The 56,664-nt window shown below is 71.7% G+C and carries 51 protein-coding genes (2 of these 51 only partly in view); 27 read left to right on the plus strand and 24 right to left on the minus strand.

The window, feature by feature from the left end; genetic code table 11:
• The 3 genes in view from ACFC1X_RS07720 to ACFC1X_RS07730 are tightly spaced (at most 41 nt apart) and all read left to right on the plus strand, a layout consistent with a single transcriptional unit that may run on beyond the window.
• Positions 1-198: the 3' end of an HtaA domain-containing protein gene (locus ACFC1X_RS07720; RefSeq protein ID WP_376349646.1), read on the plus strand. The gene continues 1,353 nt to the left of window position 1, outside the view; only the last 198 of its 1,551 coding nucleotides appear in the window; its start codon lies beyond the left edge, outside the window; its stop codon occupies positions 196-198.
• Between the two features lie 41 nt (positions 199-239).
• Positions 240-1,073: a hypothetical protein gene (locus tag ACFC1X_RS07725; RefSeq protein ID WP_376349648.1), complete on the plus strand. Its 834-nt coding sequence runs from the start codon at positions 240-242 to the stop codon at positions 1,071-1,073.
• An 8-nt stretch (positions 1,074-1,081) separates the two neighbouring features.
• A complete protein-coding gene (locus ACFC1X_RS07730; protein ID WP_376349650.1) occupies positions 1,082-1,726 on the plus strand; it encodes a PhzF family phenazine biosynthesis protein in 645 nt (214 codons plus the stop codon).
• A 279-nt stretch (positions 1,727-2,005) separates the two neighbouring features.
• On the opposite strand, the gene ACFC1X_RS07735 is transcribed toward ACFC1X_RS07730, so the two are convergent.
• On the minus strand, positions 2,006-2,653 hold the full coding sequence (locus tag ACFC1X_RS07735; RefSeq protein WP_376349652.1) for a heme oxygenase (biliverdin-producing): 648 nt from the start codon (positions 2,651-2,653) through the stop codon (positions 2,006-2,008).
• A 129-nt stretch (positions 2,654-2,782) separates the two neighbouring features.
• Positions 2,783-3,640: a type I methionyl aminopeptidase gene (gene map / locus ACFC1X_RS07740; protein WP_376349654.1), complete on the minus strand. Its 858-nt coding sequence runs from the start codon at positions 3,638-3,640 to the stop codon at positions 2,783-2,785.
• A gap of 58 nt (positions 3,641-3,698) precedes the next feature.
• Here map and ACFC1X_RS07745 point away from each other — a divergent pair, with 58 nt between their 5' ends.
• Complete coding sequence (locus ACFC1X_RS07745; RefSeq protein ID WP_376349655.1) at positions 3,699-3,929, plus strand: hypothetical protein; 231 nt, start codon at positions 3,699-3,701, stop codon at positions 3,927-3,929.
• Between the two features lie 35 nt (positions 3,930-3,964).
• Here the strand turns inward: ACFC1X_RS07745 and ACFC1X_RS07750 are convergent, their stop codons facing one another.
• Both ACFC1X_RS07750 and ACFC1X_RS07755 read right to left on the minus strand, forming a co-directional pair.
• A complete protein-coding gene (locus ACFC1X_RS07750) occupies positions 3,965-5,284 on the minus strand; it encodes an MFS transporter (protein WP_376349657.1) in 1,320 nt (439 codons plus the stop codon).
• Positions 5,285-5,383: 99 nt separating this feature from the next.
• Positions 5,384-5,998, minus strand: coding sequence for a hypothetical protein (locus ACFC1X_RS07755; RefSeq protein ID WP_376349659.1), 615 nt, complete (start codon positions 5,996-5,998; stop codon positions 5,384-5,386).
• A gap of 142 nt (positions 5,999-6,140) precedes the next feature.
• Here ACFC1X_RS07755 and npdG point away from each other — a divergent pair, with 142 nt between their 5' ends.
• Entirely contained in the window at positions 6,141-6,848 is a 708-nt protein-coding gene (gene npdG / locus ACFC1X_RS07760; RefSeq protein WP_376349661.1) for an NADPH-dependent F420 reductase, read from the plus strand.
• Positions 6,849-6,922: 74 nt separating this feature from the next.
• Positions 6,923-7,111 carry a hypothetical protein gene (locus tag ACFC1X_RS07765; RefSeq protein ID WP_376349663.1) on the plus strand — a complete coding sequence of 63 codons (189 nt, stop codon included), beginning with the start codon at positions 6,923-6,925 and terminating at the stop codon, positions 7,109-7,111.
• 6 nt (positions 7,112-7,117) lie between these two features.
• Here ACFC1X_RS07765 and ACFC1X_RS07770 read toward each other — a convergent pair whose 3' ends face one another.
• A complete protein-coding gene (locus ACFC1X_RS07770) occupies positions 7,118-7,915 on the minus strand; it encodes a site-2 protease family protein (protein ID WP_376349664.1) in 798 nt (265 codons plus the stop codon).
• 193 nt (positions 7,916-8,108) lie between these two features.
• Here ACFC1X_RS07770 and ACFC1X_RS07775 point away from each other — a divergent pair, with 193 nt between their 5' ends.
• Positions 8,109-11,441: a BTAD domain-containing putative transcriptional regulator gene (locus tag ACFC1X_RS07775; RefSeq protein WP_376349666.1), complete on the plus strand. Its 3,333-nt coding sequence runs from the start codon at positions 8,109-8,111 to the stop codon at positions 11,439-11,441.
• Positions 11,442-11,462: 21 nt separating this feature from the next.
• Here the strand turns inward: ACFC1X_RS07775 and ACFC1X_RS07780 are convergent, their stop codons facing one another.
• The 3 genes from ACFC1X_RS07780 to panB all read right to left on the minus strand — a co-directional run bounded on the left by ACFC1X_RS07780 (position 11,463) and on the right by panB (position 14,348).
• Entirely contained in the window at positions 11,463-12,275 is an 813-nt protein-coding gene (locus tag ACFC1X_RS07780; RefSeq protein ID WP_376349668.1) for an ABC transporter permease, read from the minus strand.
• On the minus strand, positions 12,272-13,297 hold the full coding sequence (locus ACFC1X_RS07785; protein ID WP_376349670.1) for an ATP-binding cassette domain-containing protein: 1,026 nt from the start codon (positions 13,295-13,297) through the stop codon (positions 12,272-12,274). Before ACFC1X_RS07785 ends, ACFC1X_RS07780 begins: the two co-directional genes overlap by 4 nt.
• 175 nt (positions 13,298-13,472) lie before the next feature.
• Complete coding sequence (panB, locus tag ACFC1X_RS07790) at positions 13,473-14,348, minus strand: 3-methyl-2-oxobutanoate hydroxymethyltransferase (protein ID WP_307011615.1); 876 nt, start codon at positions 14,346-14,348, stop codon at positions 13,473-13,475.
• A 307-nt stretch (positions 14,349-14,655) separates the two neighbouring features.
• On the opposite strand from panB, the gene ACFC1X_RS07795 reads away from it, so the two are divergent.
• The 6 genes from ACFC1X_RS07795 (at position 14,656) to ACFC1X_RS07820 (ending at position 19,937) form a co-directional block, all read left to right on the plus strand.
• Complete coding sequence (locus ACFC1X_RS07795; RefSeq protein WP_376349672.1) at positions 14,656-15,708, plus strand: endonuclease/exonuclease/phosphatase family protein; 1,053 nt, start codon at positions 14,656-14,658, stop codon at positions 15,706-15,708.
• Between the two features lie 101 nt (positions 15,709-15,809).
• Positions 15,810-17,030, plus strand: a complete 1,221-nt coding sequence (locus tag ACFC1X_RS07800) for an MFS transporter (protein ID WP_376349674.1) — start codon at positions 15,810-15,812, stop codon at positions 17,028-17,030.
• A gap of 119 nt (positions 17,031-17,149) precedes the next feature.
• A complete protein-coding gene (locus tag ACFC1X_RS07805; protein ID WP_376349676.1) occupies positions 17,150-18,088 on the plus strand; it encodes a MerR family transcriptional regulator in 939 nt (312 codons plus the stop codon).
• A 74-nt stretch (positions 18,089-18,162) separates the two neighbouring features.
• On the plus strand, positions 18,163-18,750 hold the full coding sequence (locus tag ACFC1X_RS07810) for a GNAT family N-acetyltransferase (protein ID WP_376349805.1): 588 nt from the start codon (positions 18,163-18,165) through the stop codon (positions 18,748-18,750).
• 162 nt (positions 18,751-18,912) lie between these two features.
• Entirely contained in the window at positions 18,913-19,767 is an 855-nt protein-coding gene (locus ACFC1X_RS07815) for a helix-turn-helix domain-containing protein (RefSeq protein ID WP_376349678.1), read from the plus strand.
• Positions 19,764-19,937: a DUF397 domain-containing protein gene (locus ACFC1X_RS07820; RefSeq protein WP_376349680.1), complete on the plus strand. Its 174-nt coding sequence runs from the start codon at positions 19,764-19,766 to the stop codon at positions 19,935-19,937. The genes ACFC1X_RS07815 and ACFC1X_RS07820 overlap by 4 nt, the downstream gene beginning before the upstream one ends.
• A 30-nt stretch (positions 19,938-19,967) precedes the next feature.
• Here the strand turns inward: ACFC1X_RS07820 and ACFC1X_RS07825 are convergent, their stop codons facing one another.
• The 3 genes from ACFC1X_RS07825 to ACFC1X_RS07835 form a co-directional block, all read right to left on the minus strand.
• Positions 19,968-20,177: a hypothetical protein gene (locus ACFC1X_RS07825; protein ID WP_376349682.1), complete on the minus strand. Its 210-nt coding sequence runs from the start codon at positions 20,175-20,177 to the stop codon at positions 19,968-19,970.
• A 775-nt stretch (positions 20,178-20,952) separates the two neighbouring features.
• Positions 20,953-21,273: a transcriptional regulator gene (locus ACFC1X_RS07830; RefSeq protein ID WP_376349684.1), complete on the minus strand. Its 321-nt coding sequence runs from the start codon at positions 21,271-21,273 to the stop codon at positions 20,953-20,955.
• Positions 21,270-21,761 (minus strand): hypothetical protein, encoded by a 492-nt coding sequence (locus ACFC1X_RS07835; protein WP_376349685.1) that lies wholly within the window; start codon positions 21,759-21,761, stop codon positions 21,270-21,272. The genes ACFC1X_RS07830 and ACFC1X_RS07835 overlap by 4 nt, the downstream gene beginning before the upstream one ends.
• Positions 21,762-22,072: 311 nt before the next feature.
• Here ACFC1X_RS07835 and ACFC1X_RS07840 point away from each other — a divergent pair, with 311 nt between their 5' ends.
• A complete protein-coding gene (locus ACFC1X_RS07840; protein ID WP_376349686.1) occupies positions 22,073-22,441 on the plus strand; it encodes an RNHCP domain-containing protein in 369 nt (122 codons plus the stop codon).
• 26 nt (positions 22,442-22,467) lie between these two features.
• On the plus strand, positions 22,468-22,890 hold the full coding sequence (locus ACFC1X_RS07845) for an RNHCP domain-containing protein (protein ID WP_376349688.1): 423 nt from the start codon (positions 22,468-22,470) through the stop codon (positions 22,888-22,890).
• Between the two features lie 84 nt (positions 22,891-22,974).
• On the opposite strand, the gene glnA is transcribed toward ACFC1X_RS07845, so the two are convergent.
• Positions 22,975-24,336 (minus strand): type I glutamate--ammonia ligase, encoded by a 1,362-nt coding sequence (gene glnA / locus ACFC1X_RS07850; RefSeq protein WP_376349807.1) that lies wholly within the window; start codon positions 24,334-24,336, stop codon positions 22,975-22,977.
• A gap of 292 nt (positions 24,337-24,628) precedes the next feature.
• On the opposite strand from glnA, the gene ACFC1X_RS07855 reads away from it, so the two are divergent.
• From ACFC1X_RS07855 to ACFC1X_RS07865, 3 genes are all read left to right on the plus strand, one after another.
• Entirely contained in the window at positions 24,629-25,297 is a 669-nt protein-coding gene (locus ACFC1X_RS07855; protein ID WP_376349690.1) for a DUF3105 domain-containing protein, read from the plus strand.
• The gene (locus ACFC1X_RS07860) at positions 25,294-25,920 is read left to right on the plus strand and encodes a DUF305 domain-containing protein (protein WP_376349692.1); all 627 of its coding nucleotides are present in this window, start codon (positions 25,294-25,296) and stop codon (positions 25,918-25,920) included. The genes ACFC1X_RS07855 and ACFC1X_RS07860 overlap by 4 nt, the downstream gene beginning before the upstream one ends.
• Positions 25,921-26,022: 102 nt before the next feature.
• Positions 26,023-27,777, plus strand: coding sequence for an NAD+ synthase (locus ACFC1X_RS07865; protein ID WP_376349694.1), 1,755 nt, complete (start codon positions 26,023-26,025; stop codon positions 27,775-27,777).
• A gap of 20 nt (positions 27,778-27,797) precedes the next feature.
• On the opposite strand, the gene ACFC1X_RS07870 is transcribed toward ACFC1X_RS07865, so the two are convergent.
• Entirely contained in the window at positions 27,798-28,244 is a 447-nt protein-coding gene (locus ACFC1X_RS07870; RefSeq protein ID WP_376349696.1) for a VOC family protein, read from the minus strand.
• A gap of 200 nt (positions 28,245-28,444) precedes the next feature.
• Between ACFC1X_RS07870 and ACFC1X_RS07875 the strand changes: the two genes are divergently transcribed.
• Positions 28,445-31,438 carry a bifunctional [glutamine synthetase] adenylyltransferase/[glutamine synthetase]-adenylyl-L-tyrosine phosphorylase gene (locus ACFC1X_RS07875; protein WP_376349698.1) on the plus strand — a complete coding sequence of 998 codons (2,994 nt, stop codon included), beginning with the start codon at positions 28,445-28,447 and terminating at the stop codon, positions 31,436-31,438.
• A 10-nt stretch (positions 31,439-31,448) separates the two neighbouring features.
• Here the strand turns inward: ACFC1X_RS07875 and ACFC1X_RS07880 are convergent, their stop codons facing one another.
• Both ACFC1X_RS07880 and ACFC1X_RS07885 read right to left on the minus strand, forming a co-directional pair.
• Complete coding sequence (locus ACFC1X_RS07880) at positions 31,449-32,303, minus strand: phosphatase PAP2 family protein (RefSeq protein ID WP_376349700.1); 855 nt, start codon at positions 32,301-32,303, stop codon at positions 31,449-31,451.
• A gap of 87 nt (positions 32,304-32,390) precedes the next feature.
• On the minus strand, positions 32,391-33,425 hold the full coding sequence (locus ACFC1X_RS07885) for a LacI family DNA-binding transcriptional regulator (protein WP_376349701.1): 1,035 nt from the start codon (positions 33,423-33,425) through the stop codon (positions 32,391-32,393).
• Positions 33,426-33,803: 378 nt separating this feature from the next.
• Between ACFC1X_RS07885 and ACFC1X_RS07890 the strand changes: the two genes are divergently transcribed.
• The 7 genes from ACFC1X_RS07890 (at position 33,804) to ACFC1X_RS07920 (ending at position 46,438) form a co-directional block, all read left to right on the plus strand.
• Positions 33,804-35,075, plus strand: coding sequence for an extracellular solute-binding protein (locus tag ACFC1X_RS07890; RefSeq protein ID WP_376349702.1), 1,272 nt, complete (start codon positions 33,804-33,806; stop codon positions 35,073-35,075).
• A 150-nt stretch (positions 35,076-35,225) separates the two neighbouring features.
• Positions 35,226-36,230 carry a carbohydrate ABC transporter permease gene (locus ACFC1X_RS07895; protein ID WP_376349704.1) on the plus strand — a complete coding sequence of 335 codons (1,005 nt, stop codon included), beginning with the start codon at positions 35,226-35,228 and terminating at the stop codon, positions 36,228-36,230.
• Positions 36,231-36,243: 13 nt separating this feature from the next.
• Positions 36,244-37,155, plus strand: a complete 912-nt coding sequence (locus ACFC1X_RS07900) for a sugar ABC transporter permease (protein WP_376349706.1) — start codon at positions 36,244-36,246, stop codon at positions 37,153-37,155.
• 119 nt (positions 37,156-37,274) lie between these two features.
• Complete coding sequence (locus tag ACFC1X_RS07905) at positions 37,275-38,969, plus strand: glycoside hydrolase family 13 protein (RefSeq protein WP_376349808.1); 1,695 nt, start codon at positions 37,275-37,277, stop codon at positions 38,967-38,969.
• Positions 38,970-39,112: 143 nt separating this feature from the next.
• Positions 39,113-40,483 (plus strand): alpha-amylase family protein, encoded by a 1,371-nt coding sequence (locus ACFC1X_RS07910; protein ID WP_376349708.1) that lies wholly within the window; start codon positions 39,113-39,115, stop codon positions 40,481-40,483.
• A 133-nt stretch (positions 40,484-40,616) separates the two neighbouring features.
• The gene (gene pulA, locus ACFC1X_RS07915; RefSeq protein ID WP_376349710.1) at positions 40,617-46,034 is read left to right on the plus strand and encodes a pullulanase-type alpha-1,6-glucosidase; all 5,418 of its coding nucleotides are present in this window, start codon (positions 40,617-40,619) and stop codon (positions 46,032-46,034) included.
• A gap of 50 nt (positions 46,035-46,084) precedes the next feature.
• Positions 46,085-46,438 carry a 5-carboxymethyl-2-hydroxymuconate Delta-isomerase gene (locus tag ACFC1X_RS07920; RefSeq protein WP_376349712.1) on the plus strand — a complete coding sequence of 118 codons (354 nt, stop codon included), beginning with the start codon at positions 46,085-46,087 and terminating at the stop codon, positions 46,436-46,438.
• 10 nt (positions 46,439-46,448) lie between these two features.
• On the opposite strand, the gene ACFC1X_RS07925 is transcribed toward ACFC1X_RS07920, so the two are convergent.
• From ACFC1X_RS07925 to ACFC1X_RS07945, 5 genes are all read right to left on the minus strand, one after another.
• Positions 46,449-47,165 carry a TetR/AcrR family transcriptional regulator gene (locus ACFC1X_RS07925; protein WP_376349714.1) on the minus strand — a complete coding sequence of 239 codons (717 nt, stop codon included), beginning with the start codon at positions 47,163-47,165 and terminating at the stop codon, positions 46,449-46,451.
• Positions 47,166-47,222: 57 nt separating this feature from the next.
• Positions 47,223-48,281 carry a PDR/VanB family oxidoreductase gene (locus tag ACFC1X_RS07930; protein WP_376349716.1) on the minus strand — a complete coding sequence of 353 codons (1,059 nt, stop codon included), beginning with the start codon at positions 48,279-48,281 and terminating at the stop codon, positions 47,223-47,225.
• Entirely contained in the window at positions 48,278-49,168 is an 891-nt protein-coding gene (locus tag ACFC1X_RS07935; RefSeq protein ID WP_376349718.1) for a metal-dependent hydrolase, read from the minus strand. Before ACFC1X_RS07935 ends, ACFC1X_RS07930 begins: the two co-directional genes overlap by 4 nt.
• A 102-nt stretch (positions 49,169-49,270) precedes the next feature.
• Positions 49,271-51,202 (minus strand): hypothetical protein, encoded by a 1,932-nt coding sequence (locus ACFC1X_RS07940; RefSeq protein WP_376349720.1) that lies wholly within the window; start codon positions 51,200-51,202, stop codon positions 49,271-49,273.
• Between the two features lie 76 nt (positions 51,203-51,278).
• On the minus strand, positions 51,279-51,830 hold the full coding sequence (locus ACFC1X_RS07945) for a tetratricopeptide repeat protein (RefSeq protein ID WP_376349721.1): 552 nt from the start codon (positions 51,828-51,830) through the stop codon (positions 51,279-51,281).
• A gap of 96 nt (positions 51,831-51,926) precedes the next feature.
• On the opposite strand from ACFC1X_RS07945, the gene ACFC1X_RS07950 reads away from it, so the two are divergent.
• The gene (locus ACFC1X_RS07950; protein ID WP_376349723.1) at positions 51,927-52,376 is read left to right on the plus strand and encodes a hypothetical protein; all 450 of its coding nucleotides are present in this window, start codon (positions 51,927-51,929) and stop codon (positions 52,374-52,376) included.
• Positions 52,377-52,448: 72 nt separating this feature from the next.
• On the opposite strand, the gene ACFC1X_RS07955 is transcribed toward ACFC1X_RS07950, so the two are convergent.
• The 4 genes from ACFC1X_RS07955 to ACFC1X_RS07970 all read right to left on the minus strand — a co-directional run.
• Positions 52,449-53,987, minus strand: coding sequence for a DUF1996 domain-containing protein (locus ACFC1X_RS07955; protein ID WP_376349724.1), 1,539 nt, complete (start codon positions 53,985-53,987; stop codon positions 52,449-52,451).
• Positions 53,988-54,131: 144 nt separating this feature from the next.
• Positions 54,132-54,785: a response regulator transcription factor gene (locus ACFC1X_RS07960; protein WP_352153013.1), complete on the minus strand. Its 654-nt coding sequence runs from the start codon at positions 54,783-54,785 to the stop codon at positions 54,132-54,134.
• The gene (locus ACFC1X_RS07965) at positions 54,776-56,035 is read right to left on the minus strand and encodes a sensor histidine kinase (protein ID WP_376349726.1); all 1,260 of its coding nucleotides are present in this window, start codon (positions 56,033-56,035) and stop codon (positions 54,776-54,778) included. The genes ACFC1X_RS07960 and ACFC1X_RS07965 overlap by 10 nt, the downstream gene beginning before the upstream one ends.
• Before the next feature lie 52 nt (positions 56,036-56,087).
• Positions 56,088-56,664, minus strand: the 3' portion of a protein-coding gene (locus ACFC1X_RS07970) for an SDR family oxidoreductase (protein ID WP_376349728.1). The gene runs 455 nt beyond the window's last position; 577 of the gene's 1,032 nt are visible here — the last part of the coding sequence; its start codon lies off the right edge, out of view — the gene reads right to left on this strand; the stop codon is at positions 56,088-56,090.

Consider the following 56,664-nt stretch of genomic DNA (forward strand, 5'->3'; position numbering starts at 1 on the left):
AGCACCGGAGGCACCGGAGGCACCGCCTCGACCATCGGCGGCACCGGCACCACCACGGGCGGCTCGACCGGCGCCGGCAGCCTCGCCACCACCGGCTCCGACATCCCGGGCCCGGCCCTGGCCGGGGCGGCGGGCGTCGCGGTGGCGATCGGCGCGGGCGCGGTCTACGCGACCCGCGCGCGCCGGACGCAGCAGTAATCCCTTGCGGGCCGGGGCGGCCCGCCCTCGATACTGTCCGCATGAGACGGGCGACGAGGGAACGGACCGGCGGACCACTGGTCCTGGACGTCCGAGGCCGCCCCGGCCCGCCCCCGCTGCGTTTCGTCCGCGCGGCCGGCCAGGCCCCGGCCCTCCACCAGGGTGACCACACCCTGCTCCGGTCCCGGTGGGTCGGCGACGGCTGCTGCCGCGACCTGCACCTGCGCCGCCTGCCCGGCCACCGCTCCCCCCTGCCCCCGCTGCGTGCCGCGTCGATGCGCGCCCCGGCCGACTGGCGCCACCGCTACGCCCGATGGCTGGAGACCACCCCCTACGGCCCCCTGCACGACGGCCGTTGGTCGCTCACCGCGCGCACCGCCTTCGCGCCCGGCATCTGGACCGAGGACCTCGTACGCGGCTGGCCGGACGGCGTCCTCGAACTGCACTGCGGAGGCGGCTGGCACGGCGTCCTGCCCCTGCGCCCCCTCTCCGCGCCGGACGCCCCGCGCGTGAAGGCGTACCGCAAACATGCCCGGGACGGCACCCTCGCCCCGGTGCTGCTGTGGTGGGTGTCGTTCCTCGACGGCTGGCTGCTCCTGGACGGGCACGACCGGGCCGTGGCGGCGCTGGCGGAGGGAGGCGAGCCGGCCTGCGTGGTGCTGGCCCGCCTGCCCGACGAGGCCGAGTGGCGGCGCACCGCACAGGACGTCACCCGGGCGTACGAGGAGCGCACGGCCCGGCTGTCGGACCGCCCCGCCGCTCCCGGCACCGGGCACCAGCACACCGCCCTGGCCCGCGGCTGGACCGACGCGCTCGCCACCCTCCCGTACGACGAGGCCCCCACCCCGGCCTGGCCGCCCCCGGACGATGCTTGAATGCCCCGGTGACTGACTACGACGTACTGCGCGTCTTCTGCGCGCCGAACGGCGGATACGGCAATGAGCTGGGTGTCGTCCGGGAGGGCTCCGTGGTGCCCGAGGCGGGGCGGCGGCAGGCGCTGGCCGCGAAACTCGGCTTCAGTGAGACGGTGTTCGTCGACGACCCGGAGCGCGGTGTCGTCGACATCTACACGCCCACGCTGCGTCTGCCCTTCGCCGGACACCCCTGCGTCGGCACCGCCTGGCTGCTCGACGTGCCTGAACTCGTCACCCCGGCCGGGGTGGTGGGCGCCCGGCTGGACGGGGAGTTCAGCTGGATCGAGGCCCGCCCCGAGTGGGCCCCGCCGCGCACCCTGCGCCAGTACGCCACCGTCGCCGAGGTGGACGACCTGCCGGTGCCGCCGCCCGGGGAGTGGATCTATGCCTGGGCGTGGGAGGACGAGGCGGCGGGGCGGGTGCGGACGCGGGGCTTCCCGGGGCGGGGCGACGGTATCGACGAGGACGAGGCGACCGGTGCGGCGGCGCTGCTGCTGACCGAGCGGCTGGGCCGCGCCCTCAACATCACGCAGGGCGCCGGTTCGCAGATCCTCACCGCCCCGCAGCCGGAGGGCTGGATCGAGATCGGCGGGCGGGTGCGTCTGGAGCGGTGAAGACGCACGGCACCGCGCCTCCGTACGGGTGGAACAGCGTGTGCGCGCGGAGGCGCGGCGACCGCCACCGCCGACGGCTTCGACGGCCACGCGCGCGGTGACAGGCACGCCACCGCCTACGAGGGCCCGCTGCACGGCGACGACGACGCCACCTGCAGCCCCTACTTCGGCGCGATCACCACGGACAGCGCCGGTGACCTGTACTTCGGCGGCATCAAATGCCGTAGCGACGACTACGACATCGACTGAGACCGTCGTACGCCGGGGTCCGGGGCCGGATCAGGCGGACAGCGGGAACTCCTCGCCCAGCGCCCGGAAGACCGCCGTGTTCAGGGCGAAGGCACGCTTGCACTCGGCCACCACCCGCTGCTTCTCCAGGTCGTCCGCGCGGATGCCGTCGAGCAGTTCGCGGTACTCCCGCTTGAAGGCGGCCGGGTTGCCGATCTCCTCGAAGACGTAGAAGCGGACCCCGTCGCCCTTCCTGGCGAAGCCCCACGTCCGCTCCGCCTTGTCGCGGATGATCTGACCGCCGGACAGGTCGCCGAGGTAGCGCGTGTAGTGATGCGCGACGTACCCGGCCGGCCACTGCTCGGCGCACTCGCGCACCCGGGCGGCGTACTCCCCCGTCGCGGGCAGGGCGGTCAGCCCCGCACGCCAGTCGGGGCCGCGCAGATGGGCCAGGTCCCGCTCCAGCGAGGCCAGCCGCAGCAGCTGCGGACGGATGAACGGACCGGCCACCGGGTCCGACGCGAGGCGGTCGGCGGCGCTCTCCAGGGCTTCGTAGACGAACCACAGCTGCTCGGTGTAGCGCGCGTACGCGTCGACGCCGAGCCGGCCGCCGAGCAGGTCGCTCATGAACGTGGAGGTCTCGGCCTCCACGTGCTGCTCGTGCGACGCCGTGCGGATGAGGGTGGAGAAGGAGTCCATGGGCCGATTTTCTATGGTTAGGCTTACCTAAGTCAAGAGTCTTTCCGGCGGTCTGTCGGCAAAAGCCTACCCAGACATGCGAAGGCCCGCACCTCGAAGAGTGCGGGCCTTCACCGGGCGCGGTGGGGACTACGGGAGGGTCAGGATCTCCGCCCCCGAGTCGGTCACCACCAGCGTGTGCTCGAACTGGGCCGTCCGCCGGCGGTCCTTCGTCACGACCGTCCAGCCGTCGTCCCACATGTCGTACTCGTGCGTACCGAGCGTCAGCATCGGCTCGATGGTGAAGGTCATCCCGGGCTGGATGACGGTCGTCGCGTGCGGGCTGTCGTAGTGCGGGACGATGAGCCCCGAGTGGAACGACGTGCTGATGCCGTGCCCGGTGAAGTCCCGGACCACCCCGTACCCGAACCGCTTCGCGTACGACTCGATGACCCGGCCGATGATGTTGATCTGCCGGCCCGGCCGGACCGCCTTGATCGCGCGGGTCAGCGACTCCCGGGTCCGCTCGACCAGCAGCCGGCTCTCCTCGTCCACCTCGCCGACCAGGTACGTCGCGTTGTTGTCGCCGTGCACACCGCCGATGTACGCCGTCACGTCGAGGTTCACGATGTCGCCGTCGCGCAGCACCGTGGAGTCGGGGATGCCGTGGCAGATGACCTCGTTGACCGAGCTGCACAGGGACTTGGGGAAACCCCGGTAACCGAGCGTCGACGGGTAGGCGCCGTGGTCGCACATGTACGCGTGCGCCACCCGGTCCAACTCGTCCGTCGTCACACCGGGCGCGATGAGCTTCGCGGCCTCCTCCATCGCCCGCGCCGCGATCCGCCCGGCCACGCGCATCGCCTCGACGGTCTCGGGCGTCTGCACCTCCGGACCGGTGTACGGCGTGGGTGCGGGCTTTCCGACGTACTCGGGCCGCCGGATGTTTCCGGGCACGGAACGGGTGGGAGACAGCTCCCCTGGTACGAGCAGCGACTGGCCAGACATGCGAAGGAGTCTAACCAGCGGGCATGGGGGAACATGTCGGTGGCGAGAGGAGCTGGTCATGGCCCTGTTCAAGAAGCGCACGGTCGGCAAGCCGGGCGAGTGGTACTACTGCCTGGAGCACAAGAAGGTCGAGGAGGGCCCGGAGTGCCCGGCGAAGAACCGCTTCGGGCCGTACACCTCCCGCGCCGAGGCCGAGCACGCGATGCAGACAGCCCGCGAGCGCAACCTCGAATGGGAGAACGACCCCAAGTGGCACGACGCCCCCGCGGGCCGTCCCGACGACGAGTGACCGGACGCCTGATCAGGCCTCGGCACGGGGTCTGATCAGGCGTCCGGCGTGCGGGCGGCGGCCGCGCGTTTCTCGCGCAGCCGCACCGCGTGCTCGTTGGTCCGCACGTCGTACGTCATCATCGTCGGCAGGCACAGCGCCAGCAGCCCCACCGCGCCCGCGCACAGCAGCCCGCCCGACCACACCGACGCCCGCACCCCCGCGAGCGCGGCCGTGCCGCCCGCCCGGACCTGGCCCAGCTGCGGGCCCACCGAGTACGACAGCAGCTCGATGCCCGCGAGGCGCCCGCGCAGTTCGTCCGGGATGGTCTGGTTCCACATCGCACTGCGGAAGACGCCGCTGACCATGTCGCAGGCGCCGGCCAGGACGAAGCACAGCAGCACCAGCCACACGTTCCCGGCGACCCCCGCGGCGGCGATCGCCACACCCCACCCGGCCGCCGCCAGCACCACCATCCGCCCGTGCCGGTGCACCCGCGACGTCCACCCGCTGCTCACGCTCACCAGCAGCGACCCCGCCGGGATCGCCGCGTACATCAGGCCCAGCGACCACTCGGCGTCCAGCTCGTCCGCCAGGAACGGCAGCACCGCGAGCGGCATCGCCAGGAACATCGCCGCCAGGTCGACCGCGTACGTGCCCAGCAGCTCCTTGCGGCTCCACGCGTACCGGGCGCCCTCGGCGATCGCCGCCCACGACGGCTTCGCCGCCTCGTGCGAGGCGGGTGAGGAGGCCAGGCCCACCACCAGGGCCACGGAGGCGAGGAAGGTGACCAGGTCCACCGCGTACGCCCAGCCGAGGCCCGCGTACGCCACCACCACGCCGGCCAGCGCCGGTCCGGCGATCCCGCCGACCTGCCAGCGCAGCGCGTTCAGCGAGGCGGCGGCCGGCAGGTGCTCATGGGCGACGATCCGCGGGATCAGCGCGTCCAGGGCCGGGCGCTGGACCGCGCCGAGCGCCGAGGTGAGCGCGGCGATCACGTACAGCGGCCACACGGCGGGGCTCGGCATCAGCGAGTTGACCAGCAGCGCGGCGCACAGCACGCCCTGACCGGCCTCCGTCCACACGATCAGCTTCCGCTTGTCCCATGCGTCGGCCAGCGCGCCGCCGTACAGCCCGAACACCACCAGCGGCACCAGCTCCACGGCGCCGATCGCACCCACCGCCGCCGCGGACCCGGTCAGCTCCTTGATCTGCACCGGCAGCGCGACGAAGGTCAGGAAGCTCCCGAAGGTCGTGATCAGCCCGGCGACCCAGAGCCGCCGGAAGTCCCGGGAGGCCCGCCAGGGAGAGAGGTCGGGCAGCAGGGCGCGCAGGCCGACGGGAGCGTCGCCGGGCGCGGGGGAGGTCTCGGTCACGAGGAGCCATCGTCGGGCCGGGCGAAGAACGGCGGCAACCGGTTTTCCCGAGCCCCGCCACCGGCACCGGCTGGAGGAGGCCGGGCGGTGGCGCCGGGATCACCAGCCGGACGGAGGCGGCGCCGTCAGGTGGTCGGCCAGGCGGGACAGGCGGTCGCGGAAGCGGCGCCGGCCCCGGGGCGGCGGCACCGCGTTCTCGCCGGCCGCCGCGCTGACCAGGTGCTGCACCGTGTCCAGGTCCAGCTCGGCGCCGTCCGGCACGGTCAGCGCCTCGTGCGCCATCGCCGTCAGCTCCCGCTCGCCCGGGCCGCGGTCCGTGCCTAGCGACAGCACCGTCGCACCGGCCCGGCGGGCGTCGTGCACCCGTTCAAGCAGCGGGGCACCCGGATCCGCGGGCGTCACCACGAGCAGCGTCTCCCCGCGCCGGGCCGCCGCCAGCCGCCCGAGGCCCACCGCCAGATGCGCCGGGTCCGTGGGACGCGCGTCGTGCCGCACCAGCGTGGGCGCCAGTTCCGGCGTCCCCGACCAGGCGGCCTCGTCCACCAGGTGCGCCGCCAGATGCCACGGCTCCTGCTCGGCGGTGCCCACAAGGAGCAGTCCGCCCCCGTGCGGGACCACCGACCCCCGCAGCGCCCCCGCGAACCGCCGGGTGGCCCCCAGCCACTCGGTCCCGGCGAGCACTTCCCGCAGCAGCGCGACCCGTACGGCGTCCATGCGGCCGCATCCTGCCGCAACCCCGCCCGCCCGGTCCGGCGTTCGCCCCGGATTCGCCCGACCCGGGGATACGTGGGGAGGCCCGCCACCGGCGCCGAGACCCGTACGACCGTCGTGACCGGGGCGGACGTAGGGTCGGCCCATGACCTCTACCGACAGTGCCGCACAGAAGGCCCCCGCCAAGGACCCCTGGGACCTGCCCGACGTCTCCGGACTGGTCGTGGGCGTGCTCGGCGGCACCGGCCCGCAGGGCAAGGGCCTCGCGTACCGCCTCGCCAGGGCCGGGCAGAAGGTGATCATCGGCTCGCGCGCCGCCGAACGCGCCGAGGCCGCCGCCGCGGAACTCGGGCACGGCGTCGAGGGCGCCGACAACGCCGAGACCGCGCGCCGCAGCGACGTCGTGATCGTCGCCGTGCCCTGGGAGGGCCACGGCAAGACCCTCGAATCCCTGCGCGCGGAACTGGCCGGCAAGCTCGTCGTCGACTGCGTCAACCCGCTCGGCTTCGACAAGAAGGGCGCCTACGCGCTCAAGCCCGAGGAGGGCAGCGCCGCCGAGCAGGCCGCCGCCCTGCTGCCGGACAGCAGGGTCACCGCCGCCTTCCACCACCTCTCGGCGGTCCTCCTCCAGGACCCGGAGATCGACGAGATCGACACCGACGTGATGGTGCTCGGCGAGGACCGCGCCGACGTGGAGATCGTGCAGGCCCTCGCCGGGCGCATCCCCGGCATGCGCGGCATCTTCGCCGGACGGCTGCGCAACGCCCACCAGGTCGAGTCGCTGGTCGCCAACCTGATCTCCGTCAACCGCCGCTACAAGGCACACGCCGGGCTCCGCGTTACGGACGTGTGAGCCGATGGGGGACACTGGTGGGTGCCGCAGTACCCCGCGTCACCCGCACGTGTCCCCCGACAGGAGCCAGCCCCATGCCCCGCCTCGCCCTCTACGCCCTGGTCGTCTGCGTCCTCGCGGTGACCGCCGCCGTCGTCTCCTTCGCGCGGGGCAGCGTGCTGATCGGCGTCGTGTGGGTACTGCTGTCGGGGCTGTCGTCCAACATGTGCTGGTACTACGTCAAGCGCGGCCGGGACGCCCGCCGCGAGTCCGTCACGGGCTGAGCGCCGTCACCCGGCGACCGTGCACAGCTCGTCGGTCTGCCAGAAGCGGTACAGCTCGAAGCCGCAGTACGTGTCGATCTCGCCGATCCCCAGCCCGCGCAGGATCGTGTCGATCGCGTCGAAGAACACCCCGTTGACGGCCGGGATCCACAGCAGCGCGAACACGATCAGCAGCCCGAACGGCGCGAGCGGCTCCACCTGCCGCCGCACGTTGTACGACAGCCAGGGCTCGATCACCCCGTAGCCGTCCAGGCCCGGCACCGGCAGGAAGTTCAGGATCGCCGCCGTCACCTGGAGCAGCGCGAGGAAGGCCAGCGCCAGCCGGAAGTCGCGCGGCACGCCGTCCAGCGCGTCCAGCCAGAACGGCGCCGTGCACACCACGGCGAACAGCACGTTCGTCAGCGGACCCGCGGCCGAGATCAGACTGTGCCGCCACCGCCCCCGGATCCGCCCGCGCTCGATGAAGACGGCCCCGCCGGGCAGCCCGATTCCGCCCATGATCACGAACAGCACCGGTAGCACGATGCTCAGCAGGGCATGCGTGTACTTGATCGGATTGAGCGTGAGATAGCCCTTCGCGCCGACCGAGATGTCCCCGCTGTGCAGCGCGGTGCGGGCGTGCGCGTACTCGTGCAGGCACAGCGAGACGACCCACGCCGCCGTCACGAACAGGAAGACGGCCAGCCCCGGCTGCTCGGCGAACCCACTCCAGGTGGCCCAGCCCGTGACCGCGGCGACGGCGACGATCCCGAGGAAGACGGGACTGACCCGCCGGTCACTGGGGCGGGCGGTGGCGGTGGTCATGGAACTCCCTGGCACTCGAACACACGTAAGACCTGCGGGACTGCCCGACCGTACCGGGCCCGCCGGGAAAACGTCTCGCGGGTGCCGGGCGGTTCCGGAGACGGCCGTCGCACGCGCCGATGGCCGTCCCGTCGCGAGGGCGCCCCGCCGTGCCGCCAAAACCCCGTGACCGGCTCCGACCGCACCAGGGACAATGGGGCCCGTGCGCTATCGCATCCTCGGCACCACACAGGTACTCCGTCCCGACGGCACGGCCGTCCCGCTCGGCGGGGCGCGGCTGCGTGCGCTGCTGACCGTGCTCGCGCTCAGGTCCGGCCGCGCCGTGCCCGTGGGGCTGCTGGTGGAGGAGGTGTGGGACGGGGATCCGCCCGCCGACGCGCCGGGAGCCCTCCAGGCGCTGGTCGGGCGGCTGCGCCGGGCGCTCGGCGCCGACGCGGTCGCCTCGGCCGACGGCGGGTACCGGCTCGCCGCCGCCCCGGACGACATCGACCTGCACCGCTTCGACCGGCTGGTCGGCGAGGGCAGCCGCGCCCTCGCCGACGGCGACCCCGCGAAGGCGGCCGTCGTGCTCGACGACGCCCTCGCCCTGTGGTGCGGACCCGCCCTCGCCGACCTGCCCGACCGCACCGCCGAGGCGGCCCGCTGGGAGACCCGGCACCTGGACGCCCTGCGCGCCCGGCACACCGCCGCCCTCGACCTCGGGGCGGCCGAGCGCTCCCTGCCCGAGCTGACCGCGCTGTGCGACGGCCACCCCCTGGACGAGTCCCTCCAGACGCTTCGGCTGCGCGCCCTGCGCGACACCGGCCGCACCGCCGAGGCACTGGCCGCCTACGAGGCCGTACGGCACCTGCTCGCGGACCGGCTCGGCACCGACCCGGGGCCCGGGCTGCGCGCGCTGCACGCGGAACTGCTCGCGCCCGGGGAGCGGGTGACGCCCACGGCACCCGGCGACCGGCCCGCGCCCGCCGAGGCACCCCGCGCGGCGGCCGCCCGCCCCCGGGGCAACCTCCGTGCCCGGCTCACCTCCTTCGTCGGCCGGGACGCCGACCTGGAGTCCCTGCGCGCCGACCTGGCGACCACGCGTCTCGTCACCCTCCTCGGGCCCGGCGGCGCCGGAAAGACCCGCCTGTCGCAGGAGGCCGCCGAGGGCGCCGGGGACACCGCACAGGACGGCGTGTGGCTCGCCGAACTGGCCCCCGTCGACGACCCCGACGCCGTACCCGAGGCCGTGCTGACCGCCCTCGGCGCCCGCGAGACCGTGCTGTACGGCGCCGGTGCCGAGGAGATGCGCGCGGTCGGCGCCGACCGGCGGGCCACCGCCGTCGAGCGCCTCGTCGAACACTGCGGCCGGCGCCGCATGCTGATCGTCCTCGACAACTGCGAGCACGTCGTGGAGGCCGCCGCCCGCCTCACCGAGGAACTGCTCGCCCGCTGTCCCCACCTGACCGTCCTCGCCACCAGCCGCGAACCGCTCGGCGTACCGGGGGAGTCCCTGCGCCCGGTGGAGCCGCTGCCCGAACCCGCCGCGCTCCGGCTGCTCGCCGACCGCGGCGCCGCCGCCCGCCCCGGCTTCCGCCCCGACGCCGACGAGGACACCGCCGCCGCCTGCGCCGAGATCTGCCGCCGCCTCGACGGCCAGCCGCTCGCCATCGAACTGGCCGCGGCCCGGCTGCGCATGCTCACCCCGCGCCAGATCGCCGACCGCCTCGACGACCGCTTCCGCCTGCTCACCTCCGGCAGCCGCACCGTCCTGCCCCGCCAGCAGACCCTGCGCGCGGTCGTCGACTGGTCCTGGGACCTGCTGGACGCCGACGAGCGGGAGGTGCTGGGCCGGCTCTCCGTCTTCGCCGGCGGCTGCGACCTCGCCGCCGCCGAGGCCGTGTGCGGGCCCGCCGCCCTGGACGCCCTCGGCTCCCTCGTCGACAAGTCGCTCGTCGTGGCCACGCCCGTGACCGACCGGCAGACCGGCGAAGGGATGCGCTACCGGCTCCTGGAGACCGTCGCCGAGTACGCGGGCGAACGCCTGGACGAGACCGGCGGCCGCGCCGCCGCCGAACGCGCCCACCTGACGCACTACCGCGAATTCGCCCGCACCACGGACCCGTTGCTGCGCGGCCCGCAGCAGCTCGCCGCCATCGAACGGCTGGAGCGCGAGTACGAGAACCTGCGCACCGCCCTGCGCCATGCCATCGCCGAGCGCGACGAGCAGGAAGCACTGTCCCTCTCCCTGTCCCTGGCCTGGTACTGGCAGATGCGCGACCTCCGGGTGGAGGCCCGGAACTGGCTCGCCGAGATCATGGCCCTCGGCCCCGACCCCTTCGCCGGGCCGGTCCGCCCCGCCCTGCCGGTGTGGGAGCGGTGCACCGCCAACCCGCCCCCGATGACCGGCGAGACCCTCGCCGAGGCCCGGCGCGGCATCCACCTGGCCCATCTGGCCTGCATGGACACGGAACTGGACGCCTGGCAGAAACCGCAGGCCCAGAGCAAGCTGCGGGTCATCGCGGCGACGTACGAGCCGGGCATGCCGCAGACCTGCCACAGCCCCGGCCTGCTCTGGTTCTTCGCCGTCATGCTCACCGGCGACATCGACCGGCTGCGCGAGATCCAGGACGCCACCGTGCGGACCTGCCGGGAGACCCCGGGATACGAGTGGGAGCTGGCCGGCTGCCTCCAGATGCGGGCCAACATGCTCGCCAACCGCTCCGACTGGGCGGGCGACGCCACCCGCGACGCCGACGAGTCGCTGGAGATCTACGGCCGCCTCGGCGACGCCTGGGGCATGGCCGAGGCCCTCGCCGGACGCGCCGAGGCCCGCGAACGCACCGGCGAGTACGCGCTCGCCGCCGCCGACTACCGCACCGCCGCCGAACACGCCGAGCGGCTCGGCGCGCACGCCCAGGTGGACGTCCTCGACGCCCGCCTCGGCAGCGTGCTCGTGGAGGCGGGCGACGAGAAGGAGGGCGAGCGGATCCTGCGGGAGGTGATCGAGCGGACCCGCGGCACCGGTCACAACGGCGCCATGCCCGCCGCCCGGCTCTTCCTGGCCGGCCTGCTCGGCATGAAGGGCCGCACCGCCGAGGCGGGCGAACAACTGCGCTTGCTGCGCGAGGAGTTCACCATCGCGCACTTCGTGGTCTTCGACGCCTTCATCCTCGCCGGAGAGGCCTGGATCGCCACGCTGGAGGACCGGCACGAGGAGTGCCTGGCCAAGGTCCGCCAGTCCCTGGAGCGCGCCGAGGACCCACTCTCCGCGGCCATCGCCCCGCACATGCGGTCCGCCTACCTGACCATCGCCGCGATGGCGCTGGCCCGCGTGGACGGCGGGCGCCGGGCCGCGGACGGCGCACGGTGCGTCGGAGCCGCCGAGGCGATGCTGCCGCCCGGACACGTGTCGTCCGGCCTGGAGCGGGACGCGCACACGCGGGCCGTCGAGCGGGTCCGTACGGCACTCGGCGCCGAGGCGTACGACGCCGCGTACGCCGAGGGCGGCCGCCTCTCCCCCGGGGAGGCCACCGCCCTCGTATGACGCGTACGACGCGTACGTGGCTCAGCTCTTCGTGCGGAACTTGTGGATGGCGACCGGCGCCATCACCGCCGTGATCGCGACCGACCAGCCGAGCGTGATCCACAGGTCGTGGGCGACCGGACCGCCCACCATCAGTCCGCGCGCCGCGTCGGCGAGCGTGGACAGCGGGTTGTAGTCGGTGAAGGCCTGCAGCCAGCCCGGCATCGACTGCGGCGGCGCGAAGATCGAGGAACCGAACTGCAGCGGGAACAGCACCAGGAAGCCCATCGCCTGCACGGACTGCGCGTTCTTCAGGATCACCCCGAGGGTGAGGAACACCCACATGATCGACGAGGCGAACACCGCGGACAGCCCCACGGCCGCGAACAGCCCGAGCCAGTGGTTGATGTCGAAGCCGACCAGCACGGCGACGATCATCAGCACGGCGGTGGCGAACAGCATCCGCACCATCTCCACCGCGATCTTCGCGAAGAGCACCGAGCCGCGCCCGATCGGCAGCGAACGGAAGCGGTCCATGACACCGGAGTTGAAGTCCTGGCTGAACCCGGTGCCGACGCCCTGGGACAGCGTCATGCTCATCATCGCGATCATGCCGGGGATCACGTACTGCACATAGCCGTCCTGTCCGCCGCCCAGGGCCTGGCCGATCGACCCGCCGAAGACGTACACGAACAGCAGGGTGAAGACGACCGGCATCAGCAGCGCGTCGAACATCGACTCCGGGTCCTGCCGGATCCAGAGCAGGTTGCGGCGGACCAGGGCGCTGGTGTGACGCGCGTGCCCGCGCAGCGAGATGCGGGCGTCGTCGGTGGCTGTGGTGGTGGCGGCGCTCATACGGCGACCTCCTCGCGGGTCTCGGTGGGCGCGGGGTCCTGCGGGGCACTGGCGCGGTGGCCGGTGAGGGACAGGAAGACCTCGTCCAGGCTGGGCAGTTCGGTGGTGATGGAGCCGATGGTGATGCCGCGCGCGGTGACCGCGCCGACCACGGCGGTCAGCTGCTCGTCGCTCAGGATCGGCACCAGGACGTCGCCGCGCTGCGGGTCGACCGTGCTGCTGGCCAGCCCGGTGATGCCCAGCTCGTCCAGGAAGGCGGCGAGCGGGCGCAGTTGCAGCGGGTCGGCCGGGCGGACGCGCAGGGTGCGGCCGCCGACCTTGGCCTTCAGCTCCTCGATGCCGCCGTTCGCGATGACCTGGCCGCGGTCGACGACGGTCAGCTCGGAGGCGAGCTGCTCGGCCTCCTCCATGTACTGGGTGGTGAGCAGCACGGTGACGCCGTCGCCGACCATGCGCTTGACCTCGTCCCACACCTCGTTGCGGGTGCGGGGGTCCAGGCCGGTGGTCGGCTCGTCGAGGAAGAGGACCTTCGGGCGCCCGATCATGGACGCCGCCAGGTCGAGGCGGCGCCGCATGCCGCCGGAGTAGGTGGCCGCGGGCCGCTTGCCGGCGTCGGTGAGCGAGAACCGCTCCAGCAGTTCGTCGGCCCGGGCGCGCGACTCCTTGCGGGGCAGGTCCAGGAGCCGGCCGATCATGTACAGGTTCTCCCAGCCGGGGAGCTTCTCGTCCACGGACGCGTACTGCCCGGTGAGACCTATCACCCGCCGCAGCTGCCGGGGCTGCCGTACGACGTCGTAGCCGGCGACGTGCGCCTGGCCGGAGTCGGGTGCGAGGAGGGTGGACAGGATGCGGACGAGGGTGGTCTTGCCGGCGCCGTTCGGTCCGAGCACACCCATCACGGTGCCCTCGCGCACGTCCAGGTCGACACCGTCCAGCGCCTTGGTCTCGCCGTAGTGCTTGACCAGCCCCCGTACGGTGACCGCGCGGTCCGCGGCCGAGGGGTTGTCGTCGATTCGCTTCATGCCGACGACGTTGTCAGCCGTCACCGACAAACCACCGACAGACCGCCGACACGACAACCGACAGCCACCGACAGCCGTCCGACGCCCCCTGGCACGCCGCCGACGGTGCCGCGAAACCACCGGCCCCGCCGACGGGGGAAGATCGGCGGGGCCGGTGTCGTACCGCGGTGGCTTGTCAGTGCACGGAGTGCTCGTCCTGCGGGAAGGTGCCGCCGACGACGTCCTCGGCGTACGCCTTCGCCGCGTCGCCGATGACCTGGCGCAGGTCGGCGTACTGCTTGACGAACTTCGGCATCCGGCCGCCGGTCAGCCCGAGCATGTCGGTCCACACCAGCACCTGGGCGTCGGTCTCGACGCCCGCGCCGATGCCGACGGTCGGGATGTGCAGCGTCCGGGTCACCTCGGCGGCCAGCTCGGCCGGCACCAGCTCCAGGACGACCGCGAAGGCGCCCGCGTCCTGCACGGCCTTGGCGTCGCGCAGCAGCTGCTGGGCCGCCTCCTCGCCGCGGCCCTGCACCCGGTAGCCCATGGCGTTCACGGACTGCGGGGTGAGGCCGATGTGCGCCATCACGGGGATGCCGGACTCCACCAGCAGTTCGATCTGCCGGTGCGAGCGCTCGCCGCCCTCCAGCTTGACCGCGCCGACTCCGGCCTCCTTGACCAGGCGGGTCGCCGAGCGCAGCGCCTGCACCGGGCCCTCCTGGTAGGAGCCGAAGGGCAGGTCACCGACGATCAGAGCGCGGCTGGTACCGCGTACGACGGCGGCCGAGAGCATCGTCATCTCGTCCAGCGTGACGGGCACGGTCGACTCGTACCCGAGGTGGCAGTTGCCCGCGGAGTCGCCGACGAGCATCACCGGGATGCCGGACTCGTCGAAGACGGACGCGGTCATCGCGTCGTACGCGGTGAGCATGGGCCACTTCTCGCCGCGCTCCTTGGCGGCGGTGATGTCCCGTACGGTGATGCGACGGTTGATCTTGCCCCCGTACAGCGCCCTGCTCCCGTCCCCGGGGGTGCGCTGCGGCGTCGGGGCAGCCGAAAGCTGCGTCATGGCAACGGCTCCTTCATGTCATCTCGAGGCGCCCTGACGGCGTCCCCGGATCCCTTCCATGGTGGCACTTCCGCCGTCTCCCCGGCTAGGGGACCCTCGTCACGTGCCATCGATCGACTCACGGGGTGAAATGTGCCCGTTCTGTCACAGAGCGACCCGACCCGGAGGGATGCGGAACTCCGCGCGGCGACTCGTTCGTCCCAGTGCCCGTACGGCCGTCGAAGGACGGCAGGATCGGAACCGATCATCCCCTATGGTGCTGAGTCACGGGGGCGACGGTGAGCACGGCGGGCAGTGAGGCGACGGTATGGCGCAGCAGGCGTACATGACGGAGACGGACAACGGCGGCTCGGACCCCGAGCACCGGGAGAACCGGCTTCGGCGCCTGGTCGACCGGGTGGTCACCGGCTGGCGCGGCGACCGGCGGATCTGGACCCGGGGCCTGGTCACGGCCGCGGTCGCGCTCCTCCTGTCGGGCGTCATGGCGGCCCACTCGCACATCCCGAACGCCATCGGCAACCTCGGCAGCCTCACCGAAACCTTCCTGCCGTGGTTCGGCCTCCTGATCCCGGTCCTGCTGGTGATCGCCGTGGTCCGCAAGTCGGCGACGGCGCTGATCGCGCTGGTGCTGCCGGTGAGCGTGTGGCTGAACCTCTTCGGCGGCCTGCTCTTCGACAAGACCGGCAGCGGCGGCGACCTCACGGTGGCCACGCACAACGTCAACGCCGACAACGCCGACCCGGCCGGCACCGCCCGCGCCGTCTCCGCGTCGGGCGCGGACGTGCTGGCCCTGGAGGAGCTGAAGGCGTCCGCCGTACCGACGTACGAGAAGGCGCTGGAGTCGAAGTACCCCCACCACGCCGTCGTCGGCACCGTGGGGCTGTGGAGCAAGTACCCGGTCGCCGACGTGCGGGCGGTGGACATCCAGCTGGGCTGGAAGCGCGCGATGCGCGCCACCGTCACCACCCCGTCCGGGCCGCTCGCGGTGTACGTCGCCCACCTGCCCTCCGTCCGGGTGAAGCTGGAGGCGGGGTTCACCGCCCGGCAGCGGGACAAGAGCGCCGACGCCCTCGGCGAGGCCATCGCCGACGAGAAGCTGCCCCGCAAGATCCTGCTCGGCGACCTCAACGGCACCATGAACGACCGCGCGCTGACCGCGATCACCTCGCAGATGCGCTCCCCGCAGGGCGCCGTCGGCAACGGCTTCGGCTTCAGCTGGCCGGCGTCCTTCCCGATGGCCCGCATCGACCAGATCCTGGTCGACGGCGTCGAGCCGATGACGAGCTGGACCCTCCCGTCGACGGGCAGCGACCACCTGCCGATCGCCGCGCGTGTGAAGGTCGACACAACGGCCTCCTGAAGTTCGCCCGTGGAATACCTGCCCTGAGAGCCTTTGTTCCGTAGGGGAACATACAGTCGTCCCTCCCTTACGCACTCCGCTCTCGAAAGGCTCGCCCCCTTATGCCCCTGGCCCTGCTCGCCCTTGCCGTGGGCGCCTTCGGCATCGGTACCACCGAGTTCGTGATGATGGGCCTGCTGCCCGACGTCGCGGACGACCTGAACATCTCCATCCCCACCGCGGGCCACCTCGTGTCGGCCTACGCGCTGGGCGTCGTCATCGGCGCCCCGCTGCTGGCGGCGGCGACCACGCGGATGTCCCGCCGCTCCGTCCTCATCGCCCTGATGGCGCTCTTCGTGCTCGGCAACGCCCTGTCGGCCGTAGCGCCCGGCGAGCTCTCCCTACTCGCCGCCCGCTTCGTCAGCGGCCTGCCGCACGGTGCCTTCTTCGGCGTCGGCGCGGTGGTCGCCACCGGCATGGTGGCCCCGGAACGCAAGGCACGCTCCGTCTCCCTGATGTTCCTGGGCCTCACCGTCGCCAACATCGTCGGCGTGCCGGCGGCCACCGCCATGGGCCAGGCGCTCGGCTGGCGGGCCACCTTCCTCGGCGTGAGCGCGATCGGCGTCGCGGCGATAGCGGCCCTGGTCGTCCTGATCCCGCGCGAGAACGCCCCGGCCCCCACCACGGGCCTGCGCGGCGAGCTGGCCGCCCTGCGCTCCCTGCCGGTCTGGCTGGCGCTCGGCACCACGGTCGCGGGCTTCGGCGCGCTCTTCGCGGCGTACAGCTACATCACGCCGATGCTGACGGACGCCGCCGGTTTCGCCGAGACCAGCGTGACGCTGCTGCTCGCGCTGTTCGGCGTCGGCGCCACCGCGGGCAACCTGCTCGGCGGCCGCCTGGCCGACCACTCCCTGCGCGGCACCCTCTTCGGCGGCCTGGCCTCGCTGGTCGTGGTCCTCGCCCTCTTCCCCGTCCTGATGCGCACGCCGGTCACGGCGGCCGTGTCGGTGGCGCTGCTGGGCATGGCCGCCTTCGTCACCGGCTCTCCCCTCCAGCTGATGGTGATGGAGAAGGCCACGGCGGCCCCGTCCCTCGCCTCCTCGGCCAACCAGGCGGCCTTCAACCTCGCGAACGCCGGCGGCGCCTGGATCGGCGGCCTGGCCCTCGCGGCGGGCCTCGGCACGACGTCGCCCGCGCTGGCGGGGGCGGCGCTGGCGGTGCTCGGTCTGGGCGTCGCGGGCACGGCGTGGGCGGTGGACCGTCGGGCGGCCGTTACGGCCACGGCCCGCAAGCGCGTGGTGGCGGCGCACGTGCCGGAGGGGGTGGAGAGGGTGCGGGGGTGAGGGGCGTCCCTCGCGACAGCGAAGCCCGGCGCCGGCAGGACCTATGAATGAGGAGTGGTTGGCTGCCGGCAGGCGAAGGGACTTGAGTCTCCCGTAGGGGGAGACACAAAGGTGGGGGCATGGACGGCGACACGCTCTACTCGATCGGCGAGCTCGCTCGGCGGACCGGTCTCACGGTCAAGACCGTTCGGTTCTACTCCGATCGCGGAATCGTGACGCCGACGGACCGCAGCCCGGCCGGCTACCGCCTGTACGACATCGACGCCGTCGCACGCCTGGACCTCGTGCGGACCCTGCGCGAGCTGGGACTGGACCTTGCCACGATCCGCAAGGTCGTGGACCGCGAGCTCTCGCTTCCCGAGGTCGCCGCGGCGCACGCCGAGGCACTGGCAGTGCAGATCCACGTCCTGCGCCTGCGGCGCGCGGTGCTGACGGCGGTGGCCGAGCGCGGGTCCACACCTGAGGAGACGGAACTCATGCACCGGCTGGCCCAGCTCTCCGAGGACGAACGCCGACGTCTGATCGGCGACTTCCTCGACGCCGTCTTCGGCGGTCTTGACGCCGCTCCCGCCTTCGCGGGGGTCATGCGGACGATGACCCCCGAGCTGCCCGACAACCCGGAGGCGGAGCAGGTCCAGGCGTGGGTGGAGTTGGCCGAAATGTCCCTGGACCCGGACTTCCGCGCCGTCGTGCGGGGGTTGGCCGAGGACCAGGCAGCCGAGCAGGCCCGAAGCGACACGATGGGTCCGCGCCGCGACATTGCCGCAACCGTCCGCGACCAGGCCGGTCCGGCCCTGGCCGCCGGCATCGACCCGGCCTCGCCCCAGGCCGATCCGATCGTCGCAGCGTTCACGGCGCACTACGCGCACCTCCTCGGCCGCCCCGACGACGTCGAGCTTCGCCGTCGGCTGGCGACTCGGCTGGAGAGCGTGAACGACCCCCGCAGGGAGCGATACCTCCAGCTGCTCGCAGTGGTCAACGGCTGGCCGGCCCCGGAGAGTCTGGCTCCAGTGCTCGACTGGTCCGTCCAGGCTCTGCGCGTCCGGACTCAGCGATGACGGGGCGGTCGCAAGGCGGCATGGGCCGGACGTGGCCGGCGTCGGGTGAAAACGCCGCCTCACGTGATCGGTTGGTGAATGCCCCCGTCGTACTTGAGGTGGCCGCGACGTCGGCCTCTCCCGGTCTCGTTCTTCGCCCCTGGCGCATGGAAGACGTTGCCGCACTGGTCGACATGAGCCGGGATCCCGCATTGCGCCAGTGGGCGGGCTCTGTCGTGCACACCGATGCCGACGGGGCACGGTGGGTGCAGGCCCAGCAGCGGGGCTGGGCAGCGGGGGACCGGTTTGGCTTCGCTGTCCTTGAGGCACAACCCGTTCCAGTTCGTCGGCAGTTGGTGGGCAATGTGGTCCTCAAGGAAGTCAGCTCCGGCAAACCGGCGGCCGAGGTGGGCTACTGGACCGCGGCGCACGCTCGCGGGCGGGGAGTGGCTCCCCGCGCTCTGGAGGCGCTCACCAGGTGGGCTTTCGACACCTTCGAAGCCGACGGGCTGGAGCGTCTCGAGCTCCTGCACCAGGTGGACAACCGGGCATCGTGCCGGGTTGCGCAGAAGGGCCGGTACGACTTTGACAGCGTCCTGCCTGCGGCGCCGCCCTCCTTTCCTCGCGATGGCCATCTGCACGTACGGCGCCTGAGATCCTCCCGGCCTCTGCGGATCGACTGAGGCTGCTCACGCTGCGAGGGTCTTCTCCGTCGTGGAAGTCGCCGTCCTCGTCCGTCGTGTCACCCGTTGGCGTGGGCGGAGCCCCGTTCCGGCACCACGGCGTGGTCACGGTCCCTACGGTGTCGCCTGTCGCGATACGACGCGTACGACGGAGGGGTGCGGATGTCGGCTGACGGCAAGGTGGACGAGTCGGGTTGGGATGTCGACCCTGACGACGCGTGGGGTGGGGCCGTCATCACCGCGGTGGGACGCCAGCTGAAACTGCGCCGCGAGGCGGCGGATATGCGGGCGGCCGACTTCGGGGCGGCGGTCGGGTACGGAGAGGATCTCGTCTACAAGGTCGAGGGTGGGAAGCGGATTCCCCAGCGGGAGTATCTGGAGAAAGCCGACCAAGTGCTCGACGCGGGCGGCCTCGTCGCGGCGTCCTGGGAGGACGTGAAGAGGGTCAGGTATTCCAAGAAGGCGCAGGACTTGGCGAAACTGGAGTCCCAGGCGGTCGAGTTGTCGTCCTACGTCCCGCACGGCCTGCACGGTCTCCTGCAGACCGAGACATATGCCCGTGCACTCATGGGGACGCGTCGGCCCGCTCTGGCGGAGGATGAGTTGGACAGGGCTGTGACTGGGCGGATGGATCGCCAGGCGATCTTCGAACGGACTCCTGCCCCCGAACTCGGTTTCGTTCTGGAAGAGGTGGGCCTCCGGCGGCCCATCGGCGGGAGAACAGTGCTGCGCAAGCAGCTTGAACACCTGTTGGAGATGGCGCGGCTGCGGAACGTCGACATCCAAGTGATGCCAACCTCTCGCGGCGACCACCCCGGAACGGGCGGGCGGATTCAGGTGCTCAAGTTCGGCGACGGTACGGCAGTCGGCCGGGCCGACAACACCTACGACAGCCGACCGGTCAGCGATCCGCGGCAACTGCGGATTCTCGAACTGCGCTACGGAGCCATCCGCGCCGAGGCTCTGACCGCCAAGGAGTCCTTGGCCTTCATCGAGAAAGTACTGGGGGAGACATGAATTCCTGGTTCAAGAGCAGCTACAGCAGCAGCGGAGACGGCAACGACTGCGTAGAGGTCGCGATAACCCCCGCCACCATCCACATCCGCGACTCCAAGCGCCCCGACGGCCCCCGCCTCGCCGTTGCCCCGGCCGTCTGGACGGCATTCGTCGGGCCCCGGACACAGTGATCCGGGGCCCGCGCGCATAGTCCGGGCGGCTCAGGCGACCGTCGTGTGCGCGTTGCCCTGGATCGCCGAGGCGCCGACGCCGGTGGTGAGGCCGATGCAGCCGGACTCCGCGTGGAGACCGGCACCGAACTGGCCGTCGGCCGCTATGAGGGCCGCGCCGATGGCGACGTTGCCGCCGGACACCTGGTCCAGATCCGTGTCGGAGAGTTCGGCGGTTTCGGCCTGGGGGACGAGGTTCATGACAGGTCTTGCCTTTCATGCCGACGAGAAGGGGAGCGGTGCGGCACGCGTGCCCGGAACCGGTCACCGGCGTGCCGCGCACAGATCAAAGCACGGGGTGGAATGATCCCGTCCGCTCCCGTCGCCGCCGCCTTCATCAGTGTGCGGATGTGGTCGGGAAAAGAGCCGACCTCTTCACGCTTCCCGCCGGTCGGGGGAGTCCCCGGAGCCTCGGATGCGTGCAGCCGGGCCCTCGCGCCTGCACCACACCAGGTCCATGCGACCTTGCTATGAACGGTGTGCAGGTACGAGGGTTTTTTCGCCAGACCGACGGCCGCGGCTTTGGCAGGCCTGCAAGGACAGGGGGAGCCGGTACGCACAGGTGAGGGATCAGCCCCGGTCTGGGATGATCTCGCGGTGCTGCGAAGCGTTGAGATCACCGCCGAAATGACCGGCCCACGGCAAGACGCGGGCTCCCACAACCTGCACTGGCAGAAACGGCTGGAGGTGAGCCTGGACTGCTTCATCTGCCGGCGCACCCGTCGCACGACCTCCCTTCAGCACGGGCAGGAGCACGCCCTCTGCTCGGCCGATGATGAGCAGCCCATGCACCCCACCGCTGCCAGGGTCGCCGCCTTCGATGTCACCGACGAGCGGGAGCGGACCACTCTGCGGACCGTTGTCGACTACTGGTGGGCGCCTTTCCAGGACACGAAGCGCGACCAGGCGGCCACTGCGCTGTCGCTCACGCCATGGGTTCGTCTGCATCTCGGGTACTACTGCCCTGAGGTCATGGTCATGGACCCGAGTCCGACGTCCCCACGATCGCCCGCAGCGCGGCGAGGTGCTCCCGGTAGGCGTCCCGGCCCCGCCGGGTCAGGCGGAGCCACACGCGTTGCCGGGTGTCGCGGACGCCTTTGCGCTGTTCGACGTAGCCGGCCTCCATCAGGACCGTGACGTGCTTGCTCAGTACGGAGGCCGAGACGCCAAGTTGCTTCTGGACCAGGCCGAACTCCGCCTCGCCCGCGGCCTCCAGCAGGGCGCAGACGCGCAGCCGGTTCGGAGCGTGGATGGTGGTGTCGAACCCCTCCAGCGGGTCGTGGGAGTCGGCGCTCACGCGGACTTCCGGTGCAGGCGGACGAAGGCGAGGTGGAAGCCGGCGGACGCGGTGGCGCCGGCCAGCGAGGCCGCGATCAGCCACACCAGCTGTCCCGTGGCTCGGAAGGCGAGCGCCGCCCCCACCAGCAGCACAGGCAGGCCGATGACGAGCGGCAGGGTGGCCCGCTTCGGCAGTACGTCCAACCGCAGAGTCACCCCGGTCTTGGTGCGCCACGCCTTGGCCGCGACGGCGAACAGCGCCCCGTACACCGCGGTGATCGTCAGCATGATGCCGATCCAGGCCGGACGGGGCAGCAGCCAGTCGGAGTCAGCCGTGATGCCTCCGTAGACGATCGGGAGGGCGGCGATGTAGAGCGTGAGCGTGACGAAGAACCAGGTCGGCCACGGTGTGGCTGACAGTGCCGTGGCGGAGGCCCTGATGTGTTCGGCGTCGGCCAGAGCGGCGCGGGCGCCCTCTGGAGTGAGCGGTGCCCCGTTAGTTTCCATGACGGAAACAGTAGTCGTTTGTTTCCGGCATGGAAAGAGGCGGGTCGAAATAATGTGTGGCGCCTCTCGAAGGCGTCCTGCTAGCTTCAGTGCGTCGTTCTGATTCGTTCTGGGCCCTTGTGCCCTGGAAAAGGGTGTTTGATGTCCCGGCCCGCGCCGAGTGCGCCTCGCCGCACCGCGTAACCGTCCGCGGCTTTCCGCCATCCGTTTCTCCGGGTGGCTCCCGGACGTGCCCTCCGGTGCTCCGACCTGACGAGGCCACTCGGCCTGCTCTTGCTGTCTTGGTCAATCTCCCAGCAAGGAGCACCCGGGTGTCCAGCCACACCACCAACAACAACACTCTCGGCCTCAACACCTTCGCCTGCGCGTGGTGCGGGGTGACCGTGTCCGCGTACGCCGCCGACGGCGCGCCGCGCAACCACTGCCCGTCCTGCCTGCACTCACGGCACGTCCTCGACCATGTCGAGGGCGGTCCGAGCGACTGCGAGGGCCGGATGACCCCGATCGCCATCGCCGTGCTCCGCACCGGTGACTGGATGGTGATCCACCGCTGCGTGCGCTGCGACGAGCTCACCTCCACCCCGGTCTGCGTGGACGACAACCAGCTCATCCTGATGCGCATGGCGGTCCGTCCGCTGGCCCAACCGCCTTTCCCGCTCGAAGCGTTCGGAACTCTCTGACCGCCCGACAGGAAAGGAGCACCACCGTGCCACGCAACAATCGCAGCCACCGTGGACGGCGCCGTCCGCAGCGGCACAAGGACGTCCTGCACGCCCAGGGCGGCGGCCACCGGGCCGACGGCTTCCGCTGCGTGTCCTGCCGACTGGACGTCTCCCTGGGCGCACCCGGCACCGCGCACCGCAACCACTGCCCGAACTGCCTGGCCAGCCTGCACGTCGACCGGAGGATCCCGGGCGACCGCGCCGCGGACTGCCGTGGGCGGATGGAGGCGTTGGGCATGTCGGTCCGTACCGACGGCGAGTGGGTGATCATCCACCAGTGCGCCTCATGCGGCGAGCTGAGCGCCAACCGCATCGCCGGTGACGACAACCCGCTCGCCCTGGTACGCCTCGCCCTCAGACCCCTGGCCGACCCCGAGGCCGCCGGCCGCGCCCTGCTCACCCTGTGACCGGGCCGCGCCCACCAGGCCACCAGCACCCCGCGCCGGCCGAAGCAGCGCAGCCCCGGGCCACTGGCCCGGGGCTGCGCCCCGCTACAGCACCGGCAACGACTTCCGCAGCTCGAAGGCCGTCACCTGCGACCGGTACTCCTCCCACTCCTGCCGCTTGTTCCGCAGGAAGAAGTCGAAGACGTGTTCGCCGAGCGTCTCGGCGACCAGGTCGCTGCGTTCCATCAGGGCGAGGGCCTCGCCGAGGTTCTGGGGGAGGGGCTCGATGCCCAGGGCGCGGCGTTCCGCGTCGGAGAGGGCCCAGACGTCGTCCTCCGCGCCCGGCGGGAGTTCGTAGCCCTCCTCGATGCCCTTGAGGCCGGCGGCCAGCAGGACGGCGTAGGTCAGGTACGGGTTGGCGCCGGAGTCGATGGAGCGGACCTCGACGCGGGCCGAGCCGGTCTTGCCGGGCTTGTACATGGGGACGCGGACCAGCGCGGAGCGGTTGTTGTGGCCCCAGCAGATGTAGGAGGGGGCCTCGCCGCCCGCGCCGGCCGTGCGCTCGGAGCCGCCCCAGATGCGCTTGTACGAGTTCACCCACTGGTTGGTGACCGCCGAGATCTCCGCCGCGTGCCGCAGCAGGCCCGCGATGAAGGAGCGGCCGACCTTGGAGAGCTGGTACTCCGAACCGGACTCGTAGAACGCGTTGCGGTCGCCCTCGAAGAGCGAGAGGTGCGAGTGCATGCCCGAGCCCGGGTATTCGGAGAAGGGCTTCGGCATGAACGTCGCCTGGAGGCCCTGTTCGAGAGCCACCTGCTTCATGACCAGGCGGAACGTCATGATGTTGTCCGCCGTCGAGAGCGCGTCGGCGTAGCGGAGGTCGATCTCCTGCTGGCCCGGCGCGCCCTCGTGGTGCGAGAACTCCACCGAGATGCCCATCGACTCCAGCATGGTGATCGCCTGGCGGCGGAAGTCCATGCCGATGTTCTGCGGGGTGTGGTCGAAGTAGCCGGAGTTGTCGGCGGGGGTGGGGACCCGGCCGTCGACCGGCTTGTCCTTCAGCAGGAAGAACTCGATCTCCGGGTGGGTGTAGAAGGTGAAGCCCAGGTCGGAGGTGCGGGCCAGGGCGCGCTTGAGGACGTAGCGCGGGTCCGCGAAGGACGGGGAGCCGTCCGGCATGAGGATGTCGCAGAACATGCGGGCCGTGCCGGGGGCCTCCGCGCGCCAGGGCAGGACCTGGAAGGTCGACGGGTCGGGCTTGGCGATCATGTCGGACTCGTACACCCGGGCGAAGCCCTCGATGGCCGAGCCGTCGAAGCCGATGCCCTCGTCGAAGGCCTGCTCCAGCTCGGCGGGGGCCACGGCGACGGACTTGAGGAAGCCCAGCACGTCCGTGAACCAAAGGCGTACGAACCGGATGTCGCGCTCCTCCAGCGTCCGGATCACGAACTCCTGCTGCTTGTCCATCTTCCGCATCCCCATCCTCGCTGGTCAGGCCGCCTGTCTCCGGTACGGCGGGAGGCGGCCCCGCACCTGAGCATCACACCACAGCGCCGTTTCGAACGCGTTGCGGACCCCGGCCGGCCGGCCCACCCCATGACCGCAGGGTAGAGGCCACCTGTTCGATCGGGCCATTCCGGGGCTCCGGCCGGGACGGATCCTGTGATCTCCCTACGAAGGAGCGGCCTTCCGCCCTTACGATCAGCGGACCCGGCCACCCCGTTCGATGGCAGAAGACTTCCCAGAAGGGCTGCACCCCATGGGTTCCGCGAAGAAGAACAGCAACACGGCGCGACAGGCCCGCATAGCTGAGATGCGGCGTGCCGAGGAGGCGCGTGAGCGCCGGAACCGGATCCTCACGATCGCGGTCAGCACCGTGGTGGTCGCCGGTCTCGTCGTCGGCGGCGTCTTCCTCGTCCGGGGACAGTCCGACGACTCCTCCGACGACACCGCGTCCGACGGCAAGACCTCCGGCAAGTTCGTCACCGGCAAGGACGGCGTGAAGACCTGGGAGGGGGACCTGGCCCGCAACCACGTCACCAAGAAGGTCACCTACCCCGTGGACCCCCCGGTCGGCGGCGACCACAACCAGGTCTGGATGAACTGCAACGGCGACGTCTACACCAAGCCGCTGAACAACGAGAACGCCGTGCACTCGCTGGAGCACGGGGCGGTGTGGGTGACGTACACCGACGCGGCCCCGAAGGCCGACGTCGAGAAGCTGGCCGCCAAGATCAAGAAGACGCCGTACTCGCTGATGAGCCCGGACGAGAAGCAGCAGGACCCGATCATGCTCACCGCCTGGGGCCACCAGCGCACGGTGACGGGCGCCGACGACCCGGACGTGGACAAGTTCTTCGAGAAGTTCGTCCAGGGCGAGCAGACCCCCGAGCCGGGGGCCGCGTGCACCAACGGACTCTCCCAGTGACACCGAAACGGGCCGGCTGGACCGCGGGGGCCGCCGCCGCGGTCCTCGTCGCGGCCGGCGGGATCACCTACGCCGTCGCGGGCGACGACGGGGCGGGCCGGGTGCCGTCCGCCGACTCCGCGGACGCCGGGTTCGCGCGCGACATGTCGGTCCACCACCAGCAGGCCGTGGAGATGTCGTACATCGTGCGCGACCGCACCGACGACGAGGAGGTGCGGCGGCTCGCGTACGACATCGCGCAGACCCAGGCCAACCAGCGCGGCATGATGATCGGCTGGCTCGACCTGTGGGGGCTGCCGAAGGTGTCGTCCGACCCGCCGATGAGCTGGATGGGCATGGGCGGGGCGCCGTCGGCCGGTGAGGGCTCGCTGATGCCGGGGATGGCCACCGACGCCGAGATGGAGAAGCTCGGCACGCTGAACGGGAAGCGGGCCGAGGTCTACTACCTCCAGCTGATGACCGAGCACCACAAGGGCGGCGTCCACATGGCCAAGGGGTGCGTCGAGAAGTGCTCGGTCGGCGTGGAGAAGCGCCTGGCCGGCGGGATGGTGGAGTCGCAGGAGTCGGAGATCCGGCTGATGGCGGACCTGCTGGCGGAGCGGGGCGCGAAGCCCCGGACATGAGCCCGGACGTGAGCCCGGACGTGAGCCCGGACACGAGCCCGGACATGAGGCCGACACCGGCACGTCACCCCATTGTGTCGTTCTGACGATTACACTGGGCGGGTGCCTCGACTACGACTCGCCCTGAACCAGATCGACTCCACCGTCGGCGACCTCGACGCGAACGCGGCGGCGGTCCTGCGCTGGACCCGGCACTCCGCGGAGCGGGGAGCCCACCTGGTGGCGTTCCCCGAGATGGTGCTGACCGGGTATCCCGTCGAGGACCTGGCCCTCAGGTCGTCGTTCGTGGAGGCGTCCCGCACCGCCCTGCGGGCGCTCGCGGCGCGCCTCGCCGAGGAGGGCCTCGGCGGCCTTCCGGTGGTCGTCGGCTACCTGGACCGCTCGGCGACCGCCCAGCCGAAGTACGGCCAGCCGGCCGGCGCCCCGCAGAACGCGGCGGCCGTGCTGTACGGCGGCGAGGTGGCGCTCACCTTCGCCAAGCACCACCTGCCGAACTACGGCGTCTTCGACGAGTTCCGCTACTTCGTCCCCGGCGACACCATGCCCGTGGTCCGGGTGCGCGGCGTCGACGTGGCGCTGGCCATCTGCGAGGACCTGTGGCAGGACGGCGGCCGGGTGCCCGCCGCCCGCTCGGCACGGGCCGGACTGCTGCTCTCCGTCAACGCCTCCCCGTACGAGCGCGACAAGGACGACACCCGGCTGGAACTGGTGCGCAAGCGCGCCCAGGAGGCCGGGTGCACCACCGCCTACCTCGCGATGACCGGCGGGCAGGACGAACTGGTCTTCGACGGCGACTCGATCGTCGTCGACCGGGACGGGGCGGTCGTGGCCCGCGCCCCGCAGTTCACCGAGGAGTGCGTGGTCCTGGACCTCGACCTGCCGGCCGCCGAGCCGGAGGCGCCCACCGGCGTGGTGGACGACGGTCTGCGCATCGAGCGGGTCGTGCTGTCCGAGGAGCCGGTACCGGCCGACGGGACCGCGCTGTCCGGCGGCCGCGCCGAGCCGCTGGACGACGACGAGGAGGTCTACTCGGCGCTGGTCGCCGGGCTGCGCGCCTACGTCACCAAGAACGGCTTCCGCTCCGTGCTGATCGGCCTGTCCGGCGGCATCGACTCCGCGCTGGTCGCGGCGATCGCCTGCGACGCGCTGGGCGCGGAGCACGTGTACGGCGTGTCGATGCCGTCCAGGTACTCCTCCGAGCACTCCAAGGACGACGCGGCCGAGCTGGCGCGCCGCACCGGCCTGCACTACCGGACCGTCGCGATCGCGCCCATGTTCGACGCCTACATGGGCGCGCTGGGCCTGACCGGCCTGGCCGAGGAGAACCTCCAGTCCCGGCTGCGCGGGACGCTGCTCATGGCGCTCTCCAACCAGGAGGGCCACCTGGTGCTGGCGCCCGGCAACAAGTCGGAACTGGCGGTGGGCTACTCGACGCTGTACGGCGACTCGGTGGGCGCGTACGGGCCCATCAAGGACGTGTACAAGACGTCGGTCTTCCGCCTCGCCGAATGGCGCAACCGCGCGGCCGGGGCCCGCGGCCAGACCCCGCCGATCCCGGAGAACTCGATCACCAAGCCGCCCAGCGCGGAGCTGCGCCCCGGCCAGGTCGACACGGACTCGCTGCCGGACTATCCCGTGCTGGACGCCATCCTCGACCTGTACGTCGACCGGGACCGGGGCGCGGACGAGATCGTCGCCGCCGGGTACGACCGCGACCTGGTGACGCGGACGCTGCGCATGGTGGACACCGCGGAGTACAAGCGCCGCCAGTACCCGCCGGGCACCAAGATCTCGGCCAAGGGCTTCGGCAAGGACCGCCGCCTGCCGGTCACCAACCGCTGGCGGGAGACCGGCTGAGCCGGCGGCGCCGCACCCCGCTAACCCTGGCGCTGCTGGTCCGCCAGCACCTTGTGCAGCGGCTCCGCCACCCGGCGCCGGTACTCCTGGACCGCCCAGCCGTTTCCGTCCGGGTCCTTGAAGTACATGAAGGTCGCGCCGTCGTCCGGCGCGTACTGCACCGGATCGGAGACCTCCAGGCCGCGCCCGGACAGCTCCGCGTGGGCCGCCTTGATGTCGGCGACGCACAGCTGGAGGCCCTGGTACGAACCGGGCTCCGGCCGGGTCTGGCCCTGCGTCATGTCCCAGATGGCGTCACCGAGGGCGATCGAACAGCCGGAGCCCGGGGGCGTCAGCTGGACGATGCGCATCCCCGGCATGACCTCCTGGTCGATGTCGACGTGGAAGCCGACCTTGTCCCGGTAGAAGTCCCGGGCCCGGTCGATGTCACTCACGGGCAGCGGGATGATTTCGAGGGTGAAGTCCATGGCATGACTCCTTCGGCATCCATGTCGGCTCCGGCGCCGACCGCGGTGTCTTACAAGCTAACGGCTTCCCGGCAGGGGCGCGGTCCGTTCGGTGCCCCGCCGCCGATCCCCGGTTACGCTCAGGCCGTACGACCTTGATCCCACGAGTCCATCCCAGATCCACCCCAGATCCCTCCCACAGGGTCCGACAGGAGGCCGAGATGACGGCGCCGGGGCGCAGGAGCAGTACCTTCACGCGGCTGCTGCGGCACGGCTTCACCGATCCCTCGGCCGCCGAGGGGCTGCTGGACGGCGCGGAGCTGACCGAGGTCCGCTCCGACCCGGTGCTCCTCGAGGCGCTGGGCGCCACCGCCGACCCCGACCTGGCCCTGCACGGCCTGGTCCGGCTCCTGGAGGCGCAGCCCGACCCCACCGCCCGCCGGGAGCTGCTGGACACCCTGGTGGCGGCCAAGCCGCTGCGCGACCGGCTCCTCGGCGTGCTCGGCGCCTCCGAGGCCCTCGCCGACCACCTGGCCCGGCACGCCGGCGACTGGCAGGCCCTGGTCACCTACGAGCCCCGCGACCTGCACCCCGGCGTCGAGGAGTTCGAACGCGGCCTGGCCGAGGCCACCGACCCCGTCGCGCTGCGTGTCGCCTACCGGCGCTGCCTGCTGTCCATCGCCGCCCGCGACGTGTGCGGCACCATCGACCTCGCCGAGACCGCCGCCGAGCTGGCCGACCTCGCCACCGCCACCCTGCGCGCCGCCCTGGCCATCGCCGAGGAGGCCGCGCCCGGGGACGCCGCGCTGTGCCGGCTGGCCGTGATCGCGATGGGCAAGTGCGGCGGCCACGAGCTGAACTACGTCTCCGACGTGGACGTCATCTTCGTGGGCGAGGCGGTCGGCGACGCCGACGAGACCAAGGCGCTGCGGGCCGCGACCTCGCTCGCCTCGCACATGATGCGGATCTGCTCCGAGACGACCGTCGAGGGCTCCATCTGGCCCGTCGACGCCAACCTGCGCCCCGAGGGCCGCAACGGCCCGCTGGTGCGCACCCTCAGCAGCCACCTCGCCTACTACCAGCGCTGGGCCAAGACCTGGGAGTTCCAGGCGCTGCTCAAGGCCCGCCCGGTGGCCGGCGACCCCGGCCTCGGCGCCGAGTACGTGGCCGCCCTCCAGCCCCTGGTCTGGCAGGCCGCCGACCGCGAGAACTTCGTCGCCGACGTGCAGAAGATGCGCCGCCGGGTGGTGGAGAACATCCCCGCCGCCGAGGTCGACCGCCAGCTCAAGCTCGGCCCCGGCGGCCTGCGGGACGTCGAGTTCGCCGTGCAGCTGCTCCAGCTGGTGCACGGGCGGTCCGACACCTCCCTGCACAGCGGTACGACGCTGGACGCCCTGGAGGCGCTCGCCGCGGGCGGGTACGTGGGCCGCGCGGACGCCGCCCAGCTCGACGAGGCGTACCGCTTCCTGCGCTCCATGGAGCACCGCATCCAGCTGCACCGGCTGCGCCGCACCCACCTGGTGCCCGAGGACCCGGCCGACCTGCGCCGTCTCGGCCGCTCCCTGGGCCTGCGCACCGACCCGGTGGTCGGATTGCAGCGCGCCTGGAGGCGGCACGCCTCCGTGGTGCGGCGGCTGCACGAGAAGCTGTTCTACCGGCCGCTGCTCGACGCCGTCGCCCAGCTCGCGCCCGGCGAGGCCCGGCTCAGCCCCGAGGCCGCCCGCGAACGCATGGTCGCCCTCGGGTACGCCGACCCGGCCTCCGCGCTGCGGCACCTGGAGGCGCTGGCGTCCGGCGTCACCCGCAAGGCGGCCATCCAGCGCACGCTGCTGCCCGTGCTCCTCGGCTGGTTCGCGGACTCCGCCGACCCGGACGCGGGCCTGCTCAACTTCCGCAAGGTCTCCGACGCGCTCGGCAAGACCCCCTGGTACCTCAGGCTGCTGCGGGACGAGGGCGCGGCCGCCGAGAACCTCGCCCGCGTGCTCTCCGCCGGCCGGCTCGCCCCCGACCTGCTGATGCGGGCCCCCGAGGCGGTCGCGCTGCTCGGCGACGGCGCGACCGGGGGCCTGGCGCCGCGCGGGCGCCCCCAGCTCGAGCAGGAGATACTGGCCGCGGTCCGGCGCGCTGAGGGCGGCGAACAGGCGGTCACCGCCGCCCGCGGGGTGCGGCGCAGGGAGCTGTTCCGTACGGCCGCCGCGGACATCGTCGGCTCCTACGGCACCGAGTCCCAGCCCGCCGCGGCCGACCAGGGCGCGCTGGTGGACCTGGTCGGCGACGCGATCTCCGACCTGACGGCGGCGACACTGGCGGGGACACTGCGGGCGGTCGTGCGGGAGGGATGGGGCGACACACTGCCGACCCGGTTCGCGATCATCGGCATGGGCCGGTTCGGCGGCCACGAGCTGGGCTACGGCTCCGACGCGGACGTGCTGTTCGTGCACGAGCCCCGCGACGGCGTCGACGAGCGGGAGGCCGGGGACGCGGCCAACAAGGTCGTCGCCGAGCTGCGCCGCCTGCTCCAGGTGCCGAGCGCCGACCCGCCGCTGCTGATCGACGCCGACCTGCGGCCCGAGGGCAAGTCCGGGCCGCTCGTGCGGACGCTGAAGTCGTACGAGGCGTACTACCGGCGCTGGTCGCTGGTGTGGGAGCGGCACGCGCTGCTGCGGGCCGAGTTCGTGGCCGGCGACGCGGACCTGGGGCGGCGCTTCACCGAGCTGGTCGACCCGCTGCGGTACCCGGCGGACGGACTCGGCGAGGACGACGTACGGGAGATCCGGCGGCTCAAGGCCCGGATGGAGTCCGAGCGGCTGCCGCGCGGCGCGGACCCCAAGCTGCACGCCAAACTGGGGCCGGGCGGGCTCTCCGACGTGGAGTGGACCGTGCAGTTGGTCCAGTTGCGGCACGGCCACACCGAGGCCGGGCTGCGCACCACCCGGACGCGCGCCGCGCTGGCCGCCGCGTCCGGCGCCGGGCTCATCCCGGCGGAGCACGCCGGGATCCTCGACGAGGCGTGGGTGCTGGCGACGCGGGTGCGCAACGCGGTGATGCTGGTCCGCGGCCGGGCCGGCGACACGTTCCCCACCGACCCGCGCGAGCTGTCCGCGGTCGGCCGCTACCTGGGCCACGGCCCGGGCCACGCGGGCGACATGCTGGACGAGTACAGGCGCACGGCGCGCAGGGCACGCGCGGTGGTGGAGGAGCTGTTCTACGCGTGATGCCCCGCGGCTACGCCCGCGTGGGCAACCACGCCCCCTTCCGCGCCGCCACCACCCGCGGCAGCGCGTACGGCAGGCTGCCGTACCAGGCCGCCGCCACCAGGTAGCCGAACGCCAGGCACAGCACGCCCCCCACCGCGTCCAGCCAGAAGTGGTTGGCGGTCGCCACGATCACCACCAGGGTCAGCGCCGGGTACAGCAGCCCCAGCACCTTCACCCACGGCACGGACGCCAGCGCGAAGATCGTCAGCCCGCACCAGACGGACCACCCGATGTGCATCGAGGGCATCGCCGCGTACTGGTTGGACATGTTCTTCAGGTCACCGGACGCCATCGACCCCCACGTCTGGTGGACCATGACGGTGTCGACGAACCGACCGCCGTTCATCAGACGGGGCGGGGCGAGGGGATACAGGTAGTAACCGACCAGCGCGACGCCCGTGGTGGCGAAGAGGACGAGACGGGTCGCGGCGTAACGGCCGGGATGGCTGCGGTACAGCCACACCAGCACACCGAGGGTCACCACGAAGTGCAACGTGGCGTAGTAGTAGTTCATCCCGATGATGAGCCAAGTCACCGAGTTCACGGCGTGGTTCACCGACTCCTCGACGGCGACGCCCAGTTGCTGCTCGACCCGCCAGATCCAGTCGGCGTTGCGCAACGCCTGCGACCGCTGTTCCGGCACCGCGTTGCGGATCAGCGAGTACGTCCAGTAACTCACCGCGATCAGCAGGATCTCGAACCACAGTCGGGGCCGGCGCGGCGCACGGAGCCGACGCAGGAGCCCCTGCCCCGTCCCCTCAGTGACGGGGTGCGGAACGGCCTCTGCACGGCGTTCCGGAGTCCTCACGGTCGCGTCACCCATAGGCATGAAGTCTGCCAGAAAAGACCTCTCCCACCGATCATCCCCCCGTCCGCTGTGGCCCGCATCCGCCGCGCGGCGGGCGGGAGGTCAGGAGCGGCCGCGCTCGCCCGGCGCGGAAGCCGTCGAGCCGCGGACGACCAGCTCCGGCATGAACACGAACTCGCTGTGCGGCGCGGGCGTCCCGGCGATCTCCTCCAGCAGCGTGCGCACCGCCGCCTGCCCCATCGCCGGGACCGGCTTGCGGACGGTCGTCAGCGGCGGGTCGGTGAAGGCGATCAGCGGCGAGTCGTCGAAGCCGACGACCGAGATGTCCTTGGGCACGTCGAGCCCCTGCTGCCGGGCCGCCCGTATCGCGCCGAGCGCCATCATGTCGCTCGCGCAGACCACCGCCGTGCAGTCGCGGGCGATGAGCGCGGTGGCCGCCGCCTGGCCGCCCTCCAGGGTGTACAGCGAGTGCTGGACGAGTTCCTTCTCCACGATGTCCGCGCTGAGGTCCAGCTGGTCCTGGACGGTGCGGACGAAGCCCTCGATCTTGCGCTGCACGGGCACGAACCGCTTCGGCCCCAGGGCCAGCCCGATCCGGGTGTGGCCGAGCGAGACGAGGTGCGTGACCGCGAGGCTCATCGCGGCCCGGTCGTCGGGGGAGATGAACGGCGCCTGCACCTGCGACGAGAAGCCGTCGACGAGGACGAAGGGCACGCCCTGGGCGCGCAGCCGTTCGTAGCGCTGCATGTCGGCGGTGGTGTCGGCGTGCAGTCCGGAGACGTAGATGATCCCGGCCACCCCGCGGTCGACCAGCATCTCGGTCAGCTCGTCCTCCGTGGAGCCGCCCGGCGTCTGGGTGGCGAGGACCGGCGTGTACCCCTGGCGGGTCAGCGCCTGGCCGATGACCTGGGCCAGCGCCGGGAATATCGGGTTCTCCAGCTCCGGGGTGATCAGGCCCACCAGGCCCTCGCTGCGCTGACGCAGCCGCACGGGGCGCTCGTAGCCCAGCACGTCCAGAGCGGCGAGTACGGACTGGCGGGTGGTGGCGGCGACGCCCGGCTTCCCGTTGAGGACCCGGCTGACCGTCGCTTCGCTCACCCCCGCCTGGGCGGCGATGTCGGCAAGCCGTGTGGTCACAGGGGTGGACTGTACCTGTCGGCCGCCGCCTTGCACACCGATCGGGCGCCGTGGACGGCCTGTTGGACGGCCCGGCGCGGGCTGCTGCGTCATCGCGCTCCCTCGAGAAAGTGGCGGCAAGAGCTTGCAGAGTCTTGCACAACCGGCCGGATACCGCTCGACCCCTGTAAACAAGCGTCTCACGGTGGTCGCCAGGAGGTCACGCCCGGATAACTTCGGAGATGTCTTGCACTTTTTTGCTGCAAGACCTTTCGCCGCGCTTACAACGCTGTTACGTTCACGTCGCCCGACGGCAGCAACGACGCGGTCGGCAGCGGCAGGAGCGGCGGACGGGCCCGCACCCTGCACCACACGGGCTTTCACCCTCAAGGAGAACTCATGCGGCGTGGCATAGCGGCCACCGCGCTGGTGGCGTCCCTCGCCCTGGCGGCGACGGCGTGCGGCGGGGACGGCGACAGCGACAGCGAGTCCGGCGGACCGGTGACCATCACTTACTGGGACACCTCCAACGCGACCAACGAGGCGCCGACCTACAAGGCGCTGGTCAAGGAGTTCGAGGCCGCCAACAAGGACGTCAAGGTCAACTACGTCAACGTCCCCTTCGACCAGGCGCAGAACAAGTTCGACACGGCCGCCGGCTCCAAGGGCGCCCCGGACGTGCTGCGCGCCGAGGTCGGCTGGACCCCCGCCTTCGCCAAGAAGGGCTTCTTCCTGCCGCTGGACGGCACCGAGGCCCTCGCCGAGCAGGACAAGTTCCAGCCCAACCTGATCGAGCAGGCCAAGTACGAGGGCAAGACCTACGGCGTCCCGCTGGTCACCGACACCCTCGCCTTCGTCTACAACAAGGCCCTGTTCGAGAAGGCCGGCGTCGAGGCCCCGAAGAACTGGGACGAGCTGAAGAAGGCCGCCGCCACCATCAAGGACAAGGCCGGCGTCGACGGCTTCTGGGGCTCCACCGCGGGCTACTACGCGCAGCCGTTCCTCTACGGCGAGGGCACCGACACGGTCGACGTCGGGGACAAGAAGATCACCGTCAAGTCGCCCGCGGCCGAGAAGGCGTACACCACCTGGCTGAGCCTCTTCGACGGCAAGGGCCTGCACAAGGCGGACACCACCGCCGACGCCTATGCCCACATCCAGGACGCCTTCATCAACGGCAAGGTCGCCTCGACCATCCAGGGCCCGTGGGAGATCACCAACTTCTACAAGGGCTCGGCGTTCAAGGACAAGAAGAACCTCGGCATCGCCACCGTCCCGGCCGGCTCCACCGGCAAGGCGGGCGCCCCGACCGGCGGCCACAACCTGTCGGTCTACGCCGGTTCGGACAAGGCGCACCAGGAGGCGTCGCTGAAGTTCGTGAAGTTCATGACCTCGGCGAAGTCCCAGGAGACCGTCGCCCTGAAGAACTCCACGCTGCCGACCCGCGACGACGCGTACACCGCCGAGGTCAAGGCCGACCCGGGCATCGCCGGCTACCAGACGGTCCTGCCCGCCGCCCAGCCGCGCCCGGCCCTGCCCGAGTACAGCTCCCTGTGGGGCCCGCTGGACGACGAGCTGCCCCAGATCGCCGGCGGCAAGGAGTCCCTGGACAAGGGGCTGAGCGACGCCGAGACCGCGATGGCCAAGCTGGTGCCCGACTTCACCAAGTGAGCCCGTGTGACCGCCGGGTCCCCCGCACCGGGGGAGGGGACCCGGCGGTCACGTTCCCGTGCGCCGTACCCCGCGACCGCCCGACCGCCCGACCGCCCGACCGCCTCACGCTCCAGTCGATCCTCCTGATGCTCCCGAAGGTGTCGAACCATGACAGTCGCCATCGACCGCGCCACCGGCAAGCGCCGCGGTGACCGCAGCCCGCGGCCCGGCCTCGGCCGGCGTCTGAAGGACGGGTACCAGAAGCACTGGTACGCCTACGCGATGATCGCGCCGGTGGCCGTCGTGCTCGGCGTCCTCGTGCTGTATCCGCTGGGCTACGGCCTCTACCTCACCCTCACCGACGCCAACAGCCTCAACACGGGCCGCACCATCGGCGTCAACGAGATCGAGGCCACCTACAAGTTCGTCGGCCTCGACAACTACGCCGACATCCTGTGGGGCCCGACGGCCTACGACCGCTTCTGGTCGCACTTCATCTGGACGATCGTGTGGACGGCCGTCTGCGTCGGCCTGCACTACTGCATCGGGCTCGGCCTCGCCCTGCTGCTCAACCAGAAGCTGCGCGGGCGCACCTTCTACCGGCTGATCCTCGTCCTGCCGTGGGCCGTGCCCACCTTCGTCACCGTCTTCGGCTGGCGCTTCATGCTCGCCGACGCGGGCATCATCAACGCCGGCCTCGACTGGCTGCACCTGCCGACGCCGCTGTGGCTGGAGGACACCTTCTGGCAGCGGGTCGCCGCGATCATGGTCAACACCTGGTGCGGTGTGCCGTTCATGATGGTCTCCCTCCTCGGCGGCCTGCAGTCCATCGACAACAGCCTCTACGAGGCCGCCGAGATGGACGGCGCGAGCGCCTGGCAGCGCTTCCGGTACGTCACCCTGCCGGGGCTCAGGTCGGTCAGCTCCACCGTCGTCCTGCTCGGCATCATCTGGACCTTCAACCAGTTCGCCGTCATCTTCCTGCTGTTCGGCAACACCGCCCCCGAGGCCCAGATCCTCGTCACCTGGGCCTACCAGCTCGGCTTCGGGCAGCAGCCGCGCGACTTCGCGCAGTCCGCGGCCTACGGCATCCTGCTGCTGGCCATCCTGATCGTCTTCACCTCCTTCTACCGCCGCTGGCTGAACCGCAATGAGCAGCAGCTCGCGATCTGAGGCAGGAGCCACCATGAGCACCACCGAAGTGCCGACCACCGCTCCCGCCGAGCAGGTCACCGAGCCGGCGGCGAAGCCGGCCCGGGTCCGCCGGCGCGGCGAGCGCAGCCGTGCCGGGTCCCTCGCCTCCCACGGCATCCTGACCGTCGCGAGCCTGATCGCGCTCTTCCCGATCGCCTGGCTGGTCTTCCTGTCGCTCGGTCCCGACAAGAACGACTACCTGCACCCCGGGGGCATCTGGTCGAAGATGACCTTCGACAACTACGTGTTCGTGCTCCAGGACACGAACTTCTTCGACTGGCTGAAGAGTTCGCTGATCGTCTCGCTGGGCACCACGTTCATCGGCGTCCTGGTCGCCGCCACCACCGGCTACGCGGTCTCGCGGATGCGCTTCCCCGGCTACCGCAAGCTGATGTGGGTCCTGCTGGTCACCCAGATGTTCCCCATCGCGGTGCTGATCGTGCCGATGTACCAGATCCTGTCCGAGCTGCAGCTCATCGACAACTACCTCGGCCTGGTCCTCGTCTACTGCTCGACCGCGGTGCCGTACTGCGCCTGGCTGCTCAAGGGCTACTTCGACACCATCCCGTTCGAGATCGACGAGGCCGGGCGGGTGGACGGGCTGAGCCCCTTCGGCACGTTCTTCCGGCTGATCCTGCCGCTCGCCAAGCCGGGGCTCGCGGTCGCCGGTTTCTACAGCTTCATCACCGCCTTCGGCGAGGTCGCCTTCGCCTCGACGTTCATGCTGAGCGACACGAAGTACACCTTCGCCGTCGGACTCCAGAGCTTCGTCAGCGAGCACGACGCGCAGCGCAACCTGATGGCGGCCACCGCCGTGCTCGTCGCGATACCCGTCTCCGCGTTCTTCTACCTCGTGCAGAAGAACCTGGTGACCGGCCTGACCGCGGGCGGCACCAAGGGCTGAGGCCCGACCGGGAAACGTCCGGCCGCGGTGCCCATCCGACCCCGCAGCACCGCGGCCGGCCGCCTATTCCCCCCACCCATGCCTCCATGACCAGAACCCTGTTACACACCAAGGACGCCATGAGCCAGCAGCCTTCCGCCGCACCGGCCCCCACCTCCGTCACCTCCTCCGCCACGGCCACCGTCGCGGGGCGCCGCGACTGGTGGCGGGACGCGGTCATCTACCAGGTGTATCCGCGCAGCTTCGCCGACAGCAACGGCGACGGCATGGGCGACCTGGAGGGTGTCCGCACCCGCCTGCCGTACCTGCGCGACCTGGGCGTGGACGCCGTGTGGCTCAGCCCCTTCTACGCCTCGCCGCAGGCCGACGCCGGGTACGACGTCGCCGACTACCGGGCCGTCGACCCCATGTTCGGCTCCCTCCTGGACGCCGACGCGCTGATCCGCGACGCCCACGGGCTGGGCCTGCGCATCATCGTCGACCTGGTCCCCAACCACTCCTCGGACCAGTACGAGTGGTTCAGGCGCGCCCTCGCCGAGGGCCCCGGCTCCCCCTCCCGGGACCGGTACCACTTCCGCCCCGGCAAGGGGAAGAACGGCGAACTGCCCCCCAACGACTGGGAGTCCATCTTCGGCGGGCCCGCCTGGACCCAGGTCACCGAGCCCGACGGCACGCCGGGGGAGTGGTACCTGCACCTCTTCGCGCCCGAGCAGCCCGACTTCAACTGGGAGCACCCGGCGGTCGGCGACGAGTTCCGCTCCATCCTGCGCTTCTGGCTGGACATGGGCGTGGACGGCTTCCGCATCGACGTGGCGCACGGCATGGTGAAGGCGCCGGGGCTGCCGGACCTTGGATCCCACGAGCAGCTGAAGCTGCTGGGCAACGATGTCATGCCGTTCTTCGACCAGGACGGTGTCCACGACATCTACCGCCAGTGGCGGCTGATCCTGGACGAGTACAGCGGCGAGCGCATCTTCGTCGCCGAGGCGTGGACGCCGACCGTCGAGCGGACCGCGAACTACGTCCGTCCCGACGAACTGCACCAGGCCTTCAACTTCCAGTACCTGGGCACCCACTGGGACGCCGAGGAACTGCGCACGGTCATCGACCGCACCCTGGACGCGATGCGCCCCGTCGGCGCCCCCGCCACCTGGGTCCTCTCCAACCACGACGTCACCCGGCACGCCACCCGGTTCGCCAACCCGGCAGGGCTCGGCACCCAGATCCGCCTGGCCGGCGACCGCGCGCTCGGCCTGCGCCGCGCCCGCGCCGCCACCCTCCTCATGCTGGCCCTGCCCGGCTCGGCCTACGTCTACCAGGGCGAGGAGCTGGGCCTGCCGGACGTCGTCGACCTCCCCGACGAGGTACGCCAGGACCCGGCCTACTTCCGGGGCGCCGGCCAGGACGGCTTCCGCGACGGCTGCCGGGTGCCCATCCCCTGGACGCGCACGGGTTCGTCGTACGGCTTCGGCACGGGCGGCAGCTGGCTCCCGCAGCCGGCGGGCTGGGCCGAGCTGAGCGTCGAGGCCCAGACCGGCGAGCCCGGCTCGACCCTGGAGCTGTACCGCGCCGCACTGGCGACCCGCCGCGACCAGCCCGACCTGGGCGCGGGCGACACGGTGGAATGGCTCCGCGCCCCCGAGGGCGTCCTCGCCTTCCGCCGCGGCGACTTCGTGTGCGTCGCCAACACCACCGGCGAGTCGGTGACGACGCCCACGTACGGCCGCCTCCTCCTGACCAGCGACGAGGTCACCGAGACCCCGGACGAGACGAAGGTCCCGGCGGACACGACGGTGTGGTGGACGACGGCCTGACGGTCCGCGGCTCGGCGAACGGCTTTTTTCTTTGAAGTTGGTACGGCCTGCTGCCCTTTCGGGTGGCGGGCCTCTACCATCTGCGTCACCCGCAATCTTGCTGAAGCTTGCAGCAAGAGCCTTCAAAGAAGAAGGAACCCCACATGGCACGCAGATTGCTCACGGCGGCCGTCGCTCTCGCGGCTGCCGTTGTCATGACCCCGACTGGAGCGCAGGCCTCCCCGCCCGGCGCCAAGGACGTCACCGCCGTTCTCTTCGAGTGGAACTTCGCCTCCGTCGCCAAGGAGTGCACCAGTACCCTCGGCCCCGCCGGCTACGGCTACGTGCAGGTCTCGCCGCCCGCCGAGCACATACAGGGCGGGCAGTGGTGGACCTCGTACCAGCCCGTCAGTTACCGGATCGCCGGGCGGCTCGGGGACCGGGCCGCGTTCAAGAGCATGGTGGACACCTGCCACGCGGCCGGTGTGAAGGTCGTCGCCGACGCCGTGGTCAACCACATGTCGGCGGGCGGCGGCACCGGTACCGGCGGCTCGTCGTACGCGAAGTACGACTACCCCGGGCTCTACTCGTCGCCCGACTTCGACGACTGCCGCTCCCAGATCGGCAACTACCAGGACCGCTACAACGTCCAGCACTGCGAACTGGTCGGCCTCGCCGACCTCGACACCGGCGAGGAGTACGTCCGCAAGACCATCGCCGGGTACCTGAACGACCTGCTCTCGCTCGGTGTCGACGGCTTCCGGATCGACGCCGCCAAGCACATCCCGGCGGCCGACCTCGCCGACATCAAGTCGCGGCTGAGCAACCCGGGCGTCCACTGGAAGCACGAGGTCATCTACGGCGCGGGCGAGGCCGTCCAGCCCACCGAGTACACCGGCAGCGGCGACGTCCAGGAGTTCCGGTACGCCTACGACCTCAAGCGCGTCTTCAACAACGAGAACCTCGCCTACCTGAAGAACTACGGCGAGGGCTGGGGGTACATGAGCAGCGGCGTCTCCGGCGTCTTCGTCGACAACCACGACACCGAGCGCAACGGCTCCACGCTCAACTACAAGGACAACGCCAACTACACCCTGGCCAACGTCTTCATGCTCGCCTGGCCCTACGGCGCCCCCGACGTCAACTCCGGCTACGAGTGGTCGAACGCCGACGCCGGACCGCCCAACGGCGGACGGGTGGACGCCTGCTGGCAGGACGGCTGGAAGTGCCAGCACGCCTGGCCCGAGATCAAGTCGATGGTCGCCTTCCGCAACGCCACCCGGGGGCAGGCGGTCACCAACTGGTGGGACAACGGCAACGACGCCATCGCCTTCGGGCGCGGCAACAAGGGCTTCGTCGCCATCAACCACGAGTCCGGCCCGCTGAACCGGACGTACCAGACGTCGCTGCCCGCCGGGACGTACTGCGACGTCCAGAGCGGCAGGGCCGTGAGCGTCAACGGCTCGGGACAGTTCACGGCGACGCTGGGCGCCAACACCGCGCTCGCCCTGTACGCGGGCAGGTCCGGCTGCTGAACGCGCCTCATGGGCAAGGGTCGTGAAAATTCTTACCGGTACTTTCACGACCCTTGCCGCAAGACTTGCGGCAGCGCTACGGTCACGCCGGGGTCGGACCCGATCGAGCCGTCAGCACAAGGAGTTCACGCCCGTGATACCCAGATGGCCGGTGCCTGTCGCGCGCCGCACCGCACGAGTGAGACGGGTCGCGGCCGTCACCGTGACCGCGCTCGCCGCAGCCCTCCTCCCGCCCCTCGCCGCGCGGGCCGACACCCCGCCCGCGCCCCCGTCCGACGCGAAGCTCGCGAAGGCGGACGCCCGGCACGACCTCACCCGCGAGCAGTTCTACTTCGTCCTGCCGGACCGCTTCGCCAACGGGGACGCCAAGAACGACCGCGGCGGCCTGACCGGCACCCGGCTCGCCACCGGCTACGACCCCACCGACAAGGGCTTCTACCAGGGCGGCGACCTCAAGGGCCTGACCGACCGGCTCGACTACATCAAGGGCATGGGCACCACCGCCATCTGGATGGCGCCCATCTTCAAGAACCAGCCCGTGCAGGGCACGGGGGAGAACGCCTCCGCCGGCTACCACGGCTACTGGATCACCGACTTCACCCAGGTCGACCCGCACTTTGGCACCAACCAGGACCTCAAGAACCTCGTCTCCAAGGCGCACGCCAAGGGCATGAAGGTCTTCTTCGACGTCATCACCAACCACACCGCCGACGTCGTCGACTACGAAGAGAAGTCGTACGACTACCTCTCCAAGGGCGCCTTCCCCTACCTGACCAAGGACGGGAAGCCCTTCGACGACGCCGACTACGCGGACGGCGACCGCAGGTTCCCCCGCGTCGACACCGGCTCCTTCCCGCGCACACCGACCGTGCCCGCCGCGAAGAAGAACCTCAAGGTTCCGAAGTGGCTCAACGACCCGGCGATGTACCACAACCGGGGCGACTCCACCTGGGCCGGCGAGTCCACCACGTACGGCGACTTCTCCGGCCTCGACGACCTGTGGACCGAACGTCCCGAGGTCGTCGGCGGCATGGAGAAGATCTACCAGCGGTGGGTGAAGGACTTCGCCATCGACGGCTTCCGCATCGACACGGTCAAGCACGTCAACATGGAGTTCTGGACCCAGTGGGCGACCGCGCTGGACGCGTACGCCGCGAAGAAGGGCCGGGACGACTTCTTCATGTTCGGCGAGGTCTACTCCGCCGACACCGCCGTCACCTCCCCGTACGTCACCGAGGGCCGCCTGGACTCCACGCTGGACTTCCCCTTCCAGGACGCGGCCCGCGCGTACGCCTCCCAGGGCGGCAGCGCGCAGAAGCTCGCCTCGGTCTTCGGCGACGACTACAAGTACACGACCGACAAGGCCAACGCGTACGAGCAGGTCACCTTCCTCGGCAACCACGACATGGGCCGCATCGGCACCTTCCTCAGGCAGGACGACCCGAAGGCCACCGACGCCGAACTGCTGAAGAAGGACCGGCTCGCCAACGAGCTGATGTTCCTCAGCCGCGGCAACCCGGTGATCTACTACGGCGACGAGCAGGGCTTCACCGGCGCGGGCGGCGACAAGGACGCCCGCCAGCCCATGTTCGCCTCCCGCACCGCCGACTACCTGGACGACGACCAGCTCGGCACCGACCGCACCCACGCTGATTCGGCCTACGACCCGAACGCGCCGCTGTACCGGCAGATCAGCGCCCTCGCCAAGCTGCGCAAGGCCCACCCCGCCCTCGCCGACGGCGTCCAGACCGAGCGCTACGCGGCCGACGGCGCCGGTGTCTACGCCTTCTCGCGCACTGACGCCGCACGCGGCACCGAGTACGTCGTCGCCTTCAACAACGCCGACGAGGCGAAGACGGCCACCTTCGCCACCGGCTCGGCGGACATGACCTTCCGCGCCCTCTACGGCACCGACGACGACGCCAAGTCCGGCGCCGACAAGAAGGTCACGGTCACCGTGCCCGCCGGGTCCGCCATCGTCCTCAAGGCCGCCGGCAAGCTCGCCGAGCCCGCCACCAAGCCCACGATCACCCTCACCGCCCCCGACCCCGGCGCCACCGGCACCGTCGAACTGACCGCCGATGTCGCAGGCGGACAGCTCAACCGCGTCGTCTTCGCCGCCCAGACCGGCGACGGCGAGTGGCGCACCCTCGGCTCCGCCGACCACGCCCCCTACAAGGTCACCCACACCATCGGCGAGGACACCCCGGCCGGCACCGCCCTGCGCTACAAGGCGGTCGCCGTCGACTCGGCGGGCCGCACCGCGAGCGCCATGGCCGACTCGACGACCGGCACCCCGCCGGTCGAGGAGCCGCCCACCGCCGCCTCCCGCGACCACGCGATCGTCCACTACAAGCGGGCGGACGGGAACTACCAGGACTGGGGCCTGTACGCCTGGGGCGACCTCGCCGACGGTGAGGCCACCGAGTGGCCGGACAGCCACCCCTTCATCGGCCGGGACGCCTACGGCGCCTTCGCCTACGTCAAGCTCAAGCCCGGCGCCAGCGACGTCAACTTCCTCGTCGTCGACAAGGACGGCAACAAGGACGTCGCCGCCGACCGCACCATCGACGTCACCCGGACGGGCGAGGTCTGGATCGAGCAGGGCAAGGAGCAGGTCGTCACCGAACGGCCCGACTACCCGGCCCAGGACAAGACCAAGGCCGTCCTCAACTACCACCGCGCCGACGGGAACTACGACGGCTGGGGCCTGCACGTCTGGAGCGGCGCCGCGAACCCCACCGACTGGGCGAAACCCCTCCAGCCGGTGCGGACCGACTCCTACGGCGCGGTCTTCGAGGTACCGCTCACCGAGGGCGCCACCGGCCTCAGCTACATCATCCACAAGGGCGACGAGAAGGACCTGCCCACCGACCAGGCCCTGGACCTCACCGCGGGCGGCCACGAGGTGTGGCTGCTGAGCGGGCAGGAGAAGTACCTGCTGCCCCAGCCCGCGGGTTCGGCGGCGGCCGTCGACCTCACCACCTCCAAGGCGGTCTGGATCGACCGGAACACCGTCGCCTGGAACGGCGCCGAGGGCGCCGCCTCCACCCAGCTGCTCGCCTCCCGCACCGGCTCGGTCAAGGCCGCGAACGGCAGGCTGACCGGCGACGACGAGGCCACCTGGCTCCGCCTCACGAAGACCGCCCTCACCGACGCCCAGACGGCGAAGTACCCGCACCTGAAGGAGTACACCGCCTGGTCGGTCGACCCGCGCGACCGCGACCGGGTCCGCGAGGCCCTGCGCAGCCAGGTCGTCGCCGCCCAGCGCGCCGCCACCGGCGCCGTCCTCGCGGCGACCGGCGTGCAGATCGCCGGAGCGCTGGACGACCTGTACGCGGACGACGCGACCCGGGCCGACCTCGGCGCCACCTTCCGGCACGGCCGCCCCACGCTCTCCCTGTGGGCGCCGACCGCGCAGAACGTGCGGCTGGAGATCGGCGACCGCACGGTCCGGATGCGGCGCGACGACGACTCCGGCGTCTGGTCCGTCACCGGCCCCCGCTCCTGGAAGGGCGATGCCTACCGGTACGCCGTGACGGTGTGGGCGCCCGAGGCGGGCAAGGTCGTCACCAACAAGGTCACCGACCCCTACTCGCTCGCCCTGACCACCGACTCCGAGCGCAGCCTCGTCGTCGACCTGGCCGACCGCGACCTCGCCCCGCGCGGCTGGGACAGCTACGACAAACCCAAGGCCGTGCCGCTCAGGGACGCCCAGATCCAGGAACTGCACGTCCGTGACTTCTCCGTCGCGGACCGGACGGCGGACGCCGACCACCGGGGCACCTACCTCGCCTTCACCGACAAGCGGAGCGACGGCTCGAAGCACCTGCGCGAACTGGCCGAGGCGGGCACCTCGTACGTCCACCTGCTCCCGGCCTTCGACATCGCCACGATCCCCGAGAAGAAGTCCGACCAGGCCACCGTCGACTGCGACCTCGCCGCGCTGCCGGCCGACTCCGACAAGCAGCAGGAGTGCGTGGCGAAGGCCGCCGCGAAGGACGCCTACAACTGGGGCTACGACCCGTACCACTACACGGTCCCCGAGGGCTCCTACGCCACCGACCCGGACGGCACCGCCCGCACGGTCGAGTTCCGCGAGATGGTCAAGGCGCTGAACGACGACGGACTGCGGGTCGTCATGGACGTCGTCTACAACCACACCGCCGCCAGCGGTCAGGGGAAGACCAGCGTCCTGGACCGGATCGTCCCCGGCTACTACCAGCGGCTCCTCGCCGACGGATCGGTGGCGAACAGCACCTGCTGCGCCAACACCGCCACCGAGAACGCCATGATGGGCAAGCTGGTCGTCGACTCGATCGTCACCTGGGCCAAGGAGTACAAGGTCGACGGCTTCCGCTTCGACCTCATGGGCCACCACCCGAAGGCCAACATCCTCGCCGTCCGCGAGGCCCTCGACGCGCTGACCCTCAAGAAGGACGGCGTCGACGGCAAGAAGATCATCCTGTACGGCGAGGGCTGGAACTTCGGCGAGGTCGCCGACGACGCCCGCTTCACGCAGGCCACCCAGAAGAACATGGCCGGCACCGGCGTCGCCACCTTCTCCGACCGCGCCCGCGACGCCGTGCGCGGCGGCGGCCCCTTCGACGAGGACCCCGGCGTCCAGGGCTTCGCCTCCGGCCTCTTCACCGACCCCAACTCCTCGAAGGCCAACGGCACCGAGGCCGAGCAGAAGGCCCGCCTGCTGCACTACCAGGACCTGATCAAGGTCGGGCTCTCCGGGAACCTCGCCGGTTACCGCTTCACCGACACCAGCGGCAAGGAGGTCAAGGGCTCCGAGGTCGACTACAACGGCGCCCCCGCCGGATACGCGGCGGCACCCGGCGACGCCCTCGCCTACGCCGACGCGCACGACAACGAGTCCCTGTTCGACGCGCTCGCCTTCAAGCTGCCCAAGGACACGTCCGCCGCCGACCGGGCCCGCATGCAGGTCCTCGCCATGGCGACCGCCGCGCTCTCGCAGGGCCCGGCGCTCTCCCAGGCGGGCACCGACCTGCTGCGCTCCAAGTCGCTGGACCGCAACTCCTACGACAGCGGCGACTGGTTCAACGCCATCCACTGGAGCTGCGCCGACGGCAACGGCTTCGGGCGCGGGCTGCCGCCGGCGGCCGACAACCAGGACAAGTGGCCGTACGCCAAGCCGCTCCTCGGCTCGGTCGGGGTCGGCTGCCCGCAGATCACGGGCGCCTCGGCCGCGTACCGGGACCTGCTGAAGATCCGTACGGGCGAGCAGGACTTCTCCCTCGCCACGGCGGGCCAGGTGCAGTCCCGGCTCTCCTTCCCGCTCTCCGGGAAGGACGAGACACCCGGCGTGATCACCATGCGCCTCGGTGACCTGGTGGTCGTCTTCAACGCGACCCCGCAGGAGCAGCGGCAGCGGCTGAGCGAGTCGGCCGGGACCGGCTACCGGCTGCACCCGGCGCAGGCGTCGGGAGCGGACCCCGTGGTCCGGAAGGCCGCCTACGCGAAGACGTCGGGCACTTTCACGGTCCCGGCGCGCACGGTGGCGGTCTTCACCCGCGCGGGCTAGCACAGCGCTGCGGTTAGGGTGCTCCTGTCCGCCGTAGAACAGGAGCACCCATGCCGCAGATCACCATCGAGCGTTCCGCGTCCCTCGACGACGTCGACTGGGAGGAGTTCGCGGTCGCCCTGCACCCGGTGATCGTGGAGACGGTGGCCGCGCGGCTGGAGGCGTGCAAGACGCGGGTCCTGCGCAGCGAGGACGAGGCCGTCGGCGCCGAGAAGGAGCGGCACGCCATCGTGGACGTCTCGATCGCCCTGCTCGCCGGACGCTCCGACGACGCCAAGGCGCGGCTCACCGAGTCCGTGGTGGAGCTGCTCCGCAAGCACGTCGAGCCCAGGGACGGCGTCACCCTGCACCTGTCGGCCGAGGTGCGCGACCTCGACGCGTCCTACCGCAAGGCCGAGGTCTGAGGCAGGGGCCTCAGGACGCCAGCGCGATCAGCCGGCCGACCAGGTCCCCGAACGGGCCGTCGGCCGGTTCGGCCTCGATGACCCGGCGCAGCAGGGCGCCCATCTCCTCGTCGTAGGCGGCGCTCACCGCCGTCAGCGCGGCGAAGTCGTGCACGAGCTGCGTCTCGAGTTCCGCGCGCGGGATGCGGCGCCCGTCCAGCCAGATCAGGGCCGTCGACTCGGCGAGCGAGATCCAGGAGCGGACCACCAGTTCCAGCCGTGCGGGCGGATCCGTGACGCCCAGGTGCGAAAGGATCTGGACATACGCGGCCTGCCGTACGGAGTCCACGAGAGCGTTGGTGGTGGACGCTGTGCTCATTGAGCAGGCTCCGCCTGCGGTGACCGCCGGACCGCCGCGCATCAGGGCCGAGAAACCGGGCCCGTGCTCCTCGACGAAGTCGAAGTAGCGCCCCATCACCCGCAGCAGCCGGGCCCCCAGCGGACCCTCCGCCGGCTCCACGAACCGGGCCGCCAGATCGTCCGAGGCGCGTTGCAACGCGGCCTCGTACAGGCTGAGTTTGCCGGGGAAGTAGTGGTACACCAGCGGGCGCGAGATGCCCGCGGCCGACGCTATCTCGTCGATGGACACCTCGTCCGGCGAGCGGCGGCTGAACAGTTCGAGCGCGACGCCGATCAACTGCTGCCGCCGCTCCTCGACGCCCATTCTGCGGCGTACCCCGGTAGTCATACGAACACCTTACCGATCGAATCCAGCCCCCGAACGGGCCGGACCGGGCATCGGTGTTCACATGTCGAGCACGAGCCGGTTGGAGCGGGCACGGGACACGCAGATGAGCATCGAGTCGCCGCGCTCGGAGTCGGTCAGCAGCTCGTCCCGGTGATCGATCTCGCCCTCCAGCACTTTCTGTTGGCAGGTCCCGCACCAGCCCTGCTCGCAGGAGTACGGGGTGCCCGGCAGCTCGGCCCGCACCGCGGCCAGCACCGACGAGTCGCCGGGGACGGTCAGCGTGCGCCCGCTGCGGTGCAGTTCGACCTCGAACTCCGCGTCGCCGCCCGCCGCGGTGCGCGGCGCGAACCGCTCCAGGTGCAGGGCGGTGCCCGTCGGGAGGCGTTCCTCGACGGCCGCGATCAGCCCCTCCGGGCCGCAGCAGTACACGGCCGTGCCCTCGGACAGCTCCGCCAGGAAGGCGTCGAGCCCGGGCCGCCCGTCCTCGTCCTCGGCGACCACGGTGACCCTCCCGCGGTCCCGGTCCAGCTTCTCGATCTCCTCCAGGAACGGCATCGAGGCCCGCGTCCGGCCGCCGTACAGCAACCGCCACTCGGTGCCCTCCGGCAGCGCCCGCAGCATCGGCAGCACCGGCGTGATGCCGATGCCGCCGGCGACGAAGACGTAGGCGGGCGCCTCGACCAGCGGGAAGCGGTTGCGCGGCCCCCGCACCTCCAGCTCCGTGCCCTCCTGCACCTGCTCGTGCACCTCGCGCGAACCGCCCCGCCCGTCCTCGGCCAGCCGCGTGGCGACGGTGTACGACGAGGTGTCCTCGGGGTCGCCGCACAGCGAGTACTGCCGCACCAGACCCGACGGCAGCACCAGGTCCAGGTGTGCCCCCGGCTCCCAGCGCGGCAGGTCGTGACCCTCCAGGCGGATCCGGACCACCCCGTCGGCCACCAGCTCCCGCGAGGTGACCAGCAGCGTCAGCGCGCGCGAGCGCGGCCGCCCCGAGACCGGCGGGTCCAGGGCGGGCATCGGCCACAGCGGAGAGCCCTGGATGCGGCGCCGCAGCGCGCGCCGGGCGACGAGCGCGGCACCGGCCGCGAGCAGCAGGGCCGTCGGTGCGGGCCTCATGCGGACGCCTCCTGGGACTTCTCGGCGGCCACGGCGGCCACGGCGGCGGGGGAGGCCGCGAGATAGGCCACGGCCTGCTCGGTGGAGCCGAACTGGGACGGGTGGTAGTCGCGGCTCAGATAGCCGGGTATGGAGCGCAGCACGGCGCCGGTGGCGGGCAGCAGGCCGCTGCGCCCGCGCCGGTGGAAGTCGCCGAAGGTGGCGCGGCCGTCGGTCAGCGTCGGGTCGTTCTCCATGAAGAACCGGGCACCGCGCTGCCACAGGAACACCAGGGCCGCGAACGCGGTCGCCCAGGTGCGGGCCCGCCGCGCGTACCCCCCGTCCAGGTGCTCGAAGAGGTCGAAGGCGACCGACCGGTGCTCGACCTCCTCGGCGCCGTGCCAGCGCAGCAGGTCCAGCATGGTCGGGTCGGCGCCGTGCCGGTCGAGCGCCTCGGCGTTGAGCACCCAGTCGCCGAGGAACGCCGTGTAGTGCTCGATGGCCGCGATCAGCGCCACCCGCTCCATCAGCCACCAGCGGCGCGGCCGGCCCGGCGGCAGGGTGCGGTCGCCGAGCAGCTTCTCGAAGAGCCAGTCGACCTGCGCGGTGTACGGCGTCGGGTCGAGCCCCTGGTCCCGCAGGTGCGGCAGCACCTCGTCGTGGGCCTGGGAGTGCATCGCCTCCTGCCCGATGAACCCGATGACGTCCTCGCGCAGCCGCTCGTCCCGGATGAGCGGCAGCACCTGCTTGTAGACGTGCACGAACCAGCGTTCCCCGGCGGGCAGCAGCAGGTGCAGCACGTTGATGGTGTGCGTCGTGAACGGGTCCCCCGGCACCCAGTGCAGCGGGGTGGCCTCCCAGGCGAAGGACACCTTGCGGGCCTTGAGCGGGACATGCGTGTTAGACATGGCGTCAATGTACTGACGGGTATCGGCTCAGGGAACCCTTGTGCGGCCACTTGTTGACGCGAACGTCAGCAGGGGTGGCGGGTGCGGTGACCCGGTGGGCCGCTAGCGCAGCCCGCCGATGGTCCGGCCGCCCTCCAGCGTGCCCTTCAGCTCGGCGCGGGCACCCTGCTCGGCTTTCGCCGTCAGCAGGTTTCCGTCCGCGGAGTCGCTGATGCCGCCCGTCGCCTCGATCGACTCGGTGTCGCGGCTGCCCGCGGCGAGCAGGTACCAGTGCCCGCCCGCCGACTTCCACAGCACCCCGGCCAGCACGTGCGGGTCGCGCTCGCCGCAGGCCGGCACGGACTGCGCCTTCGCCGCCACCGCCCCCTGCGTGCCGCCCGGCGTGCGGAACTGGGCCAGCACCCGGGCCCCGTCGCCGCGCCAGGTCTCGGCCCGGGTGCACACCCAGGCGCCCGACCCGGTCGAATCGGGCAGCGGCTGCTTCGCGAACTCCCAGGCGTTCACCGACCGCACCCCCTGCCCGCGCACCGCGCCCAGCGAGCAGGCGTACGGCGCCCAGGAGCGCAGCGCCTCCGGGCCCGAGGCGTCCTTCGCCGAGCCGGGGCGGCCGGTGGTGAGACGGGCCGGGACCAGCTCGCCGAGGTCGGTCACCACGCGGGTGTCCGAGCCGTCGGTCAGCTCCAGCACGTTCCAGGAGGTGCACGCGCCGGACTGCTGCTGCACCGGGCTGGCCACCGGCGCGGTCACACCGTCGGTGAGCGCCAGCTCCCGCGCCCCGTCGTCCGGCCCGCCGAGGTCCCGCCCGGCCGCCTTCGTCACCCAGGGCGCCGTCAGATAGCGGACGTTGCCGTCGGCCCGGCCCAGGACCACCGCGGTCGCCCCGGCCCGGCCGGCCCCGTCGGTCCGCGCCAGGTCCAGGGCGGCACCGGCCGTGCCGTCCCTCGGCTCGGCGTACCGGACGACGCGCAGACCGTCGTGGAGGATCACCACGCGCGCGTTGTCGACGTCCCCGGCGTACAGCAGCTGCGGCGGCCCGGCCGGACCGCCGGTCGCGGTGCCCGGCGTCGCGGACACCCCCACGCTGTCGCCGGGCCGCGCCCAGACGGCCAGGGCGCGGCGCAGCAGCTCCTCGTCGCCGGTGCGGTCACCGCGCGCCGGCCACACCGAGAAGTCCGTGCGCGCGGACGTCTCCCACGCGGTGGGGGCCACCTTCGTGAGCCTGCCGGGATCGAGGGCCGCCTGGGCCGCCGGGTTCCGCGCGTACGCCGGGGCGGCGGCACCGTCCGGACCCCAGCCGTCGCCGGGCAGGCCCAGCAGCGCCCCGCACACCACCAGGGCCGCCCCGGCGACCAGCGCGGCCTTCGTGTGCTGACGCCGGCGCAACAGATCGGTCGGCCGGGCCTGGAGGGAGCAGGGGTCGAACTCGGGGGAGCCGAGCAGCGCGTACTCGCCCGGCATCGCGCCGGCCTCCCGCAGGGCGCCGTCCACGTCCTCGGCCCCGGCGGCCCGGAGCACCTGGCGGACACCGTCCTCGGAGAGCCCCTCCAGGCCCCGCAGCGCGTACGCCGCCCGGGCCGGCCCGGAGAGCGCGGACAGCCGCTGGTCCAGGGCGAGTTCGTCGGCGCCGCCGGAACGCGGGAACAGCTTGAGGCCGCGGACGTGCGGCAGCAGGGGCGGCAGCTGGGCCCGCGTGGGCCAGGCGCGCCGACGCAGCGGACGGCCCGCCTCCAGTGCCGTACGGACGACTCGCAGGCGGACCAGGGCGTAGCCGGGGTCGACCTCCTGGCCGGTCGACTGGGCCGGGATCACCGGGGTCGTCGTCCGGCCGCGGGGCAGCGCGCGCTGGGTGAGGGCGTGCGCGGTCAGGACGCGGCGGCCGCGGCCGAGACCCGGCGGCAGCACCAGATAGGCCAGCCGGGCCAGGCGCGGATAGTGCTCGACGAGCGCCGCCTCGGCCTGCTCGACGTCGACGACCGGGTCGGCCGGAGAGGTTGAGGGCGGTGCGGGGCGCGGGGCGACATCCTGTGGCTGCACGTCCAGCAGAACGAGCGAACGGGGGGATGGTCACCGGAGGCGGTCACCGGAGGCGGTCACCGGGGCGGGGGGAGGGTTACTCCTCCGGCTCCACCAGCAGCCGGGCGTAGTTGGCCATCGAGCGCTGGTAGCGCGGGAGATGGGGCGCCAGGGCGCCGAGCACCAGGGACAGGCCCTCCCGGTCGCGGCCCATGCTCGACAGGCAGAGCGCCAGCGTGGCCCGTACGGCGTCGTCCAACTCGTCCGACGGCGCGACCAGTTCCGGCGAGAGCAGCTTCACGCCCTCCTCCGGGTGCCCGGTGTTGCGCAGGGAACTGGAGAGCTGGATCTTCGCCCGGCGCCCCTTGTAGGCGCTCGCGTCGCTCAGCCCGCGCTCCAGGGCCTCCCGGTACAGGGGCACGGCACGGTCGGAGTGGCCGGTGGAGTCCCAGGCGCAGGCCCTCTCGAACAGGCCGAGCGGACTGTCCGCCGGCAGCTCGTCGGCGAGGGCGTCGATCACCGCCCGGAACTCGGCGGCGTCGTCTTCGGCGTATGCGTCGAACGCCGTCCATGCGGCATTCACGCGGTCTTCCCAGTCCTGGTCCACGGCGCCACTTTCGCACGGGTGCCACCAGAAGGTCACCCGCATCCGTGAATACTTCGCGCCCCGCGCCCGTACCGATGACCAGAGCCCCTTGCCGGGGCTCCGTGCGGCATGTCGCCGGAACGGACCGGAGGAACACACATGAGGCTGACCCGACCGATGCTCGCGCCGGCCGCCCTGGCGGCGGTACTGGCGCTGACGGGCTGCGGATCCGGCGGTGACGGCGAGGCCGCCGTGCCGGAGACGGCGACCGGCAGCCTGGAACACCTGGCCGCCGAGGCGAAGTGCGCCCCGAACATGCAGACCGACGCCGACACCATCCGTCAGGCCATCTGCGAGAAGGGCGACGAGAAATACGTCCTCGCCACCTTCTCCACCGACCGCGGCCAGCGCGAGTGGCTCAACACGGCCAAGGACTACGGCGGCTATTACCTGGTCGGCCGCAAGTGGGTCGCCGTCGGTGAGGAGAAGACGGTCACGGCGCTGCGCGGCACGCTCGGCGGGACCATGGAGGAGGGGTCCGCGCACATGAATCCCGGTGGCAGTCACAACCGCGGTGGCGGTCACGACAGTGGTGGCCACCACGGCTGACGTCGACGGTCCGGGGAGCAGCAGAACGCCGGCGGTGGGGCTTCCCACCGCCGGCGTTCTGCCGCAGGAGTTCTACTGGCAGTCCTGGCCGTTGTTGATGCAGTCGACCATCTCGTTCATCAGGTCCTCCTCGAAGAAGTTGATGAAGTCGTTGTGGTCGGTGATCGGCTTGTGCAACTGCTCCGGGAAGGAGTCGACCGCGAACGCGTTCGCGAGCTGTCCGTTCTCGATCTGCGGGGCCTGGATGTCGTAGACCAGCCGGACCTGGAGCTGGGGGATCGCCTGGAAACCGTTGCCGCAGCTGCCGTCCTCCTGCACGAAGGCCACGTGCGTGCGGTGGTTGGCGCTGTCGATGTTCTGGCCGTCCCAGCAGCTCTGGAAGTTGGACAGCCGCACCACGGAGCTGCCGTCGGGGCAGATCGGGTACTTGTCCGTCACCACCCGGTCCTCGAAGCCCGTGCAGGTCCAGCCGGTGTTGGCATTCGCGAGACCGTTGGTGAAGGACTTGGCGTCACCGGTGATGATGCGCAGGGCCGTCGGCATCGCGACGACATCGCTCGTCCGGTTGCCGACGAACTTCAGCTCCGCGGCGCTGGGCTCGACGATCTGGCCGGCGTTGCCGTCCTGACCGCCACCGGGCTCGTTCTGGTCGATGTCCTGCGTACCGTCCTGGATACGGATCACCGGCCAGAAGTAGGTCGACCTGTCGCCCTGGTTCTGGCAGGTGGTGTCGCCGTTGGCCAGGTCCTCGTCGCTCGCGAAAGCGTTGTTGGCCTGGTTGCCCACGTAGTCGTGCTGGTGCTGCGCACCGTTGCTGACGCCGGGGGCGGCGATCACGTTGTCCGAGTTGCGGTTCTCGTTCTCGTTGGTGCCGCAGTTCGTGGTGAAGCTGCCCGTCGAACCGCCGTCACCGTTCGCCGCCAGGCCGTTCGGCAGGTTGCGGGAGTTCGGCTGGACGTCCTCGATGTTGATGAAGTCGTCGGCCACCGGACCGTTGCCGGCCTGACCACCGTTGCCCTGGTCCTGACCGCCGTCCTGACCCTGGTCCTGGCCGTCGCCCTGGTCCTGACCGCCGTTCTGGCCGTCTTGGTTGTCGTTGCCGTTCTGATCCTGGTTCTGGCCGCCGCCGTCCTGCGGCTGGTCCGCGGACTGTCCCTGGCACTGGGCCAGCTCGTCCAGACTGCCGTCGGCCTGGCCGCCGGCCCGGTTGATCTCCAGTTGGATCCGGTCGATGATCGCCTTCCGCCGGTCCTTGAGCGGGGTGAGAATGTCGTTCTGGACGTACTGCGAGTCACCCGCCTGCGCACGCCGCGTGGAGGCGAGGCGCTTGTAGGCTTCGGTGATCTGACGGTCCATCGTGGCCAGTTCGCCGTCGACCTCCCCGCGCGCCCTGTCCGGCACGTCGTTGAGCTCCTGTCCGACATCGGGACAGTCGATCGTCGCGACCTGCGCGGCAGCGGACCGCGTCCGGTTGTCGGCCGGATTCTCTTCGTGCGCCGAGGCATAGAAGTTGGCCCAGACCAGCCCGCCCCCGCCGACCGCCAGGGCCGCCGCCCCGGCTACGACCTTGGTGGCCAGCGGCGAACGGCGTTTTCTTGTGTTGCGTCCCATGGAACTCCTCTGACTTCCTTGCGGGGCATCGAGGGCGCCCGACAGGAGTGAAGCGGCTCCCATGGATACGGAAGCCGCCGCAGGGGTGTTCACCCGTCACGGAGATTGCTGGGGCCCGTGGGACGCGTGAGAGGGGCGAAAGGGTCAGCGTCCGCGGTCCAGATAGGCGAGAACCGCCAGGACACGGCGGTTGTCGTCGTCCGAAACCTCGAGGCTCAACTTGGCGAAGATGTTCGCCGTGTGTTTCGCGATCGCCCGCTCCGTCACGACGAGCCGGCCGGCGATCGCCGCGTTGGTCCGGCCCTGCGCCATCAGCTCCAGCACCTCCAGCTCCCGGGGCGTCAGCCGCTCCAGCGGCCGGTCCTCCGCCGCACGCCGGCTGAGCAGCTGCTGGATGACCTGCGGGTCCATCGCCGTACCGCCCGCCGCCACCCGCCGCACGGCGTCCACGAACTGCTCGGCGTCGAACACCCGGTCCTTGAGCAGGTACCCCACCCCGCCGTTGCCGTCGGCCAGCAACTCGCGTGCGTACAACTGCTCCACGTGCTGGGACAGCACCAGGACCGGCAACCCCGGGCGGTCGCGGCGGGCCTGGAGGGCGCACTGGAGCCCCTCGTCGGTGAGCGTGGGCGGCAGCCGTACGTCGACCACGGCGACGTCGGGTTCCAGTTCGGCCAGGGCCCGGGACAGCTCGGGGCCGGTCTCGACGGCCGCGGCGATCTCGAAGTCGTGGGCTTCCAGGAGCCGGACCAGCCCGTCGCGCAGCAGGAAGAGGTCTTCGGCCAGGACTACGCGCAAGGGATCTCCATGGTGACCATGGTGGGGCCGCCCGCGGGCGAGCTGACGGCCAGGACGCCGTCGAATGTACCCAGCCGCCGCTCCACCCCGGCCAGCCCGGACCCCGCTCCGATCACCGCACCGCCCTTGCCGTTGTCGGTGACGGTGACGCGGAGCCGTCCCTCGGTGTGGTGCAGGTCGATCCAGAGCCGGTCGGCGCCGGAGTGCTTCACGGCGTTGGTGAGGACCTCGCTGACCGCGAAGTAGGCGGCGGCCTCCACCGGCGCCTCGGCGCGGCGGGGCAGGTCCACATTCACCTCGGACGCGACGGGCAGCCGCAGCGCCAGGGCCCGCACGGCGTCGCCGAGACCCCGTTCGGCGAGCACCGGCGGGTGGATGCCCCGCACGAGTTCGCGCAGCTCGGTCAGGGCCTCGGCGGAGGACTCGCGGGCCTGCGCGAGCAGTTGCCGGGCCTTGGCCGGGTCCTTCTCCAGCAGCGTCTCGATGGTGCCGAGGTCCATGCCCATGGCGACCAGCCGGGCCTGCGCCCCGTCGTGCAGGTCCCGCTCGATGCGGCGCAGTTCGGCGGCGGAGGTATCGACGGCGTCGCGCCGGGTCTCGGTCAGCACCCGCACCCGTTCCGCGAGTTCGCCCTGACCGGAGCCGAGTATCGCGCCGGTGAGCCGGAAGTGGACGTGCAGCAGGCGCGGGGTGAGCCAGAAGGCGGCGGCCAGGAGCACCGCCCCGAGGCCCGCCGCGTAGAGGGCGGAGGTCTGGTCGGTGACCCGGACGAACCCGTACCAGTACCCCTCGGGCAGCACCCGCCACAGGCCGGCGGCGATCGCGAAGCCCTCCAGCGGGTAGACCGCCACGACGAAGGCCAGCAGCGCGGTGACGAAGCCCGCCGTCATGTCGACCGGCAGCCACCGGAAGTCCCGCCAGGTCGCCGGGTCACGGAGCATCCCGAAGGTGCGCGCCCACGGGTTGGCGTCCGCGGGCAGCGGCCGGTACGCCCGCGGGATCCGCACCCCGCCCCACCGGGCGGCGAGCAGCCGCCGCCAGTCCGCGAACGCCCGTACCCCGGTCAGCACCCACGGCGTGGTGACGATGCCGACGCCGATCGGGACGAGGGCGATGGACACCAGCGTCAGGCAGAAGCACAGCACCGCCCCGGGCAGGGCGACCAGGGCCACCGCCAGTCCCCGCACGGCCGACAGCGCCACACCCCGGGTGCGTTCCGAACGGTTTCCGCTCTTCGTCTCGATGCTCATGCCGTCAGTCTTCCTGAGGCGGCGGCGCCGGTCACGGGGCCGGGCACCCCGGTCAGGGGGTGGTGCCAGGTACACCCCCGCCGGGCCCGTCCGCCGCGGCGAGGATCTTCGCCTCCGTCTCCGGGTCCAGGCCGACCGGCGGGCGGTCGGGGCGGTGGGGTGCCGTGCCGCCGATGTCGCGCAGCCGGGTCCAGGTGTCGGCGACGGTGTCCTCGGCGGGCCGGCAGCGCAGGCCCGTCGCCAGCGCCCGGGAGACGTCCGCGCTCTGCACCGCGTCGTGCAGTTCGCTGCCCGGCGGTGTCCACACCGGCAGCTGGCTCCAGGGCTCGACACCGGCGGCGAGCAGGGTGCCGGGGTCGGTCCAGCGCAGCTCCGCCGGTCCGCCCGTGGTCCGCACGCAGGCTTCGAGCAGGGCGCCCATGGTGGTGTGCCCCGGCGGGGAGACCAGGTTGTAGGGGCCGCTCAGCTCCCGCTCGACCGCGCCGAGCACCCAGTCGGCGAGGTCACGGACGTCGACGTACTGGAGGGGCAGGTCGTGCGGGCCGGGCGCGAGGACCGGGCCGCCGCGCGCGACGCGGTTCAGCCACCAGGGGAGGCGGCCGATGTTCTCGTACGGGCCGAGGATCAGC

Source organism: Streptomyces sp. NPDC056128 (assembly GCF_042263835.1).
GTDB lineage: Bacteria > Actinomycetota > Actinomycetes > Streptomycetales > Streptomycetaceae > Streptomyces.

Excerpts from the sequence above, each read along its gene's own strand:
- ACFC1X_RS07725 (WP_376349648.1), top strand. The coding sequence starts at position 240 with ATGAGACGGGCGACGAGGGAACGGACCGGCGGACCACTGGTCCTGGAC.
- ACFC1X_RS07735 (WP_376349652.1), bottom strand. The coding sequence starts at position 2,653 with ATGGACTCCTTCTCCACCCTCATCCGCACGGCGTCGCACGAGCAGCAC.
- map (WP_376349654.1), bottom strand. The coding sequence starts at position 3,640 with ATGTCTGGCCAGTCGCTGCTCGTACCAGGGGAGCTGTCTCCCACCCGT.
- ACFC1X_RS07745 (WP_376349655.1), top strand. The coding sequence starts at position 3,699 with ATGGCCCTGTTCAAGAAGCGCACGGTCGGCAAGCCGGGCGAGTGGTAC.
- ACFC1X_RS07755 (WP_376349659.1), bottom strand. The coding sequence starts at position 5,998 with ATGGACGCCGTACGGGTCGCGCTGCTGCGGGAAGTGCTCGCCGGGACC.
- npdG (WP_376349661.1), top strand. The coding sequence starts at position 6,141 with ATGACCTCTACCGACAGTGCCGCACAGAAGGCCCCCGCCAAGGACCCC.
- ACFC1X_RS07765 (WP_376349663.1), top strand. The coding sequence starts at position 6,923 with ATGCCCCGCCTCGCCCTCTACGCCCTGGTCGTCTGCGTCCTCGCGGTG.
- ACFC1X_RS07770 (WP_376349664.1), bottom strand. The coding sequence starts at position 7,915 with ATGACCACCGCCACCGCCCGCCCCAGTGACCGGCGGGTCAGTCCCGTC.
- ACFC1X_RS07775 (WP_376349666.1), top strand. The coding sequence starts at position 8,109 with ATGGGGCCCGTGCGCTATCGCATCCTCGGCACCACACAGGTACTCCGT.
- ACFC1X_RS07780 (WP_376349668.1), bottom strand. The coding sequence starts at position 12,275 with ATGAGCGCCGCCACCACCACAGCCACCGACGACGCCCGCATCTCGCTG.
- ACFC1X_RS07785 (WP_376349670.1), bottom strand. The coding sequence starts at position 13,297 with ATGAAGCGAATCGACGACAACCCCTCGGCCGCGGACCGCGCGGTCACC.
- panB (WP_307011615.1), bottom strand. The coding sequence starts at position 14,348 with ATGACGCAGCTTTCGGCTGCCCCGACGCCGCAGCGCACCCCCGGGGAC.
- ACFC1X_RS07795 (WP_376349672.1), top strand. The coding sequence starts at position 14,656 with ATGGCGCAGCAGGCGTACATGACGGAGACGGACAACGGCGGCTCGGAC.
- ACFC1X_RS07800 (WP_376349674.1), top strand. The coding sequence starts at position 15,810 with ATGCCCCTGGCCCTGCTCGCCCTTGCCGTGGGCGCCTTCGGCATCGGT.
- ACFC1X_RS07805 (WP_376349676.1), top strand. The coding sequence starts at position 17,150 with ATGGACGGCGACACGCTCTACTCGATCGGCGAGCTCGCTCGGCGGACC.
- ACFC1X_RS07815 (WP_376349678.1), top strand. The coding sequence starts at position 18,913 with ATGTCGGCTGACGGCAAGGTGGACGAGTCGGGTTGGGATGTCGACCCT.
- ACFC1X_RS07820 (WP_376349680.1), top strand. The coding sequence starts at position 19,764 with ATGAATTCCTGGTTCAAGAGCAGCTACAGCAGCAGCGGAGACGGCAAC.
- ACFC1X_RS07825 (WP_376349682.1), bottom strand. The coding sequence starts at position 20,177 with ATGAACCTCGTCCCCCAGGCCGAAACCGCCGAACTCTCCGACACGGAT.
- ACFC1X_RS07835 (WP_376349685.1), bottom strand. The coding sequence starts at position 21,761 with ATGGAAACTAACGGGGCACCGCTCACTCCAGAGGGCGCCCGCGCCGCT.
- glnA (WP_376349807.1), bottom strand. The coding sequence starts at position 24,336 with ATGGACAAGCAGCAGGAGTTCGTGATCCGGACGCTGGAGGAGCGCGAC.
- ACFC1X_RS07855 (WP_376349690.1), top strand. The coding sequence starts at position 24,629 with ATGGGTTCCGCGAAGAAGAACAGCAACACGGCGCGACAGGCCCGCATA.
- ACFC1X_RS07870 (WP_376349696.1), bottom strand. The coding sequence starts at position 28,244 with ATGGACTTCACCCTCGAAATCATCCCGCTGCCCGTGAGTGACATCGAC.
- ACFC1X_RS07875 (WP_376349698.1), top strand. The coding sequence starts at position 28,445 with ATGACGGCGCCGGGGCGCAGGAGCAGTACCTTCACGCGGCTGCTGCGG.
- ACFC1X_RS07880 (WP_376349700.1), bottom strand. The coding sequence starts at position 32,303 with ATGGGTGACGCGACCGTGAGGACTCCGGAACGCCGTGCAGAGGCCGTT.
- ACFC1X_RS07890 (WP_376349702.1), top strand. The coding sequence starts at position 33,804 with ATGCGGCGTGGCATAGCGGCCACCGCGCTGGTGGCGTCCCTCGCCCTG.
- ACFC1X_RS07895 (WP_376349704.1), top strand. The coding sequence starts at position 35,226 with ATGACAGTCGCCATCGACCGCGCCACCGGCAAGCGCCGCGGTGACCGC.
- ACFC1X_RS07900 (WP_376349706.1), top strand. The coding sequence starts at position 36,244 with ATGAGCACCACCGAAGTGCCGACCACCGCTCCCGCCGAGCAGGTCACC.
- ACFC1X_RS07905 (WP_376349808.1), top strand. The coding sequence starts at position 37,275 with ATGAGCCAGCAGCCTTCCGCCGCACCGGCCCCCACCTCCGTCACCTCC.
- ACFC1X_RS07910 (WP_376349708.1), top strand. The coding sequence starts at position 39,113 with ATGGCACGCAGATTGCTCACGGCGGCCGTCGCTCTCGCGGCTGCCGTT.
- ACFC1X_RS07920 (WP_376349712.1), top strand. The coding sequence starts at position 46,085 with ATGCCGCAGATCACCATCGAGCGTTCCGCGTCCCTCGACGACGTCGAC.
- ACFC1X_RS07925 (WP_376349714.1), bottom strand. The coding sequence starts at position 47,165 with ATGACTACCGGGGTACGCCGCAGAATGGGCGTCGAGGAGCGGCGGCAG.
- ACFC1X_RS07930 (WP_376349716.1), bottom strand. The coding sequence starts at position 48,281 with ATGAGGCCCGCACCGACGGCCCTGCTGCTCGCGGCCGGTGCCGCGCTC.
- ACFC1X_RS07935 (WP_376349718.1), bottom strand. The coding sequence starts at position 49,168 with ATGTCTAACACGCATGTCCCGCTCAAGGCCCGCAAGGTGTCCTTCGCC.
- ACFC1X_RS07945 (WP_376349721.1), bottom strand. The coding sequence starts at position 51,830 with ATGCGGGTGACCTTCTGGTGGCACCCGTGCGAAAGTGGCGCCGTGGAC.
- ACFC1X_RS07950 (WP_376349723.1), top strand. The coding sequence starts at position 51,927 with ATGAGGCTGACCCGACCGATGCTCGCGCCGGCCGCCCTGGCGGCGGTA.
- ACFC1X_RS07955 (WP_376349724.1), bottom strand. The coding sequence starts at position 53,987 with ATGGGACGCAACACAAGAAAACGCCGTTCGCCGCTGGCCACCAAGGTC.
- ACFC1X_RS07965 (WP_376349726.1), bottom strand. The coding sequence starts at position 56,035 with ATGAGCATCGAGACGAAGAGCGGAAACCGTTCGGAACGCACCCGGGGT.